This window comes from Microbacterium saperdae (assembly GCF_006716345.1).
Lineage (GTDB): Bacteria > Actinomycetota > Actinomycetes > Actinomycetales > Microbacteriaceae > Microbacterium > Microbacterium saperdae.
On sequence record NZ_VFOX01000001.1, the window covers coordinates 224,243 to 281,913 of the forward strand.

The 57,671-nt window shown below is 67.7% G+C and carries 42 protein-coding genes and 3 rRNA genes (1 of these 45 cut by a window edge); 28 read left to right on the forward strand and 17 right to left on the reverse strand.

Going from position 1 to position 57,671, the window contains the following annotated elements:
- Nucleotides 1–92 precede the first annotated feature (92 nt).
- The 3 genes from FB560_RS01040 to FB560_RS01050 all read left to right on the forward strand — a co-directional run bounded on the left by FB560_RS01040 (nt 93) and on the right by FB560_RS01050 (nt 8,175).
- Nucleotides 93–1,049 carry a LacI family DNA-binding transcriptional regulator gene (locus FB560_RS01040; protein ID WP_141873059.1) on the forward strand — a complete coding sequence of 319 codons (957 nt, stop codon included), beginning with the start codon at nt 93–95 and terminating at the stop codon, nt 1,047–1,049.
- A gap of 45 nt (nt 1,050–1,094) precedes the next feature.
- Entirely contained in the window at nt 1,095–2,201 is a 1,107-nt protein-coding gene (locus tag FB560_RS01045) for a glycerate kinase (protein WP_141870667.1), read from the forward strand.
- 274 nt (nt 2,202–2,475) lie between these two features.
- Complete coding sequence (locus tag FB560_RS01050; RefSeq protein ID WP_141870668.1) at nt 2,476–8,175, forward strand: fibronectin type III domain-containing protein; 5,700 nt, start codon at nt 2,476–2,478, stop codon at nt 8,173–8,175.
- Between the two features lie 70 nt (nt 8,176–8,245).
- Here FB560_RS01050 and FB560_RS01055 read toward each other — a convergent pair whose 3' ends face one another.
- Nucleotides 8,246–8,968 carry a helix-turn-helix transcriptional regulator gene (locus FB560_RS01055; protein ID WP_141870669.1) on the reverse strand — a complete coding sequence of 241 codons (723 nt, stop codon included), beginning with the start codon at nt 8,966–8,968 and terminating at the stop codon, nt 8,246–8,248.
- Nucleotides 8,969–9,026: 58 nt separating this feature from the next.
- Between FB560_RS01055 and FB560_RS01060 the strand changes: the two genes are divergently transcribed.
- From FB560_RS01060 to FB560_RS01080, 5 genes are read left to right on the forward strand one after another with little or no spacing between them, the layout of a single operon-like run.
- Nucleotides 9,027–10,103 (forward strand): FecCD family ABC transporter permease, encoded by a 1,077-nt coding sequence (locus tag FB560_RS01060; protein WP_211349930.1) that lies wholly within the window; start codon nt 9,027–9,029, stop codon nt 10,101–10,103.
- Nucleotides 10,100–11,122, forward strand: a complete 1,023-nt coding sequence (locus tag FB560_RS01065; RefSeq protein ID WP_170198000.1) for a FecCD family ABC transporter permease — start codon at nt 10,100–10,102, stop codon at nt 11,120–11,122. Before FB560_RS01060 ends, FB560_RS01065 begins: the two co-directional genes overlap by 4 nt.
- Nucleotides 11,119–11,979: an ABC transporter ATP-binding protein gene (locus FB560_RS01070; RefSeq protein ID WP_141870671.1), complete on the forward strand. Its 861-nt coding sequence runs from the start codon at nt 11,119–11,121 to the stop codon at nt 11,977–11,979. The genes FB560_RS01065 and FB560_RS01070 overlap by 4 nt, the downstream gene beginning before the upstream one ends.
- Nucleotides 11,976–12,956 carry an ABC transporter substrate-binding protein gene (locus FB560_RS01075; protein WP_141870672.1) on the forward strand — a complete coding sequence of 327 codons (981 nt, stop codon included), beginning with the start codon at nt 11,976–11,978 and terminating at the stop codon, nt 12,954–12,956. Before FB560_RS01070 ends, FB560_RS01075 begins: the two co-directional genes overlap by 4 nt.
- A 10-nt stretch (nt 12,957–12,966) precedes the next feature.
- Nucleotides 12,967–14,805 carry a siderophore-interacting protein gene (locus FB560_RS01080; RefSeq protein ID WP_170198001.1) on the forward strand — a complete coding sequence of 613 codons (1,839 nt, stop codon included), beginning with the start codon at nt 12,967–12,969 and terminating at the stop codon, nt 14,803–14,805.
- Between the two features lie 18 nt (nt 14,806–14,823).
- Here FB560_RS01080 and pgm read toward each other — a convergent pair whose 3' ends face one another.
- A complete protein-coding gene (gene pgm, locus FB560_RS01085; protein WP_141870674.1) occupies nt 14,824–16,467 on the reverse strand; it encodes a phosphoglucomutase (alpha-D-glucose-1,6-bisphosphate-dependent) in 1,644 nt (547 codons plus the stop codon).
- 68 nt (nt 16,468–16,535) lie between these two features.
- Here pgm and pheA point away from each other — a divergent pair, with 68 nt between their 5' ends.
- Entirely contained in the window at nt 16,536–17,486 is a 951-nt protein-coding gene (gene pheA, locus FB560_RS01090) for a prephenate dehydratase (RefSeq protein WP_141870675.1), read from the forward strand.
- A gap of 31 nt (nt 17,487–17,517) precedes the next feature.
- Here the strand turns inward: pheA and FB560_RS01095 are convergent, their stop codons facing one another.
- Together FB560_RS01095 and FB560_RS01100 are read right to left on the reverse strand one after the other, a co-directional pair.
- The gene (locus FB560_RS01095) at nt 17,518–17,727 is read right to left on the reverse strand and encodes a methyltransferase (RefSeq protein ID WP_141870676.1); all 210 of its coding nucleotides are present in this window, start codon (nt 17,725–17,727) and stop codon (nt 17,518–17,520) included.
- Nucleotides 17,728–17,807: 80 nt separating this feature from the next.
- Nucleotides 17,808–18,857, reverse strand: coding sequence for an LLM class flavin-dependent oxidoreductase (locus FB560_RS01100; RefSeq protein ID WP_141870677.1), 1,050 nt, complete (start codon nt 18,855–18,857; stop codon nt 17,808–17,810).
- Between the two features lie 52 nt (nt 18,858–18,909).
- Between FB560_RS01100 and FB560_RS01105 the strand changes: the two genes are divergently transcribed.
- Nucleotides 18,910–20,640, forward strand: coding sequence for a cation:proton antiporter (locus tag FB560_RS01105; RefSeq protein ID WP_141870678.1), 1,731 nt, complete (start codon nt 18,910–18,912; stop codon nt 20,638–20,640).
- Nucleotides 20,641–20,859: 219 nt separating this feature from the next.
- On the opposite strand, the gene FB560_RS01110 is transcribed toward FB560_RS01105, so the two are convergent.
- On the reverse strand, nt 20,860–22,281 hold the full coding sequence (locus FB560_RS01110; RefSeq protein WP_188895283.1) for a dicarboxylate/amino acid:cation symporter: 1,422 nt from the start codon (nt 22,279–22,281) through the stop codon (nt 20,860–20,862).
- Nucleotides 22,282–22,377: 96 nt separating this feature from the next.
- On the opposite strand from FB560_RS01110, the gene FB560_RS01115 reads away from it, so the two are divergent.
- A complete protein-coding gene (locus tag FB560_RS01115) occupies nt 22,378–22,770 on the forward strand; it encodes a YbjQ family protein (protein ID WP_229673377.1) in 393 nt (130 codons plus the stop codon).
- A gap of 5 nt (nt 22,771–22,775) precedes the next feature.
- Here FB560_RS01115 and FB560_RS01120 read toward each other — a convergent pair whose 3' ends face one another.
- The 4 genes from FB560_RS01120 to FB560_RS01140 are packed head-to-tail and all read right to left on the reverse strand — an operon-like array spanning nt 22,776 to nt 25,037.
- Nucleotides 22,776–23,012: a helix-turn-helix domain-containing protein gene (locus FB560_RS01120; protein ID WP_141870679.1), complete on the reverse strand. Its 237-nt coding sequence runs from the start codon at nt 23,010–23,012 to the stop codon at nt 22,776–22,778.
- Nucleotides 23,009–23,779 (reverse strand): hypothetical protein, encoded by a 771-nt coding sequence (locus FB560_RS01125; protein WP_141870680.1) that lies wholly within the window; start codon nt 23,777–23,779, stop codon nt 23,009–23,011. Before FB560_RS01125 ends, FB560_RS01120 begins: the two co-directional genes overlap by 4 nt.
- Nucleotides 23,779–24,420, reverse strand: coding sequence for a DUF2975 domain-containing protein (locus FB560_RS20605; RefSeq protein ID WP_170198002.1), 642 nt, complete (start codon nt 24,418–24,420; stop codon nt 23,779–23,781). Before FB560_RS20605 ends, FB560_RS01125 begins: the two co-directional genes overlap by 1 nt.
- Entirely contained in the window at nt 24,420–25,037 is a 618-nt protein-coding gene (locus FB560_RS01140; protein ID WP_141870683.1) for a DUF2975 domain-containing protein, read from the reverse strand. The genes FB560_RS20605 and FB560_RS01140 overlap by 1 nt, the downstream gene beginning before the upstream one ends.
- Nucleotides 25,038–25,269: 232 nt before the next feature.
- Between FB560_RS01140 and FB560_RS01145 the strand changes: the two genes are divergently transcribed.
- From FB560_RS01145 to FB560_RS01160, 4 genes are all read left to right on the forward strand, one after another.
- Nucleotides 25,270–27,798, forward strand: coding sequence for an ATP-dependent Clp protease ATP-binding subunit (locus FB560_RS01145; protein WP_141870684.1), 2,529 nt, complete (start codon nt 25,270–25,272; stop codon nt 27,796–27,798).
- A gap of 94 nt (nt 27,799–27,892) precedes the next feature.
- On the forward strand, nt 27,893–28,396 hold the full coding sequence (locus FB560_RS01150) for an amino-acid N-acetyltransferase (protein WP_141870685.1): 504 nt from the start codon (nt 27,893–27,895) through the stop codon (nt 28,394–28,396).
- 9 nt (nt 28,397–28,405) lie between these two features.
- Complete coding sequence (locus tag FB560_RS01155; protein WP_141870686.1) at nt 28,406–29,056, forward strand: hypothetical protein; 651 nt, start codon at nt 28,406–28,408, stop codon at nt 29,054–29,056.
- A 345-nt stretch (nt 29,057–29,401) separates the two neighbouring features.
- Entirely contained in the window at nt 29,402–29,812 is a 411-nt protein-coding gene (locus FB560_RS01160; protein WP_141870687.1) for a dehydrogenase, read from the forward strand.
- Between the two features lie 17 nt (nt 29,813–29,829).
- On the opposite strand, the gene radA is transcribed toward FB560_RS01160, so the two are convergent.
- Complete coding sequence (gene radA, locus FB560_RS01165; protein WP_141870688.1) at nt 29,830–31,197, reverse strand: DNA repair protein RadA; 1,368 nt, start codon at nt 31,195–31,197, stop codon at nt 29,830–29,832.
- Nucleotides 31,198–31,297: 100 nt separating this feature from the next.
- Between radA and FB560_RS01170 the strand changes: the two genes are divergently transcribed.
- The 5 genes from FB560_RS01170 to cydC all read left to right on the forward strand — a co-directional run bounded on the left by FB560_RS01170 (nt 31,298) and on the right by cydC (nt 37,819).
- On the forward strand, nt 31,298–31,942 hold the full coding sequence (locus FB560_RS01170; RefSeq protein ID WP_141870689.1) for a helix-turn-helix transcriptional regulator: 645 nt from the start codon (nt 31,298–31,300) through the stop codon (nt 31,940–31,942).
- 90 nt (nt 31,943–32,032) lie between these two features.
- Nucleotides 32,033–33,448 carry a cytochrome ubiquinol oxidase subunit I gene (locus FB560_RS01175; protein WP_141870690.1) on the forward strand — a complete coding sequence of 472 codons (1,416 nt, stop codon included), beginning with the start codon at nt 32,033–32,035 and terminating at the stop codon, nt 33,446–33,448.
- A 14-nt stretch (nt 33,449–33,462) separates the two neighbouring features.
- A complete protein-coding gene (cydB, locus tag FB560_RS01180; protein ID WP_141870691.1) occupies nt 33,463–34,491 on the forward strand; it encodes a cytochrome d ubiquinol oxidase subunit II in 1,029 nt (342 codons plus the stop codon).
- Nucleotides 34,488–36,152, forward strand: coding sequence for a thiol reductant ABC exporter subunit CydD (gene cydD / locus FB560_RS01185; protein ID WP_141870692.1), 1,665 nt, complete (start codon nt 34,488–34,490; stop codon nt 36,150–36,152). The genes cydB and cydD overlap by 4 nt, the downstream gene beginning before the upstream one ends.
- Nucleotides 36,149–37,819: a thiol reductant ABC exporter subunit CydC gene (gene cydC / locus FB560_RS01190; RefSeq protein WP_141870693.1), complete on the forward strand. Its 1,671-nt coding sequence runs from the start codon at nt 36,149–36,151 to the stop codon at nt 37,817–37,819. Before cydD ends, cydC begins: the two co-directional genes overlap by 4 nt.
- Before the next feature lie 48 nt (nt 37,820–37,867).
- Here the strand turns inward: cydC and FB560_RS01195 are convergent, their stop codons facing one another.
- Nucleotides 37,868–38,644, reverse strand: a complete 777-nt coding sequence (locus FB560_RS01195) for a hypothetical protein (RefSeq protein WP_141870694.1) — start codon at nt 38,642–38,644, stop codon at nt 37,868–37,870.
- A gap of 747 nt (nt 38,645–39,391) precedes the next feature.
- Here FB560_RS01195 and FB560_RS01200 point away from each other — a divergent pair.
- The 3 genes from FB560_RS01200 (at nt 39,392) to rrf (ending at nt 44,661) form a co-directional block, all read left to right on the forward strand.
- A 16S ribosomal RNA gene (locus FB560_RS01200) occupies nt 39,392–40,915 on the forward strand.
- A 416-nt stretch (nt 40,916–41,331) separates the two neighbouring features.
- Nucleotides 41,332–44,436: ribosomal RNA gene (locus FB560_RS01205) — 23S ribosomal RNA — on the forward strand.
- A 108-nt stretch (nt 44,437–44,544) separates the two neighbouring features.
- Nucleotides 44,545–44,661 (forward strand): 5S ribosomal RNA (gene rrf, locus FB560_RS01210).
- The 16S, 23S and 5S rRNA genes sit together here, the layout of an rRNA operon.
- Nucleotides 44,662–44,804: 143 nt before the next feature.
- On the opposite strand, the gene FB560_RS01215 is transcribed toward rrf, so the two are convergent.
- Nucleotides 44,805–45,593 (reverse strand): IclR family transcriptional regulator, encoded by a 789-nt coding sequence (locus FB560_RS01215; protein ID WP_407662540.1) that lies wholly within the window; start codon nt 45,591–45,593, stop codon nt 44,805–44,807.
- A gap of 52 nt (nt 45,594–45,645) precedes the next feature.
- Between FB560_RS01215 and hutH the strand changes: the two genes are divergently transcribed.
- The 3 genes from hutH (at nt 45,646) to hutI (ending at nt 50,098) form a co-directional block, all read left to right on the forward strand.
- On the forward strand, nt 45,646–47,187 hold the full coding sequence (gene hutH / locus FB560_RS01220) for a histidine ammonia-lyase (protein ID WP_141870695.1): 1,542 nt from the start codon (nt 45,646–45,648) through the stop codon (nt 47,185–47,187).
- On the forward strand, nt 47,180–48,844 hold the full coding sequence (gene hutU, locus FB560_RS01225; protein ID WP_141870696.1) for a urocanate hydratase: 1,665 nt from the start codon (nt 47,180–47,182) through the stop codon (nt 48,842–48,844). The genes hutH and hutU overlap by 8 nt, the downstream gene beginning before the upstream one ends.
- 90 nt (nt 48,845–48,934) lie before the next feature.
- Entirely contained in the window at nt 48,935–50,098 is a 1,164-nt protein-coding gene (hutI, locus tag FB560_RS01230; RefSeq protein WP_141870697.1) for an imidazolonepropionase, read from the forward strand.
- A gap of 7 nt (nt 50,099–50,105) precedes the next feature.
- Here hutI and FB560_RS01235 read toward each other — a convergent pair whose 3' ends face one another.
- The 4 genes from FB560_RS01235 to FB560_RS01250 form a co-directional block, all read right to left on the reverse strand.
- Complete coding sequence (locus tag FB560_RS01235) at nt 50,106–50,636, reverse strand: AAA family ATPase (RefSeq protein WP_141870698.1); 531 nt, start codon at nt 50,634–50,636, stop codon at nt 50,106–50,108.
- Nucleotides 50,633–51,550 (reverse strand): agmatinase family protein, encoded by a 918-nt coding sequence (locus tag FB560_RS01240; RefSeq protein WP_141870699.1) that lies wholly within the window; start codon nt 51,548–51,550, stop codon nt 50,633–50,635. The genes FB560_RS01235 and FB560_RS01240 overlap by 4 nt, the downstream gene beginning before the upstream one ends.
- Nucleotide 51,551: 1 nt before the next feature.
- Nucleotides 51,552–52,829, reverse strand: coding sequence for a DUF445 domain-containing protein (locus FB560_RS01245; RefSeq protein ID WP_141870700.1), 1,278 nt, complete (start codon nt 52,827–52,829; stop codon nt 51,552–51,554).
- 130 nt (nt 52,830–52,959) lie between these two features.
- Nucleotides 52,960–54,921 carry a hypothetical protein gene (locus FB560_RS01250; protein ID WP_141870701.1) on the reverse strand — a complete coding sequence of 654 codons (1,962 nt, stop codon included), beginning with the start codon at nt 54,919–54,921 and terminating at the stop codon, nt 52,960–52,962.
- A 176-nt stretch (nt 54,922–55,097) separates the two neighbouring features.
- Here FB560_RS01250 and FB560_RS01255 point away from each other — a divergent pair, with 176 nt between their 5' ends.
- On the forward strand, nt 55,098–55,370 hold the full coding sequence (locus FB560_RS01255) for a metal-sensitive transcriptional regulator (protein ID WP_045255889.1): 273 nt from the start codon (nt 55,098–55,100) through the stop codon (nt 55,368–55,370).
- A gap of 21 nt (nt 55,371–55,391) precedes the next feature.
- Here FB560_RS01255 and FB560_RS01260 read toward each other — a convergent pair whose 3' ends face one another.
- Nucleotides 55,392–56,939: an amino acid permease gene (locus tag FB560_RS01260; RefSeq protein ID WP_141870702.1), complete on the reverse strand. Its 1,548-nt coding sequence runs from the start codon at nt 56,937–56,939 to the stop codon at nt 55,392–55,394.
- A 105-nt stretch (nt 56,940–57,044) separates the two neighbouring features.
- On the opposite strand from FB560_RS01260, the gene FB560_RS01265 reads away from it, so the two are divergent.
- Nucleotides 57,045–57,671, forward strand: the beginning of a protein-coding gene (locus FB560_RS01265) for a glutamine synthetase family protein (RefSeq protein ID WP_141870703.1). The gene runs 780 nt beyond the window's last position; only the first 627 of its 1,407 coding nucleotides appear in the window; its start codon is at nt 57,045–57,047; the stop codon falls past the right edge of the window.

Sequence of the window (57,671 nt, forward strand, 5' to 3'; positions counted from 1 at the left end):
GTCATGGAGAGGGGACGGCAGTGACTGACGACGATCTCGGCCTCGCGCCCGGCCGAGCGCCGCGCCGCCGCCCCGCCACCGGCCGGGTGTCGATGGCCGCTGTGGCCGCACGCGCCGGGGTGTCGGGTCAGACGGTCTCCCGTGTGGTGAACGACAGCCCGCGGGTGGACCCCGCCACGCGTGCCCGGGTCGAGCAGGCGATGTCCGCACTCGGCTACCGTCCGCACCGCGCCGCCCGTGCGCTGCGCACCGGTCGCTCGCAGACCATCGGACTCGTCGTCACGACCCTGGCCACGGTCGGCAACTCCCGCATGCTGCAGGCCACGGCCGAGGCGGCCGCCGAACGCGGGTACGCCCTCACCCTCGTCACGGCGGGGTCGAGCGTGGCCGAGGCCTTCGAGCGGCTCGCCGAGCAGGAGGTCGACGGAGCGATCGTGCTGAACGAGGCATCCGCTCTGGTGCCGGCCGCCGACCGTCCGTCCGGACTCCGTCTGGTCGTGGTCGACGCTCTGGCCGATGCCGGGTTCCACGCCGTGCACAGCGACCACGCCGGGGGTGCCGCGGCCGCGACACGGCATCTGCTCGGTCTCGGGCATGAGGTCGTGCATCATCTCGCGGGCCCCGCCGATTCGTTCGCCGCGACGGAGCGCGAGCGGGGATGGCGTGAGACCCTCACCGCCGCCGGCATCCGCCCGCCCGCCGTGGTGCGGGGAGACTGGAGCGCTGACTCCGGATTCGCCGCGGGCGCGCAGCTCTCCGCCGCGTCTGCGGTCTTCTGCGCGAACGACCAGATGGCGCTCGGGCTGCTCCGCGCCATCGCCGACAGCGGACGGCGGGTTCCGGAGGAGGTCAGCGTCGTCGGCTTCGACGATGTGCCCGACGCGGCGAACTACCGCCCTCCGCTCACCACGATCCGGCAGGATTTCACCGCGCTCGCCCATCGTGCCGTCGCGGCGCTCGTCGCCGACATCGAGGGCGACAGCACCGGGTCGTCGGCGTCGGTCGTCCCCACCGTGCTTCTCGAGCGCGCCAGCACCGCCCGAGGCTGATCTGCCGCACGGCCGCTCCGTTAGGCTCTGGGCTGGGAGGACGCGATGACGCGAGTGGTGCTGGCTCCGGACAGCTTCAAGGGCACGATCACGGCAGCCGACGCGGCGATCGCGCTCGCCGCGGGGTGGGCGTCGGTCGATCAGGGCGCCGAGTTCGTGCACCGGCCGATGGCGGACGGCGGCGAAGGCACGGTCGCCGCGTTCGAGGCGGCGGTCTCGGGTTCCCGGCGCATGCCCGTGACGGTCGACGGCCCTGCGGGAGTCCCGGTCGACACCTTCTGGCTGCTGCTGCCCCCGACCGACGATGCGCCGAACGGGACGGCGGTGGTCGACCTCGGTTCCACCTCGGGCATCGAACTGCTCGACGAGTTGCGTCCCTGGGATGCCGACACCTCCGGCTTCGGGCAGGCCATCGTGGCGGCCCTCGACCACGGCGTCTCGCGGCTCGTGCTCGGCATCGGCTCGAGCGCGTCGACCGACGGCGGCACCGGGATGCTCGCCGCGCTCGGTGCGCGGTTCCTCGACGTGGAAGGTGTCCCGGTCGCGCGTGGTGCGCGGGGGCTCGCGCACATCGCGGCCGTCGACCTCGGTGCGCTGCGCCCTGCGCCCGAGGTGCGAGTGCTCACCGATGTCACGAACCCGTTGACGGGCCCGCGGGGCGCCGCCGCCGTGTTCGGCCCCCAGAAGGGGCTCGTGGACGAGGTCGACAGCGCGCGCGTCGACGACGATCTGGTCCGACTCGCGGCACTGCTCGAGCTCGACGCCGCGCTCCCCGGGGTCGGTGCTGCCGGCGGAACCGGCGGCGCGCTGGTGGTGTGGGGCGGTGTGCTCGCGCCCGGCGCAGCCGAGGTGGCGGAACTCATCGGGCTCGCCGCCGCCATCGCCGACGCGGACGTCGTCATCACGGGCGAAGGCTCCTACGACGGACAGTCCGGTGACGGCAAGGTGCCCTCGTTCCTGGCGTCCCTTGCGGTCGACGCAGGAGCGCGGGCGATGCTGGCCGCCGGTCGCATCACAGCGGATTCCGACACGTCATTGTTCGCGGCATCCGCATCGCTCACCGACCTCGCCGGCTCCTCCGCCGCGGCCCTCGCCGAGCCGGCGCAGTGGTTGCGCGCGGCCGGGGCCGCTCTCGCCCGATCCGCGCGCTGACCCGCCTCGGGCGCGCATCCGATCCGACACCCGGGAAAAGAACGCGCCGGTAGCGCACAGCCTGCGCAGGCCACCAGGGCCGCATTGCCGCCGTCGCCGCGGAGCGTGCCTGTGATCGCCCGTGATCCTGGGGATGCGCCCAGGATGCGGCGTTGCATGGACCGGAATCCGTCATCACGCGTATGGTTCGCTCTCTGCTACGCTCAGGCCAGAATACTGGTTCCTCCATCGAATGGAGTGGGCCGACTGTCGCTCGATCCTGGGGAGATTGTCCGTGAGCCGCGTCCACGCACTCCGTCCTGCCGCACTGCCCGATTCCGCCACGGGGCTCTGGTCCCGCGTGCTGCGCACCGGAACAGTTCTCGTTACCGCGCTCGCGCTCGTCGCCGGGTCTGCCGTGCCGGCGGCAGCGGCCGAGTCCGCCTCCGCCGCGCCCGTGGTCGCTGCCGCGGCTGCCCCCGACCTGGTCAGCGATGACCCCGCCGTCGTCTCACCCGCACACGGCGCGCAGGTGACCACGACCGTGGTCGACGGTCCTGTTGCCGAGACGCCGTCGGACGACGATGCCACCGCCGATGTCCCTGCAGTGCAGGCCCCCTCGACGCAGGCGCGTGCCGCCGCAGCCGCAGTGGGGGACATCCCCGAGGAGACCTACGGCGAGGTGGTGACGGTCACCGTCTCCGGGCGCTTCGTGACACCCGCCGGCGCGGCGGCCTCCGGGGTGACGCTCGTGGCCGAGCCGATGTACGGCGACGGGCCGGGGGCGATCGGACAGGTGACGACCGGCGCGAACGGCACGTTCACGCTCAACGCCAAGACAGCGCGTCCGTTCCGGCTCGTGGTGCGTCCGGGCGACGGATACGTGATGGGCTCGATCAGTCAGCAGGGGAAGATCCTGCCCGGCACCTGGGCGGAGGATGCATGGCTCCTCGAGCCCAAGGCTGCCGTCTCCACGCTCGGGGACATCGCCCTCATCGCGGGGCAGAAGGTCTCCGGCTCCGTCACGGTGACGGGACCTCTGTCGGCGTCGGAGGCTCAGCTGCGGTTGGACTCCGACACGGCATCGTTCGAGACGTCGCTGTCGGTCAAGACCGGCACGACTGCCTGGTCCCTGACCGTTCCGAAGGGGACGTACCGGGCCATCGTGGACATCTACTCCGCAGGCGTGACCGCCTATCACGGCGGCACGACCGCGGCCACGGCGAAGGCGATCGTCGTGAACGGCGCAGTGACCGGCATCGGCATCGGCATCACGATCTCTTCGCGCACTGTCTCCGGAACCCTCAAGGACGGAGCGGGAAAGCCCGTCGAGGGTGCCTACGTGTCGCTGTCTCCGCGCGAGTTCGTCGAGGGCAACACGTCTCGTTGGGCGACTTCGGGGGCGGATGGCAAGTACACGCTGATCAACGTCCTTCCTGGTGCCTACACCCTCAGCTTCCAGAGCGGCGGCCCGACCACGTACTGGCCAGGCGTCGACAACTGGTCGGCGGCCGAGACGATCACCGTGACCTCGGCCACCGGATCGCTCAGCGGCTACGACGGCATCCTCAAGGCAGGGGTGCGCATCTCCGGCACCTCGAAGAACCCCGACGGCACACCGCGTGAGGGAGACATGATCTTCTTCAGCAAAGACGGTGTGATGGTCACGTCCACGCAGACGGCAGCCGACGGCACTTACTCGTCCTGGGCCCTGCCGGCAGGCGAGTACACCGTGGGCCGGGGCGAGCCCGGGTTCATGTCCGAACCCGTCCAGTGGTACGACGGCAAGCGCTCCGCCGAGACGGCGGATCTCGTGCGGGCCACGACGGATGGAGCGACCTACAACGGCATCAACTTCGTTGCCGTCAAGGGCGGGACGATCAGCGGGACCGTGTCGTTCGCGAACAAGACGGCAGTGGAGGGCGCCACGGTGTCGGTCTTCCGTGCGCACCAGACGTCGAACCCGGTCGCCACGGCGACCACGGATGCGCAGGGCAAGTACACGATCGGCTCTCTCACGCGGGACAACTACGTGGTCAAGGTGACCTCGGGAACCAGCGGCGTCGTCGACGTCTGGTTCGGAGCGACGACGACCGATCCCGCGCCCGTCGTGATCGATCTCGGGATCGACGCCACCTTCACGGCCGACATCACGGCTGTCCTCGGCGGCACCATCCGCGGAACTCTGACGCCGATGGTGGGGGGAGACACGCATTGGGTCTCCCTGAGTCGGCCCGACGGTTCGGAGTATCGATCGATCGCGGTGCCGACGGTCGACGGATCCGCTGTGCCGTGGGAGGTCGCGGGTCTGACGCCCGGCACCTGGATCGCGTACACCGGTGACACGTACTGGGATGGCAAGACGCAGATGAGCGATGCCACACCGATCACCGTCGTTGCGAACAAGGTGTCCGCGGGCATCAACCTCGATCTCCGCAAGGACGTCGCCGTCAGCGGGACGGTCGCGGCGACCGACAGTTCGGTGATCAGCCGCGTCACGACCGTGTTGGAGCGTCAGTACGGTGACTGGTGGTCCCAGGTCGAGCAGCGGGAGTCCTCCAGTACGCAGTTCGCCTTCGCGGCCGCACCCGGCACCTATCGCGTGACCGTGATCCCGACGGACCCGGAGGGCAATGCACTCCGGCAGGCGGTCTCCGCGCCGTTCGTCGTCGTGGCCGGCAAGCCCACGGTCCTGGCTCTCTCGACGCAACGTGGATGGGTGCTCAGCGGTCGGGTCACGGATGCGGCGAGCGGGGCCCCGGTCGCCGGTGCGGCTGTGCAGGCGAACGCGCCTGACGCGTACCGATGGGGATTCACCCAGACGCAGACTGATGGCACGTTCCGGCTCGCGGTCGGCGTGCGCGGATCATGGGACATCACGGTGGCGAACACGTCCACGACCTTCGTCCCCTCGACGCGCCGGGTCACGGTCGCTGAGACCGACGTCTCGAACATCGCCTTCGCGCTGGCGAAGGGGCAGACCCTCAGCGGCCGCGTCTCGGCCGAGAACAACGGCAACTCGCTCGCGGGGATCTCGGTCGATGTGCGGGACGCGTCGGACCGCAGCGTCGCTTCGGCCAGCACAGCCGGGGACGGCACGTACACGACAACGGCCCTGCCGAACGGCACGTACACCGTGCGTTTCGCGAACTGGAGCGGGCTCTACATCGAGGAATGGTGGAAGGACGCCACGAGTCAGTCCTCCGCCACCACGGTGACCGTCGCAGGGAAGACGATCACCGGCGTCGATGCGTCGATGCGTCTCGGCGGTGTCGTCGTCGGTTCGGTGATGGGCACCGACGGCGAACCGCTCGTCGGTGCCACGGTCGGTCTGGCCACGCTGCCGGCCACCGGGATCAACGCCCTCTTCGCCCCGTTCGCCGAGGCGTTCGGCGCTCAGCCCGCCGGAACTCTTCTCGGGGTCGAGACGCTGACGGACGCCGGTGGCAACTACACGCTCCCGCCGGTCGAGGCAGGCACCTACGCGCTGTACGTATACTCGGCCGCGACCGGAACGACCTGGTACAACGGCAAGTCGACGCTGAGCGGCGCCGATCCCGTGCAGGTCTCGGCGGGTGGCACCGCATCGGTGTCCCTCTCGATGCGCCCCTTGGGCAACGGTGAGGATCCGCGCACGCCGGAGCAGTCGATCAGCGACGAGTTCCTCATCCAGCGGCACCCCGCGAACGAGTCGGTCACCGCGGGCGACCCCGCAGTCTTCCAGGCGTCGGCTTCGGGTCTTCCGGCACCGACCGTGCAGTGGGAACGCAGCAAGGCGGGCGGTGCCTGGACGGCGATCCCGGGTGCGACGAACCTGGCGGTGGTGCTGACCACCGTGATCGGCGACAACGGAACCAAGGTTCGCGCGGTCTTCACGTCGGCAGGCGTGAAGAAGACGACGAACGAGGCGACGCTCACGGTGACGGCGAAGCCCGTCTCGCCGTCGGCGCCCAAGGCGCCCGTGGCGTCGAAGGTGCAGGCGACGACCGCCCAGCTCGATTGGACGGCCCCGGCAACGGGCGGTTCGCCGATCACCGGCTACACGGTCAAGCTGTACACCGGCGCGCAGCTGGTGCGAGAGATCGCGGTCACCGGAGAGACGGTCTCGCTGAGCGACCTCGCCGGTGAGACGGCGTACACCGCATCTGTCACGGCGAAGAACGCCGTCGGCAGCAGCGCCGAGTCCGCGAAGGTGACGTTCACCACCACCAAGCCGGCCACGGCTCCGGGCGCCCCCACGGGTGTCACGGCAGTCGCGGGCAACGCGCAGGCGGCGGTGTCGTGGAAGGCTCCGGCGTCCAACGGCGGGTCGGCGATCACGGGCTACACCGTGACGGCGTCGCCGGGTGGCAAGACGGTCACGACCTCGGGTGCGACGACCGGGACGGTCACCGGGCTCACCAACGGCACGGCGTACACGTTCACGGTCACGGCGACGAATGCAGCGGGCACGTCTGCGGCATCGACGGCGTCGACCGCGGTGACTCCCGTCGCCCCGTCGACCGCTCCGGGCGCCCCCACGGGCGTCACGGCAGTCGCGGGCAACGCGCAGGCGGCGGTGTCGTGGAAGGCTCCGGCGTCCAACGGCGGGTCCGCGATCACGGGCTACACCGTGACGGCGTCGCCGGGCGGTAAGACGGCCACGACCACCGGTGCCCTCACCGCAACGGTTCCGGGGCTGACGAACGGCACGGCGTACACGTTCACGGTCAAGGCCACGAACGCGATCGGCTCGTCTGCGGCGTCTGCGGCCTCGGCGGCGGTCACTCCGACGACGGCACCCACTGCCCCCGCAGCTCCGACCGCGGTGACGGCGGTGGCGGGGAACGCGCAGGCGGTCGTGTCGTGGACGGCCCCGGCCTCGAACGGCGGGTCCGCGATCACGGGCTACACCGTGACGGCGTCTCCCGGCGGCAAGACCGCGACGACCACGGGTGCGACGACGGCGACGGTCACCGGCTTGACCAACGGCACGGCATATACGTTCACGGTCAAGGCCACGAACGCGATCGGCTCGTCTGCGGCGTCCGCGGCTTCGGCCGCGGTCACTCCGAAGGCGCCCGACACGTCGCCGGCGGTTTCGCGTCAGGCGGGTCAGTCGCGGTGGGATACGTCTGTGGCGGTGTCGAAGGCGTCGTTCCCGACGGCGGGTGTGCCGGTGGTGTACATCGCGAACGGGATGAACTTCCCTGACGCGTTGGCTGGTGCGGCTGCGGCGGGTCATCTGGGTGGTCCGGTGCTGTTGACGGAGTCGACGAAGTTGCCGGATGTGGTGGCGGCGGAGTTGGCGCGGTTGAAGCCTCAGCGCATCGTCGTCCTGGGTGGTTCGGGTGTCGTCTCCGATGCCGTGATGGCCAAGGCTGGGTCGTATGCGAAGGGCGCGGTTTCGCGTCAGGCGGGTCAGTCGCGGTGGGATACGTCTGTGGCGGTGTCGAAGGCGTCGTTCCCGACGGCGGGTGTGCCGGTGGTGTACATCGCGAACGGGATGAACTTCCCTGACGCGTTGGCTGGTGCGGCTGCGGCGGGTCATCTGGGTGGTCCGGTGCTGTTGACGGAGTCGACGAAGTTGCCGGATGTGGTGGCGGCGGAGCTGGCGCGGTTGAAGCCTCAGCGGATCGTCGTCCTGGGTGGTTCGGGTGTCGTCTCCGATGCCGTGATGACCAAGGCCGGGTCGTATGCGAAGGGCGCGGTTTCGCGTCAGGCGGGTCAGTCGCGGTGGGATACGTCTGTGGCGGTGTCGAAGGCGTCGTTCCCGACGGCGGGTGTGCCGGTGGTGTACATCGCGAACGGGATGAACTTCCCTGACGCGTTGGCTGGTGCGGCTGCGGCGGGTCATCTGGGTGGTCCGGTGCTGTTGACGGAGTCGACGAAGCTGCCGGATGTGGTGGCGGCGGAGTTGGCGCGGTTGAAGCCTCAGCGGATCGTGGTGCTGGGTGGTTCGGGCGTCGTCTCGGACGCCGTGATGGCCAAGGTCAACAGCTACGTCGTGAAGTGATTCAGCGGGTCGGGGCGGGAGCGGTGGAGATGATCCGCCGCTCCCGCCCCGACTGCTGAGCCCCGCCTGATCAGCGCATGAGGTTCGAGCGGTACTCGGACGGCGTCTGACCCGTCCACCGGCGGAAGGCCAGCGTGTAGCCGTTCGGGCTGAAGCCCATAGCGCGCGCCACCGTCGCCACCGGTTCTCCCGCACGCAGCGGGACGATCGACAGTTCCAGTCGGAACAGGGTGGTCCATTCCGAGTACGGTGAGCCGGTCTCCGCGAGGAACGCGCGGCGGATCGTGGCCACCGAGGCATGCAGTCGGTGCGACCATTCCGTGAGGGGAGGGACCGCCGCCGGGGCGAGCCGCAGATGCTCCATCACAGGTCGGGTCAACGGCCCGGTGGGCAATCGGAGCGGCCGGCGCAACGCCGGAGAGTTCCGTACCGCGACGGCGATGCGTGTCTCACGATCACGGTTGCGCGCGTGGTCGTTGTCGCGCGCCCAAGCCAGCAGCAGGGCTCTCAGCTCGGCGTCGATGGCCACCAGGCGCGTCTCCTGCGGCAGGGATGCCTCGTCGAGGTCGATCGCCAGCGGCAGCAGGTCGGCGGCGAACACCCCGGAGTGCAGGACGCGCGGTGGTACCCAGATCGCGGTCGCCGTGTCGAAGGCGCAGTCCTGCTCGTCGATGCGCAGCACGCCGGACCCCGTGATGGCCGTCACGAGCTGCCCGCTGGCGTGCAGATGCGGGGGATGCCCCCAGTGTTCGACCTCGTCCGCTTCGGTCTCGACGGCGGCTGAGCGCTCCATGGGGTTCCTCGATCGCTGAGTGGGAGGACGGGTACTTAGGTAAGCCTACGCTCAACACGTGCCCTCAGATCCTGCCCTCCTGCCGCGGGCCCCGCTGACGCTGGACGACCGGCTTCTCACGCAGGTCAGCACCCGCGGTCGACGACGGGTGCTCGGACTCCTCGGACTGCTCGCTCTCACCGCAATCGGTGTCGTGCTGAGCTTCGCTCTGGGCGCTCGTCACATCGCGCCGGGAGTGGTCGTGGAGACGCTTCTCGGCCTCCGGCCCGCCGATGACTACGAGACGCTCGTGATCGTCACCGAGCGGATGCCCCGCGCGCTTCTGGCACTGCTGGTGGGCGCGAGTCTGGGATGCTCGGGCGTCATCATGCAGGCGCTGACCCGGAATCCGCTCGCCGACCCGGGGGTGCTGGGCATCGAGCTCGGAGCGGCGTTCGCGGTGCTGCTCGGCATCCTGTTCTTCGGCGTGCGGGGGGCATCATCCTACTTCTGGTGGGCTCTCGCCGGATCTGCCGTCACCGCGTGCATCGTGCTCGCGATCGCGCGACTGGCTCGTCTCGCCGCGAGCGCGACGATCAGCCTGGTGATCGCGGGTGCGGCGCTGTCGGCGATCCTCGGTTCCCTGATCACGCTCCTGATCGTGCGTGACACGGCCGTGTACGCGCATTACAACTACTGGTCGGTCGGGCAGTTGAACGGTCGGGCCGGCGTGATCGACGAGATCTGGCCGTTCGCGCTGGCGGGGCTCCTGCTCGCCGTGCCGCTCGGCCGCCCCCTGAACGCCTTGGCCCTGGGCGACGAGGTCGCCGAGGGGCTCGGCCTGGCCGTGGGGCGGTGGCAGCTCTTCGGCGCCGTGACCGCCGTGGTGCTGTGCGCGGCCGCGACAGCTGCGGTCGGCCCCGTCGCGTTCGTCGGGCTGCTCGGTGCACACACGGCCCGCCTGCTTGTGGGCGGCGACCACCGCTGGCTGCTCCCCTACGGGGCGCTGTGCGGCGCGGTGCTCCTGCTGCTCGCCGACGTCGCCTGCCGGCTGATCCCGGGCAATGGGGAGCTGCAGGTCGCCATCGCCACGGCCGTGATCGGCGCTCCCGTGTTCGTGGCACTGGCCCGCGGTCGCAAGGTGGTGCCGGCGTGACGGATGCGCTGCTCCCCCTGCTGGTGCGCGAGCGCCGACGTGACCGCACGCGCTCCGCGCTCGTCTGCCTCGTGCTGAGTGTGGCGATCCTCGCCTTCGCCGCGGCCGAGATCCTCGCCGGCTCCGCCGACATCGCGCTGGACGACATGATCCCCGCGGCTTTCGGGCAGGGGGAGGGGCTGGCTGCGTACGTGGTCTTCGAGACCCGCGTTCCGCGCGCTCTCGTGGCCCTGCTGTCCGGCGCACTCTTCGGGCTCGCCGGGCATCTGTATCAGCGGCTGGTGGGCAACGTGCTGGCGACCCCCGACATCCTGGGCATCTCCGCTGGTGCGTCCGCCGCGGCCACCGCCGTCCTCACGCTCGGAGCGGTCGGGATCGGCGTGCAGGTGAGCGCGGTCGTCGGTGCGGTCGGCGTCGCCGCGCTGGTGTTCCTGCTCAGCTGGCACCGCGGGGTCAGCCCGTACCGACTCGTGCTGGTCGGCATCGGCATCGGCGCCTGCGCGAGCGCGGTCACGACCTATCTCGTCACCCGTGCGGACGAGATGAGTGTCGAGCGGGCGTTGCGGTGGATGATCGGCTCGCTCAGCGGTGCGGACTGGGCCGGGGTCTGGGTGCTTCTGCTCACGCTCGCGGTCGGCGCAGTACTGCTGCTGTTCGCCTCCCGCGGCCTGCGCACCTTCGCCCTCGGCGACGACCTCGCCGCCGCCCTCGGCACCCGCGTCTCGCGCCTGCGGTTCGGGTCGCTGCTGCTCGGGGCGGGACTCGCCGCCGTCGCGACCAGCATCACGGGACCGATCGGCTTCGTCGCCCTCGTCGCCGGCCCGCTCGCGGCGCGGCTGGTTCGCCGCACGGATGCCGCCGTCGCCGCGGCGCTGGTCGGTGCGGTGATCGTGGTCGCCGCCGACCTCATCGCTCAGACGGCCCCCTTCATCTCGCCGGTGCCCACCGGAAGCATCACCGCTGTGATCGGCGCTCCAGCGCTGATCTACCTGCTCGTCCACGGCCGGAGGAGATCATGACAGCCGTCCCACCCATCGCCGAGGACCGCTCTGACGGCCCGCATTCCGACATCCTCCGCGCCGAGGCGATCCGCGTCGGCTACGACACGCGCGTCGTGATCGACGGGTTGGACGTCGGCTTCCCTGTCGGCTCGATCACGGCGCTGGTCGGGCCGAACGCCAGCGGCAAGTCGACCCTCCTCAAGGCCCTCGCGCGACTGCTCCCGCTCCAGGCCGGCCAGGTGCTGCTGGACGGTGCCGCGCTGCAGACGATGTCGAGTCGCGTCATCGCACAGAGGCTGGGCGTGCTGCCGCAGAGCCCCCTTGCGCCCGAGGGGATCACGGTCGCCGACCTCGTGTCCCGCGGACGTCACCCGCACGGTCGTCTCCTGCGCCGTTCGGGGGTGGACGACCTGCGGGTCGTGGCGGATGCCCTGGTCGTCACCGGCACGGCGGAACTCGCGGATCGCCCCGTCGAGTCGCTCTCCGGCGGGCAGCGTCAGCGCGTCTGGATCGCGATGGCGCTCGCGCAGCAGACGTCCCTGCTGCTGCTGGACGAGCCGACGACGTACCTCGACATCGCGCATCAGATCGAGGTGCTCGATCTGCTCGCCGATCTGCGCGCCGCAGCGTCCAAGACCATCGTCATGGTGCTCCACGACCTCGAACAGGCCGCTGCATACGCCGATCGCCTTCTCGTGCTGAGCGAGGGGCGGCTGGTCGCCGAAGGACCACCGCGCGAGGTGCTCACCGAGCAGCTCGTGCAGGACGTGTTCGGCCTGCGCTCCCGCATCATCCCCGACCCGGACACCGGAACCCCGTTGATCCTTCCCCGAGGGCGACACTCGTCCTCGCCGACACCCCAGGAGATCCCATGAGAACCCTCATCCGCACGACCGCCGCCGTGGCCGCGGTGCTCGTCTCGGCTGCCGCCCTCGCGAGCTGCTCGACCTCGGCGGAGACGGAGGCCTCCGGCGAGTGCGGCGTGTTCCCGTACACGCTGGCGCATGCGTTCGGCAGCAGTGCCTTCGAGGAGTCGCCTGAGCGGATCGCGGTGGTCACCGACGTCGACCTCGACATCGCGATCGCGCTGGGCGTCGAGCCGGTCATCTACCCCGGCTACGAACTGGGTGCCTGGCAGCAGGAGGCCTTCGACGAACGCGGCCTGCAGCTCGACAGCTACGACCCCGCCGACGGCATCGACTTCGAGGCCATCGCCGCGTCGAAGCCCGATGCGATCCTCGCGACGAGCGGATGGAGCCTCGACGAGGACTACGAGAAGCTCTCGGCCATCGCTCCGGTCATCGCGTACACGACCGAGGACGGCCTCGACGCGATGACCTGGGCCGACCGCACCGAACTCGCCGGCTGCGCGCTCGGGATCCCCGAGAAGGCGGATGCCGCGATCGAGGGGGTCGGAGACGCGTTCGCCGCCGCGGCCGCTGCGCATCCGGAGTTCGCGGGCAAGACCATCACGTACGCCGTGATCCACCCCGACCAGATCACGTACTCGTCGTATCAGGGGAGCGACGTCAGCTTCTTCACCGACCTCGGCTTCACGCTGCCCGAGATCGCCGCGGAGTTCACGGGCGACAACGCCGGCCTCAGCAAGGAGAACATCGACAAGCTCGAAGCCGACGTGCTCGTGATCGGCTACCCGTTCGGTGACGAAGGGCTGCTCACTCGCAGCGAACTCGAGTCCGATCCCCTGTTCCAGAGTCTCGACGTCGTGAAGCGCGGTGCGTACGGCGTCATCGGTGACGACGTCGCGTCGCCGATCGCGTATCCGTCGCCGCTGGGTCTGCCGTGGGCGTTGGATGCCGTCGCGCCGGTGCTCGCCACCGCGGCGAAGTAGGAGGGACGACGTGGCGCGCAGCATCCGTCCTTCGTTGATCGAGCCGATCACCCTGCGGGAACTCTCGGTCATCGATGCCTTCGACATCTCGGCGAGCATGCGTCGGATCGTGCTGGGCGGCCCCCAGCTGGCCGGCTTCCGCACGGCAGAGCACGACCTCCCCGCGCTGGTGACGAGCGGCTTCGACGACGAGATCAAGGTGTTCTTCGCGGATCCGGTGACGGGTGAGCTGCACCTGCCGATCCAGCGCGACCGGGTGATCGAGTGGCCGCGGGATCCGCGTCCCGTCGCCCGCACCTACACGGTGCGTTCCTTCGATGCCGAGAGCGGGCGGCTCGAGCTCGATTTCGTGCTGCACGGCACCGGCGTCGCCTCCACCTGGGCACGCTCATGCGACGTGGGCGACCGCATCCACATCGCGGGGCCGAAGATGTCGCTGCTGCATCCGCAGGGCGCCGACTGGTTGCTGATCGCGGGCGACGACACCGCGATCCCGGCCATCGCGCGCTGGGTGGAGGAGCTGCCGGCGGGTACGCCGGCAGAGGTGTTCATCGAGGTGGGCGGGCCCGGCGACGAGCAGGAGATCGAGGCGCGCGAAGGAGTGACCATCACGTGGGTGCACCGCGGGCCGGTACCGGCCGGCACCACCACGCACCTGGCGGATGCCGTGCGGGCGATGCCCTGGCGCGACGGTGCTCCGTTCGCCTGGGTCGCCGGTGAGACGCTGTCGATCAAGCCGATCCGGCGATGGCTGCGCGAGGACCGCGGGCTCTCGCCCGATCGGGTCGAGGTGACCGGATACTGGCGTCGCACGGAGGTCGACGAACTGGAAGGCACCGGGGGACTCCCCGATCCCGACAGCGAGGTCGATCTGATCGACCGCATGCACGAGCTCGTCGACCCGCTCCCTTCGCGGGCGATCCGGGTGGCCGTCACGCTCGGGCTGATCCCGCTGATCCGTCAGGGGCGGACGACCGCCGCGGAGCTCGCGTCCGCCGTCGGTGTGGATGCCGTGGCGCTGCACAAGCTGCTGCGCTACCTCGCGACCATCGAGGTGCTCGAGGAACGGGAGGGCGGCGGACTCGCGGTCACCGCTTTCGGAGCCGTGCTCGATGACGACGAGGTGAGCGAGGAACTCGACCTGCGTCATCCGGTCGGCGGTCTGGTGCGGGTGTTCGACGGGCTGCTGGCAGCGATCGAGACGGGAGCCCCGGTCGCCGCGGCGACGCTCGGGGGGAACCTCGACGATCTCGCGGAGGGGTCCGCGACGGTGGCGGCCGGGATCGAGGAGGCGGCGTCCGCAGAGCTGGAGTGGTTGCGGCCGGCGTTCGCCCGGGAGTACACCTTCGCCGCGGGGGAACAGGTCACGGCCGGCGGTGCCGGAGCAGCCACGCTCCTGGCCGACGCCCTGTCATCGGATCAGGCCCCTGCGCTCACGCTGATGGTGCGGGCGGCGCGGGCGACCGCCGCGGTGGACGCCCTGCCCGAGGCCGCGCGGGCGCGCGTGCAGGTGCATGCGGGTGATGCCACCGGCACCTGGCCCGAGGCGCGCGCGGTCGTGCTCGGCGGGGCGCTCAGCACGCTGCCGGATCAGGATGCCGTACGCGCACTGCAACGGGCGCGGGCCGCGGTGCTGCCGGGCGGCCGGATGCTGGTGGTCGAGCACCTGCTGGTCCCGGAGGAGATCGACGATCACGATGCCGCGGAGGACCTGCAGCTGTTCTGCCTGCACGGCTCCGGGTTCCGCACGCGCGACGAGGTGCTCGCGCTGATCGCCGCCGCGGGCATCGAGGTCGCCAGGGAGCGGACGATCGGCTGGGGCGAGCCGGTGTTCGAGATCGACGGCTAGGCGTCGCCTGCCGTGGTGTCAGCCGCCGAGCGCGGCTGACACCACAGCACGCGCCTCGGCCTGCACCTCGGCGAGGTGCTCCGGGCCGCGCAGGCTCTCGGCGTAGAGCTTGTACACGTCTTCGGTGCCGGAGGGGCGCGCGGCGAACCACGCGTGCTCGGTCTGCACCTTCAGGCCGCCGATCGCCGCACCGTTGCCCGGCGCGTGCGAGAGCTTCGCGGTGATCTCCTCGCCGGCCAGCGTCGTCGCCGACACCGACTCGGGGGCGAGCTTGCCGAGGGTCGCCTTCTGCTCGGGTGTCGCCGGAGCATCCACGCGCTGATACGCGGAGGAGCCGAAGGCGGCCTCGAGCTCGGCGTACCGCTCCGAGGGGGTTTTGCCGGTCACGGCGATGATCTCGGCGGCGAGCAGGCAGAGCAGGATGCCGTCCTTGTCGGTCGACCAGACCGATCCGTCCTTGCGCAGGAACGAGGCGCCGGCGGACTCCTCGCCGCCGAACGCGACCGAGCCGTCGAGCAACCCGGGGACGAACCACTTGAACCCGACGGGCACTTCGAGCAGACGTCGACCGAGCGACTCCGCGACGCGGTCGATGATCATCGACGACACCAGCGTCTTGCCGATCGCGGCGTCGCGCGGCCACTCGGCGCGGTGCGAGAACAGGTAGTCGATCGCGACGGCCAGGTAGTGGTTCGGGTTCATGAGTCCGGCATCCGGGGTGACGATGCCGTGCCGGTCGGCGTCGGCGTCGTTGCCCGTGAGCACGTCGAAGTCGCCCTTCTTCGCGACCAGCGAGGCCATCGCCGACGGCGAGGACGGATCCATGCGGATCTTCTCGTCCCAGTCGAGCGTCATGAAGCGCCAGGTCGGGTCGACCTCGGGGTTCACGACTGTCAGGTCGAGGTCGTAGACCTCCTTGATGAGCGACCAGTACTCGACGGATGCTCCGCCCAGCGGGTCGGCGCCGATGCGCACACCGGCGCGACGGATCGCGTCGACGTCGATGATGGTGCCCAGATCGCGCACGTAGGAGTCGCGGAAGTCGTAGCCCGTGATCGCGTCCCAGTCGACGTCGCCGAAGCGCTCGCGCTTGACGCCTTCGAGACCGTTCGCGATGAGCTCGTTCGCGCGGTCGGCGATCCAGCCCGTGGCATCCGTGTCGGCCGGTCCACCGTGCGGGGGGTTGTACTTGAAGCCGCCGTCGCGCGGCGGGTTGTGGGAGGGCGTCACCACGATGCCGTCGGCGCGGCCGGGCGCGTCAGCGGCGAGGGCGCGGTTGTGGGTGAGGATCGCGTGGCTGAGCGCCGGGGTCGGCACCCAGGAATCGCGGGAGTCGACGCGCACGTCCACGCCGTTCGCGAGCAGCACCTCGATCGCCGTGCGCTCCGCGGGCAGCGAGAGCGCGTGCGTGTCCCTGCCGAGGAAGAGCGGACCGGTGATGCCCTGCCCCGCCCGGTAGTCCACGATCGCCTGCGTCGTGGCGAGGATGTGGTTCTCGTTGAAGCTGCCCGACAGCGATGACCCGCGGTGGCCGCTGGTGCCGAAGGCCACGCGCTCGGAGGCGACATCGGGCTTCGGGATGCGGTCGTAGTAGGCGGCGATCAGCTCGTCGACATCGATGAGGTCAGTGTCCTCCGCGGGGAGGCCGGCACGGCTCGTCATGCACACAGTCTGCCCCCGATCCCGCTGCAGGCGAAACTTCGGTTTCCCTGCTCGCGGGGAGGGCTAAGGTGAAACGCGTGACTGAACGCCGTACCTACAGCTATCTCGGCCCCGCCGGAACCTTCACGGAAGCGGCACTCGATCAGGTCGCAGAGGCTCGCGGTCAGCAGTGGCGTCCCGTGCACAACGTCGGCGAAGCGCTGGCCGACGTACTCGAGGGGCGCAGCTTCGCGGCCATGATCGCGATCGAGAACTCCATCGAGGGTGGTGTCTCCACCACGCAGGATGCTCTCGCGACGCTGCCCGGTCTTCGCATCATCGGCGAGTACCTGGTGCCGGTGAACTTCGTACTGGTCGCCCCGCGCGGCACCACGCTCGACCAGGTGCAGGTCATCGCCGCCCACCCGGTCGCCTACGCCCAGTGCCACGGGTGGCTCGGCGCGCACGTGCCCTCGCACTCGCACGTGCCCGCGGCGAGCAATGTGGCCTCCGCCATCGGCGTGCTCGACGGCACGCTCCCGGCGCAGGCGGCGATCGCCGCCCCCGGCATCGTGAACCACTACGACGTCGACGTGCTGGCCACCGACATCGGCGACAACGCGCAGGCCGTCACGCGGTTCGTCCTCGTGACCCGCACGACCACTCCGCCCGCACCGACCGGAGCCGACAAGACCTCGCTGATCGTGGAGTTGCCGCACGACCACCCCGGATCGCTCCTCGAGATGCTCGAGCAGTTCTCGACCCGCGGCATCAACCTCTCGCTCATCGAGTCGCGACCGATCGGCGACGAGCTCGGTCGATACCGCTTCGTGATCGACGCCGACGGACACATCGAGCACGAGCGGATGGCGGATGCGATGCTCGGCATCCGCCGCTTCAGCCCGCGCGTGGTGTTCCTCGGCTCATACCCGCGCGCCGATCGCCAGATCGTGCACTACCCGGAGCGCTACGCCGACGACGTGTTCGTCGAGGCGCGCGACTGGCTGCGCGGCATCCTCAGCGGCGAACCCGCAGAGTGACCGCTCGCCGGTAGCGGCGCTGTCTCCGGAGTCAGTGCTCCTGGAACAGCGGCCAGGCGCTGCCCGGGATCATCCGGGCGTGCAGCGCCCCCTTCGCGGAAGCGAGACTCGGATACGTGCCCGCAGGCCCGTCCGCTCCCGCCATCGTGACCTGATAGCCCTCGTCGTCGTGGCGGATGCTGCCGACCACACCGTTCGTGCCGTAGGCGACCCAGAGTGCGAGTGTCTTGGTGGTGCTCATCGTCGAACCCCTCTCTGAGCCCGAGGCTACGCCCGTCGCCCGCGGATGACCAGGCCCCTTGACAGTGGCCCGAATCCGGGTCAGAGAGCGGCGGCGACGAGTTCCAGCGTCTGGGCGCGGCCGGCGGCGGATGACTTCGGCTCGGCCTCGTACGCACCGGCGACGGGGGAGAGCATGACCTCGTCGACGCCGTAGCGTGTGGCGAAGTCGCGCACCTCGGCGGCGACCGACTCTCCGGTGCCGACGAACCAGCGCGATCGCGCGCCCTGCACGACCTGATCGGTGGCGGCATCCGCGTCGGCGATGCCCGCGGCGATCGCCTCCTCCACGGTCTCGAGTGCGGTGAGCGGCTTGTTCAGACGCAGCCGCGCCATCATCCGCAGCTGGGGGAGTGCGCGGGCCTCCGCCTCCTCCACGGTCGGCGACGCCACCGCGTTGACGGTGAGGAAGGTGCGCGGCTCCGGGTGCTCCTCGCTCGGCTGGTAGCCGGTGCGGTACAGGTCGAGCGCGCGCTCCAGACCCTGGCCGGAGAAGTGATTCGCGAACACATACGGCAGGCCCTGCGATGCCGCGAGCTGTGCGGAGTAGTCGCTCGATCCGAGCAGCCACACCTCCGGCACCCCGGTCGCGGCCGGGGTCGCGCGCACGGTGTACTCGCCACCCGAGGTGAAACGCACGGTCGCACCGTCGCCCGAGAGCAGCGCCGCGATGTCCTGCACGTGGCGGGGGAACTGTTCGACGTCGCTCGTCGTCCCCGAACCGCGCAGCAGCTGCGTGATCACGGGGTCGCTGCCGGGCGCCCGCCCGAGACCGATGTCGATGCGTCCCGGCGCGATGGCCTCGAGGGCGGCGAACTGCTCTGCCACGATCAGCGGCGAGTGGTTGGGCAGCATGACGCCACCCGAGCCCAGTCGGATCCGGTTCGTGCGGGTCGCTGCGGCGGCGATCAACAGCGGAGGAGTCGTGGATGCCACGGCGGGCATGTTGTGGTGCTCGGCGAACCAGTAGCGGCGATAGCCGAGCCGGTCGGCCGCCTCCGCGAGGGAGAGGGAGGCGGCGATGGCCTCGGTGCTGGTCTGACCGGTGCGCACCGGCACGAGGTCGAGGACGGAGAGAGCTGTATCGGACATCCCCTTCTGCAACGCGCGTTCCCGGCGCCGCATTCCCCACTACCGTGGAGGCATGGAAGCCGGGATCTTCTACGTCCTCGTCGGAGCAGTAGCCGTCGCCGCATTCGCGCGATGGCGAGGATGGCCGGCACCCCTGCTGGTGACGGTCGTCGCGCTCGCGTCATCGTTCCTGTGGTTCGTGCCCGATCTCGACATCGACGGCCACGTGCTCCTCAGCCTCGTGCTCCCGCCGCTGCTGTACTCGGCTGCGCTCGACGTCTCCTTCGTCGGCTTCAAGCGCAGCCTGCCGCAGATCCGTCGCCTGGGCATCTGGCTCGTGCTGATCACGGCGCTCGCGGTGGGCTTCGTCGCCTGGTGGATCATGCCGTCGTTGACTCTGCCGGGCGCACTGCTCCTCGGCGCGATCGTCGCCCCGCCGGATGCGGTCTCGGCCGCGGCGATCGGACGCAAGCTCGGACTGCCGCGCCGCATCATGACCGTGCTCTCGGGCGAGAGCCTGATCAACGACGCGACATCGCTCACGCTCTACCGGGTGTTCGCGGCGATCCTCGCCGGTCAGACGATCTCGGTCTGGGGCGGCGTCGGACAGTTCCTGATGGCCGTCGTCATCGGCGTCGTGATCGGCCTGGTCTTCGGCATCGTGCTGCACCAGCTGCGCATGCGCATCAGCGACCCGGTCGTGATCGGCACGTTCGGACTGCTCGCCCCGTTCGGTGCGTACGCGATCGCCGAGCATCTGCTCGGCTCGGGTGTGCTCGCCGTCGTCGCGATGGGGCTCTACGTCGGCTTCAACTCTCCGCGCACGGACTACACGACCCGTCAGCAGGAGAAGCCGCTGTGGCTCTCGGCCGACCTCCTGCTGGAGAGCTTCGTGTTCGCGTACATCGGCCTGCAGTTCCCGCGCGTCCTGCGCGACCTGGGCAGCGAGTCGGTCGAGCAGATCCTGATGCTGTCCGGAGCCGTGCTGCTGGTCGTGCTCGTCGTGCGGCCCCTGTACATCTATCCCACGAGTGCCTGGGCGAACTTCCAGGACCGCAAGCGGCTCGAACGCTGGGACCGCGGCGTCGAGTCGGGGGAGTTCGAGAAACGGCATCGCAAGAGTCGTCGCTGGGACAAATACACGGCGGACGAGCTGCGCACCCATATCGTGCGCGAGCAGATGGCGGGTCTCCAGCTCACCGGGAAGGACAGCGCGGTCATCTCCTGGGCCGGCATGCGAGGGGTGGTCACCCTGGCGATCGCACTCGCCGCAGCCGACCTCGCGACCCTCGACGCCGAGGCCTCGCACGCGATCGTGGTGGTCGCCTTCATCGTGACGGTCGGCACGCTCCTGCTGCAGGGACTCACGCTGCCGCTCCTCATCCGTCGCCTGGGCATCGAGGGCGACGTCGACCACGAGGACGACGAGCGTGCCCTGGCCGCCGTCAGGGAGAAGAGCCGCGAGGCCGGAAAGGCGTATCTCGCCGAGAAGCGCGTGGAATGGGAAGAGAAGTACGGGGCGGTCGACCTGAGCGTGTTCGACGCGTTCACGAAGCGCATGAGTCGGGTGGAGAAGGACACGGATGCCGCGCAGGAGGTCGAGGACACCGTGCCCCGGCCGTCGTACGAGGACCTCGTCGCCCTGTCGCGGGGGTGGCTGCAGGTGCGGCGCGAGATCCTGCTGCAGGAGCGCGACGCCGGTGAGCTCGACGAGGAGCTGATGCGCGAGCTGATCGCCGCGATGGATGCCGAGGAGCTCGCGCTCGACACCCGCGGCGCGACCCGCCAGCCGGGCCGCGCCTAGTACCGGCGCCGAGACCCACCGCCCTCCGGGCCGCGCCCGCCGCAGCATCCGCCGCCGAGACCCACCGCCGCCGCCCAGACCCACCGCCCCGGACGCACGCGACGGTGGGCCTCGGCGGCGGCGGTGGGTCTCGGCGAAAGCGGCTGTCGCGGGGTACGCGAGAGCGCCCCGCCCCGGAAGGGGACGAGGCGCTCTCGACGAGGTGGAGCAGGTGCGGAGTCAGCGCGCGGTGGCGGGCTCCGGCGTCGCAGCCGTGGCGTCGTCATCCGACTCGTCGTCGGCGTCATCCGCGAACGGCAGGCCCTCGCGGGGAGCGTTGTACAGCTCCTCGTTCAGGATGCCTTCGCGCTTGGCGACGATGGTCGGCACGAGCGCCTGACCCGCGACGTTGACCGCGGTGCGGCCCATGTCGAGGATCGGGTCGATCGCGAGCAGCAGGCCGACGCCCTCGAGTGGCAGACCCAGCGTCGACAGCGTGAGCGTGAGCATCACGATCGCACCGGTGGTGCCGGCGGTGGCGGCGGATCCGACGACCGAGACGAGCACGATCAGCAGGTACTGCACGAAGTTGAGTTCGATGCCGAAGAACTGCGCGACGAAGATCGCGGCGATGGCCGGGTAGATCGCGGCGCATCCGTCCATCTTCGTGGTCGCGCCGAACGGCACGGCGAACGAGGCGTAGGAGCGGGGCACGCCCAGGTTGCGCTCGGTCACGCGCTCCGTGAGCGGCAGAGTGCCGATCGACGAGCGGCTCACGAAGGCGAGCTGCACGGCCGGCCACACGCCGGAGAAGTACTGCTTGATCGACAGGCCGTGCGTCTTCACCAGGATCGGGTAGACGACGAAAAGCACGAGCGCGAGACCGATGTAGATCGCGATCGCGAACCAGCCGAGCGCCGCGAGCTTCTCCCAGCCGTACTTGATGACCGCGGCACCGATCAGACCGAAGGTGCCGAGCGGGGCGATGCGGATGATCCACCACAGCACGCGCTGGATGACCTTGAGCAGCGACTCCGTGAAGGCCAGGAACGGCTCGGCCTTCTTGCCGGCCTTGAGGGCGGCGATGCCCACGGCGGCCGCGACGACGATGACCTGCAGGATGTTGAAGCTGACGCTCGAGGCGGCGGTGCCGGCGTCGACGTCGACCTGCGTGCCGACGCTGAGGCCGAGGAAGTTCTGCGGGATGAGCCCGAGCAGGAAGTTCCACCACGTGCCGACCGTGTACGGGTCGCCTGTCTGCAGACCTTCGCCCGCGCGGGAGCCGGGCTGGATGACGAGGCCGAGCGTGATGCCGATGATCACGGCGATGAACGCGGTGATCGCGAACCACAGCAGCGTCTGACCGGCCAGGCGCGCGGCGTTCTGCACGCGACGGAGGTTCGAGATGCTCGCCACGATGGCCGTGAAGATCAGCGGGACGACGGCGGCGCGCAGCAGTGTGACGTACGAGCTGCCGATCGTGTCGAGGGTGGCGGACAGTCCGTTCGGGTTCTCGGCGGTGGCGCCCAGCTGACGGCCGATGAGACCGGCGGCGACGCCGAGGACGAGGGCTGCGAGGATCTGGAAGCCGAACGACGTCAGCAGCTTCCGGATCGGTCCGCGGGTGTCTGGCGCCTTCTGGGCGCGGACGGTAGTGCTCATGGTGGGGGGAACTCCAGAATCGCGACGTGCCGAGTGCACGCCATAACGCTCAACGCTATGAGGGCGTTTTCATTCCGGCGACCGAGATGACGAACCATGACGGCTCTCTGGCACGATGGCCTCATGTTCATGGTGACGACGAACGACATCCCCGGTTACCGCATCACTCAGGTGCTCGGAGAGGTGATGGGTCTCACGGTCCGCTCGACCGACTTCGGGCAGGGCTTCGCCGCGGGCTTCCGCTCGCTGGGCGGCGGGGAGATCCCCGAATACACGCAGGTGATGTACGAGGCGCGGCAGGTCGTGATGGCGCGGATGTGGGATCAGGCGCAGCAGCGCGGTGGCAACGCGATCGTCGCGATGCGGTTCGACGCCGGCTCCATCCAGAACTTCACGGAGATCTGCGCCTACGGCACTGCGGTGGTCGTGGAGCCGCTCGCGCCGGCACCCGCTGCGCCGGCACCGACACCGCCGCCTCCCACCGCCTGACGGATTCAGCGGTCGGAGAGCACCAGAAGCTCCCCGACCTCGCAGTCGAGCGCGTCGCAGATCGCCCGCAGCGTGGAGTAGCGGATGGCGCGCGCGCGGTCGTTCTTGAGCACCGACAGGTTCACGATGCTGACGCCGACGCGGGCGCTCAGCTCGGTCAGCGTCATGCCGCGCTCGGCGAGCAGCTCGTCGAGGCGGCAGTGGATGCCGGTGAGCTCGTCGTCGTTCTCGGCCGGGCTCACACCAGGCCCTCCGTGTCTTTGAGCAGTGCGTCCTTCTCCTGCTGCAGCCGGAGCTTCTCCTGCTCGAGGCGGAGGCCCTGCCGGAACACCGCGGCCAGCGCGATGAGGCCCAGTGCGCAGGCGAACGGCAACGGCGTGACGGTCAACTGGAACGTCATCGGATACCACTCGCTGTCGGGCGGGAACACCTCGCGGAGTCCTGCCGTCGCAGCGATGCCGCCGAAGATGTCGGAGGCGAGCCCGAACACGAGGACCCCGATCGCGCCGATCGTGAGGGCACGTGACACGGTCTGCGAGAAGGCGCGCCCTCGGAGCGTCTGGAAGCAGATGACCATGATCATCGCTGCCGGCATCGTGGTGAAAGCGAGGTTCGAGAGCTGAGCGGCACCGGCCAGCGCCCGCAATCCGAGCGAGGCGCCGCCCACGGTGATGTTCTCGATCGTGCTGCCACCGCATCGGAGCACCGCCCCGGTGATCTCGTAATCGTCGGAGCAGGTGAGATCGCTCGGCCACGAGATCCAGAGCGAGGTCGAGGCGATCTCAGCCCAGTCGGTCGCGAAGATCTTGATCACGAACACGATCGCGCTCAGCGCCGACAGCGTGACCCACCATCCGGAGACGGTCAGCGCGGCGTCGATCGCCAGCGTGCGACTTCCTCTGCGCGAGCCGCGCCAGACCACGATCGCGACGATGACCGCGATGACCGCGAGTCCGGCCGCGATGAAGAGCAGAGAGGGGCCGAGCTCTCTCGACGAGTAGGCGAACATCAGACGAGTCCTTCCGTTTCCTTCTCGAGCACGTGCTTCTCCTGTTGCAGACGGATGCCCTGGCGGAACGCGGCCGCGATCAGGCCGACGGCGACGCCGGTCGCGAAGAGGGGCACGATCGACCAGAACTCGACCGGGTGGACGGGCTCTCCTGGACCGAGTCCGATCGCTCCGAGCACACCGTTCAGTCCTCTGTTCTCGAGCATCACGATCAGCATCGGTGCGAGGACGAGCGTCCAGCCGATCGCGTCGAATGCCCGTGCGTTGCCCCGCACGAAGAAGCGGCCGCGGAGGAAGTTCCACGCCACGAGCATGACGCCGATGATCACGATGAGCGGGGCGAGCGTCCACAGCACCAGCGAACCGATGATCGCGGCGGTCGAGAGCGGATCCACGTCGGTCGCGAACACCATCACCTGCTGCGCGATGCCGTCGACCGAGACGGCTCCGGAGTCCGCTGTCGCGCTGAGGGGCTGCTCGTCGATCGGCACGGACCACGCGATGCCCTGATCGCGGAAGGTGCCGAGGGTGCGCAGGATGGTGCTGATCGAGACGACGACCAGCGCGGCAGCGCCGAAGAGCAGTACGGTGACCGCATCCGCGGTCTGGGAACGAGCGGTCCGGGAGGGGGAGGAGGACATCAGACCAGTCCTTCCGTCTCGCGCTGCAGCCGGTCGCCGATCACGAACGCGGTGCCGATGACCGAGATGATGAACGCGGCCAGGACGAAGGTGAACGGCTCGATGCTGATCACGGCGTTGTCGACCGCGTTGTCGGTGACCTCCGCGACGGCGGCGTTGGAGAGCATGTTCTCGAAGAACTGCACGGCCGCGAAGCCGACCAGGCCGACGATGCCCGCCGCCATGACGAGCCGCGTGTTGCGCCGACTGAAGACCGCGCCGGTCAGGATGCTGCGCGCCAGAAGCATCAGGCATCCGATCACCACCACGATCGTGACGATCTGAGCGATCTGTCCGAGGATGCCCGCTCCGATCGCGACCGGGGGCAGCGAGGGGACCGTGATGCTCGCCCGGTCGAGTTCGAGGGTGATGTTCTCCCCGTTCGCGCCGAGAGGGGCCTCGATCGGCTGGTCCACGAACTCGACCAGGACCGGGACCATCGTGCCGCTGAGGAGGGCGATGATGCGACTGATCGAGAAGACCGTGATGTAGGCGGCGATCGCGACGCCGGCGATGCAGAAGCCGATGAGCGCGCCGGCGTCGCCGCGGGACAGCGTGCCCTGTTTCGTCGAGGTCATGATCGCTCCTTATCGATGATCGTTATTAGCGATAAACGATAAGGTAACGACAATCGATAACCTCGTCAACCCCCGTCGCTGTGAGCGCCTCGTCATCCCGCCCGCTGCGACCCCACTCCGCCGACGGCGAACACGGGCATACCTGCCCTGCGCGGTGGTTACTCTCGATGTACAGGCGCAGAGAACGTCATCGGCGTCAGCGCTTCGCCCCGTGCGAATAAGGAGTCACAGCATGTTCGAGAGATTCACGGACCGAGCCCGTCGTGTGGTCGTCCTCGCCCAAGAAGAGGCGAAGATGCTCAACCACAACTACATCGGTACCGAGCACATCCTGCTCGGCCTCATCCACGAGGGCGAGGGTGTCGCAGCCAAGGCGCTCGAGTCCCTCGGCATCTCGCTCGACGCCGTGCGCGAGCAGGTGCAGGACATCATCGGCCAGGGTCAGCAGCAGCCGACCGGCCACATCCCCTTCACCCCCCGCGCCAAGAAGGTGCTCGAGCTCAGCCTCCGCGAGGCGCTGCAGCTCGGCCACAACTACATCGGCACCGAGCACATCCTGCTCGGCCTCATCCGCGAGGGTGAGGGTGTCGCCGCGCAGGTCCTGGTCAAGCTCGGCGCCGACCTGAACAAGGTCCGCCAGCAGGTCATCCAGCTGCTCTCCGGTGCTCCGGGTCGCGAGCCTGCCGCCGTCGGCGCGCAGAGCAACGACTCGCCCGCCGGAACCCAGGGCGGCTCGGCCGTGCTCGACCAGTTCGGTCGCAACCTGACCCAGGCCGCGCGCGACAACAAGCTCGACCCGGTCATCGGCCGCGAGAAGGAGATCGAGCGGGTCATGCAGATCCTGTCTCGTCGCTCCAAGAACAACCCGGTCCTGATCGGCGAGCCCGGCGTCGGCAAGACCGCCGTCGTCGAGGGTCTCGCGCAGGCCATCGTCAAGGGCGATGTGCCCGAGACGCTGAAGGACAAGCAGCTCTACTCGCTCGACCTCGGCTCGCTCATCGCCGGTTCCCGCTACCGCGGTGACTTCGAGGAGCGCCTGAAGAAGGTCACCAAGGAGATCCGCACGCGCGGCGACATCATCGTCTTCATCGACGAGATCCACACCCTCGTGGGTGCGGGTGCCGCCGAGGGCGCGATCGACGCCGCCAGCATCCTGAAGCCGCTCCTCGCACGAGGCGAGCTCCAGACGATCGGTGCGACGACACTCGACGAGTACCGCAAGCACTTCGAGAAGGATGCCGCTCTCGAGCGCCGCTTCCAGCCGATCCAGGTCGCCGAGCCGAGCCTGCCCCACGCGATCAACATCCTCAAGGGGCTGCGCGACCGCTACGAGGCTCACCACAAGGTGCAGATCACGGACGGCGCGATCGTCGCGGCGGCGAACCTCGCCGACCGCTACGTCTCCGACCGCTTCCTGCCCGACAAGGCCATCGACCTGATCGACGAGGCCGGCGCCCGCCTGCGTCTGTCGATCCTGTCGAGCCCGCCCGAGCTGCGCGAGTTCGACGAGAAGATCGCCAAGGTCCGCGAGCAGAAGGAGATCGCCTCCGAGGAGCAGGACTTCGAGAAGGCCGCATCGCTGCGCGACGAGGAGAAGAACCTCCTGGCCGAGCGCCTGCGCCTCGAGAAGCAGTGGCGCTCGGGTGACGTCGCGACCGCAGCGGTCGTCGACGAGGGTCTGATCGCCGAGGTGCTCGCACAGGCCACCGGCATCCCGGTCTTCAAGCTCACGGAAGAGGAGTCCAGCCGACTCGTCTTCATGGAGAAGGCCCTGCACCAGCGCGTCATCGGTCAGGAGGAGGCGATCGCCGCCCTCTCCAAGACGATCCGTCGCCAGCGTGCCGGTCTCAAGGACCCGAAGCGTCCTTCGGGCTCGTTCATCTTCGCCGGCCCCACGGGTGTCGGAAAGACCGAGCTCGCCAAGGCGCTCGCCGAGTTCCTGTTCGACGATGAAGCGGCGCTGATCTCGCTCGACATGAGCGAGTTCGGCGAGAAGCACACCGTCTCGCGTCTGTTCGGCGCCCCTCCCGGATTCGTCGGATTCGAAGAGGGCGGCCAGCTCACCGAGAAGGTGCGCCGCAAGCCGTTCAGCGTCGTGCTCTTCGATGAGATCGAGAAGGCGCACCCGGACATCTTCAACTCGCTCCTGCAGATCCTGGAAGAGGGTCGTCTGACCGACGGCCAGGGTCGCGTGATCGACTTCAAGAACACCGTGATCATCATGACCACCAACCTCGGTGCGCGTGACATCGCCGGTGGTCCGGTCGGCTTCCAGGTCGAGGGCAGCAACTCCACGACCTACGAGCGGATGAAGGGCAAGGTCAACGAGGAGCTCAAGCGCAACTTCAAGCCGGAGTTCCTGAACCGTGTCGACGACATCATCGTGTTCCCGCAGCTGTCGAAGGACGAGCTGGTGCAGATCGTGGACCTGTTCACGAAGCGCCTGAGCGAGCGTCTGCTCGACCGCGACATGACGATCGAGCTGTCGCAGGCCGCCAAGGAGCGTCTGATCGAGATCGGCTTCGACCCGGCACTCGGTGCCCGACCGCTGCGTCGCGCGATGCAGCACGAGGTCGAGGACCGTCTGTCCGAGAAGATCCTGCACGGCGAGCTCAACGCCGGAGACCACGTCAAGGTGGACCTCCAGGACGGCGAGTTCCAGTTCGAGCACGGTCCGCGTGGCGAGAAGATCTCCGTCGGCGTCAACACCGGTGGCGAGATCACGGCGACTCCCGACCTGGCGGTCGCCAGCGGGGAGTGACCTGAGCCGGTCGAAAGACCAGGATCGACGAAGGGCGGATGCTGCGGCATCCGCCCTTCGTCGATCTACCAGCTGCGGGTTCTAGGCTGGAGGGGTGAGCGAGTACATCGTCCGACCGGCGCGCAGCGCCGACATCATCGGTATCCGGAACCTTCTGCAGCCGATGGTCGAGCAGCGCATCCTGCTCGGCAAGGACCTGGCCGTGCTCTACGGCTCTGTGCAGGAGTTCGTGGTGGCCGAGGCCGACGGCGAGCTGATCGGCTGCGGTGCCCTGCACGTGATCTGGGAAGACCTCGGCGAGGTGCGCACGCTCCTGGTGCGCGACGACTGGCTGCATCATGGCGTCGGCCGGGCGATCGTGGACCGGCTCGAGAGCAACGCCGCCACGCTCGGCCTGTCGCGGTTGTTCTGCCTGACCTTCGAGGTCGACTTCTTCGGACGCCGCGGATACACGCCGATCGGGGAGCAGGTCGTCGACCCTGACGTGTACTCGCAGCTGCTGCGCAGCGGCGACGCAGGTGTCGAGGAGTTCCTCGACCTCGCCCATGTGAAGCCGAACACGCTCGGCAACACCAGGATGATCCGGCAGCTCAACTAATCTGGAGGGATGGTCCGCCCCTCTGCAGCTGTCTACCGCCGGCGTCGGGTGGTCCTGCTCGGCGGATTGATCCTGCTCCTCGCCGCGATCGGCGTCGGGGTATGGCTCGTGATCGCCCAGCCGTGGGCGCAGGGGGCCGATCAGCCCACATCGAGCCCGACCACCTCCGCGAGCGGGACACCGTCGTCGACGCCCTCGTCCGATGCCGAGTCGCCCTCGCCGGACCCCACGGCCCCCGCGACTCCCACCATCGTGGCCTGCACCGCGAAGGACGTCGAGGTCGCCGCGGTCACCGATGCCGAGACCTACGCGGCGGGCGTGCTGCCCAAACTGTCGATCTCGCTGACGAACAAGAGCGCGACCGACTGCACGATGGATGTCGGGTCGACCACGCAGACGTTCACCGTGATGAGCGGGTCCGACGTCTGGTGGCGGTCGACGGACTGCCAGGAGAACCCGAGCAGCATGATCGTGACGCTCAAAGCCGGCGCGACGGTCACGAGCAAGGATCCGGTGACGTGGGACCGCACGCGATCGAGCGTCGAGACCTGCGCGCAGGAGAACCGTCAGCGCGCCCCCGGTGGCGGAGCCTCGTACCACGTGGAGGTCGCGATCGGCGGCTTCACGGGTCTCACCACGAAGCAGATCCTGCTGTACTGACCCGGAGATCCTGCGTCAGTTCGAAGCGAATCTTCGGTCGCGCCTTCGAATATCGATGCGTACGCCGATTTTCTGTTCGGAAGGGTCTGATTTTACTGCTATTGGGCAGAGGGGGGCTGACAGTTCCCATTCTTTGGGATACCATTGACTTGGCTCTCGGGATCATGCGGCACATGCCATCCCCAGTGGCGTCGAACTACAGCGTCCCCAGCGCTTCGACATCGCCGCTCGAGAGTCCGAGGGCCCTCTCGAGTACCCCAGTCCCCAATGTGGGACTCGAGAGGGCCCCAATCGTCTCCGCTCCCTTTCGGCGTGCGCCACGCTCAGCGTGCCTAAGCTGGAGGCATGGCAGCGAAGAAGGCGAAGTCCGCGAAGAAGAAGCCCGCACCCGAGGAGTTCCGCTCCGAGGCGCTCGCGCTGGCGCTCGAGAAGCAGGACATCGCCGCGGTCGCGTTGGCGCTCCGCAACGGCACCACCGTGGTCCCGCTCATCGCGCCCGGTGCCCGCGACAATCCTCTCGACAGTGGCGAGGTGTGGACGTATCGCGATCGGGAGACCGGCGACCTCGCGCTCCTGCTGTTCAGCGACGCCGTGAACAAGCCGGCCAACCTGCCTCCGGGCGTGGGGATCTACGACGCCGTCTGGTTGCGCAAGTTCCTCGCGGCGCATCCGATCACCACGGTGTTCCTGGACATCGCCGGTCCGCATCCGATGCAGGCCGCGCCTGCCGACCTGCTGCAGGCGCTCGACGCCTGACTCTCAGCCTCCGCGGCTCAGAACGGGGGCAGATCCGGAACGGCCCGCAGCCCCGGCTTATGCGCGCGCACGTCGTCGAGTGCGGCGCGCAAGGACTTCGAGCGATCGTCGACCACGCGCTCGTAGCCGAGGCGTGCGGCCTCCGATCGTCGCTGCGCTGCCTGGGTGACGGGCCGGATCTCTCCGGCGAGGCTCAGTTCGCCCACGGCGGCGACCGAACGCGGCACCGAGAACTGCTGAATCGACCCCGCGACCGCGACCGCGATGGCGAGGTCGGCCGCGGGCTCGGTGAAGCGCACGCCCCCGACTGTGGAGACGTAGACGTCGAGTTGCCCGGTGGGGATGCGCGCCCGCTTCTCGAGGATCGCGAGCACCATCGCCACGCGAGAGGAGTCGACCCCGTGCACGATGCGGCGCGGGTTCGGCGAGGTGCTCGGCACCGTGAGCGCCTGCACCTCGACGGGGAGCGCACGCCGGCCTTCGAGCGAGATGGCCACGCACGTGCCCGGCTCCGTCGCTCCCTGCGAGAGGAAGAGGCCGGAGGGATCGGGCACCTCGGAGATGCCGTCGCCGGCCATCTCGAAGCAGCCGACCTCGTCGGTCGGCCCATAGCGGTTCTTGAGCGCGCGGATGAACCGCAGCGATGTCTGCCGGTCGCCCTCGAAGTGGCACACGACGTCGACCAGGTGCTCCAGCACGCGGGGGCCGGCGACCTGCCCGTCCTTCGTGACGTGTCCGACGAGGATGACGGGAAGACCGCGCTCCTTCGCGACGCGGATCAGCGCCGAGGCGACTTCGCGCACCTGACTCGGCTGCCCGGCGGCGCCGTCGATCAGGGAGGAGGAGACGGTCTGCACGGAATCGACGATCACGAGTTGCGGCTGCACCTCGTCGATGTGCCCGAGGATCGTGCCGAGGTCGGTCTCGCTGGCCAGGTACAGCTCGTCGTGCAGCGCGCCCGTGCGCTCTCCACGCAGTCGTACCTGCGCCTGGGACTCCTCGGCGCTCGCGTAGAGCACCCGCCGCCCCGCGCGCGCCGCTTGAGCCGCGACCTCGAGCAGCAGCGTCGACTTGCCCACGCCGGGCTCGCCGCTGAGCAGGATCGCCGCACCCGGCACGATGCCACCGCCCAGTACGCGGTCGAACTCCCCGACGCCGCTCGTGCGTCGAGGGGCGTCGAGCGTGGTGATCTGCGTGATGGGTCGGGCCGCGCGATCGGCGGTCGGCGCCTGCGCGGTCACCCGCTGCAGGATCCCGGTCTTGGCGGCCTGCTCCTGCACGGTTCCCCACTGCTGGCACTCGCCGCACCGGCCGACCCACTTGGCGGTCGTCCACCCGCATTCGGTGCAGACGTACGCCGGGGGAGCGGGTTTTCGGGTGGCCATGCTTCCAGGCTATCGGCGGCATCTGACATCCCTATCGGCCCCGGCATTATTCACGGCCGAATGGCTCTGCGCGCGACGGCGCCCTGGCCATAATGGAGTCATGGCCAATGCCGGGCCCATCTGCGGGCCGATCTCGACCTTCTCGCGCGTGCAGCTCCTGCACCTGCTCTTCGAAGCGAGCGCAGCGCAGACGCGCCCCGAGCGCACGATCGGCGAGCTGTGCGAGGCCACGGGCCTGCACCCCAACACGATCCGCGAGCACCTGCAGCGTCTGATCGAGGGCGGCTACGTCATCCAGTCCACGGAGCACCGCACCACACGCGGTCGCCCGCGCACGCTGTACAGTGCGGCGACCGGTGCCGCGGATGCCTCCAGTCCCATCGCCCGCGACAAGGTCACGGCGGCCGCGCGTCGCGGTGACCTGCTGCGTCGGGTGCTTCCCGCGTCGGCATCCGCTCTGGGTCGCGATGCGACCTATCAGCTGGACGCCCTGATCGAACACTTGGAGGAGAGCGGCTTCGAGCCCGTCGTCGATGACGAGCAGCTCACAGTCGACCTCAGCCCCTGCCCGCACGCCGCGGGCCGCGCCGAAGACCGTCCGATGCTGTGCACCGTGCACCTCGGCCTCATGCAGGGGGTGCTCACCGAAGCCGGTGGGCCGCTCGCTGCCGAGGCCGTACGCACCTCCGCCCTCCCGGCGGATTGCACCGTGCAGCTGCGACTGACGGAGATGACCGCCGCCTAGGCGCCATCTGTCTTATTCACGGCCTGCAGCCCCACCGGGGCGGCGGGCTCGCCGTTAGCGTGGCTGCAGGCTGAGAAAGAGGAGTGGCCCATGGAATGGCTCGACCCCCTGGTCCTGTCCCGATGGCAATTCGGGTTGACGACCGTGTACCACTACCTGTTCGTGCCGCTGACGATCGGGATGGCGCTGGTCGCGGCGATCTTCCAGACCGCGTGGGTGCGCACCGGCAAGGTCCAGTACCTGCACCTGACCCGCTTCTTCGGCAAGATCTTCCTGATCAACTTCGCGATGGGTGTCGTCACCGGCATCGTGCAGGAGTTCCAGTTCGGCATGAACTGGTCGGACTACTCCCGCTTCGTCGGCGACGTGTTCGGCGCTCCGCTCGCGTTCGAGGGACTGCTGGCGTTCTTCTTCGAGGCGACCTTCATCGGGCTGTGGATCTTCGGCTGGGACAAGCTCCCGCAGAAGCTGCACCTCGCCACGATCTGGTGCGTCTCGATCGGCAGCATCCTGTCGGCGTACTTCATCATCGCCGCCAACGCCTTCATGCAGAACCCGGTCGGCTACACGTACAACCCCGTGACGAACCGCGCCGAGCTCACCGATTTCTGGGCGCTGCTGACGAACCCGGTCGCCCTCGCCGCCTTCCCGCACACGATCTTCGGCGCGCTCATGTTCGCGGCCGGCGTCGTGATCTCGGTCTCGGCCTGGCACCTCTCGCGCGGTCAGCACTTCGACACCATGCGCATCTCGCTCAAGTTCGGCCTGTGGGCGATGATCGTCTCGACCGCCGGCGTCGTGCTCACGGGCGACCAGTTGGGCCTCGCGATGTACGCCGCGCAGCCCATGAAGATGGCGGCGGCCGAGGCCACCTTCAACACGGTGTGCGGACCCGACGCTTCCTTCAGCCTCTTCACGCTCGGCACGCCGGACGGCAGCTCTGAACTCTTCTCGATCCGCGTGCCCTATCTGCTGTCGCTGCTGTCCACGCACACGCTCGACGCGTGCGTGCACGGTATCAACGACCTGAACGCGGAGTACAGCCAGACCTACGCCGCCACCGGGCTCACCGACTTCGCGCCGGTGCTGTGGATCACCTACTGGGCATTCCGCTGGATGATCGGCCTGGGCATGGCCGCTGCCCTCGTCGCCGTCGTCGGTCTGTGGCTGACCCGCAAGGGCGCCAAGAAGCCCCCGGCGCAGTGGATGTGGAAGCTCGCGATCTGGTCGTTCCCGCTCGCACTCGTCGCCAACATCATGGGCTGGGTCTTCACCGAGATGGGCAGGCAGCCCTGGATCGTGTTCGGACTCATGACCACGCAGGACGGCGTCTCGCCCGGGGTCTCCGGTCTCGAAGTGCTGATCTCGCTGATCGCGTTCACCGCGATCTACGCCGCGCTGGCCGTGGTCGAGATCCGCCTCATCATCCGGGCCGCGCAGAAGGGCCCAGACACCACCGAGCAACCCCACGACGAGACGGCCCAGCTGCCGTCGGTCGTGTACTGAGAGGAAGGGACATCATGGATCTCGCAACACTCTGGTTCTGGGTCGTCGCCTTCCTCTTCGTGGGGTACTTCGTGCTCGACGGGTTCGACTTCGGCGTCGGGATGTCGCTGCCGTTCCTCGGCAAGAACGACGTGTCGCGCCGCCAGGTCATCAACACGATCGGCCCGGTCTGGGACCTCAACGAGACCTGGGTCATCGTGGCGGGTGCGTGCCTGTTCGCGTCGTTCCCCGAGTGGTACGCCACCCTGTTCAGCGGCTTCTACCTGCCGCTGCTGCTCATCCTGCTCGCACTGATCCTGCGCGGCGTCTCGTTCGAGTACCGCCACCAGCGCGAGAGCGCGAAGTGGAAGGCGGGCTTCGACCGGATGATCGTGATCGGCTCGGCCGTACCCGCCCTGCTGTGGGGCGTCGCCTTCGGCAACATCGTGCAGGGCGTCGCGCTGGACGAGAACCACATCTACGTCGGCGGATTCTTCGCCCTGCTCAACCCGTACGCGCTGCTGGTCGGCGTCACCACGCTGCTGCTGTTCTTCCTGCACGGGGTGCTGTTCGTCGCGCTCAAGACCGATGGGCAGGTGCACCAGGATGCGCAGCGGCTCGCCCTGCGCGCCGCGGTTCCGACCGTGCTCGCCGCCGCCGCGACCGTGGTGTGGACCGTCGTGATCGCCGCGGGGCGCGAGGCGCCGCTGCTCTGGCTCGTGATCGGCACGGGAGCGGTCGCCGCCGTCGCGCTGCTGAGCGCGGTCGTGCTCTCGGTGCGCAAGCTCGACGGCTGGGCGTTCTTCGCCGGCATCCTGACGGTGCTGTTCGCCGTGGTCATGCTGTTCTCCGCGCTGTTCCCGTTCGTGATGCCGTCGACCATCGACCCGGCGTACAGCCTCACGATCGCCAATGCGTCGAGCACGCCGTACACGCTGCAGATCATGAGCTGGACCGCGCTGATCGCCCTGCCCCTCGTGATCGCGTACCAGACCTGGACGTACTGGGTCTTCCGCAAGCGCGTCACCCGCAGCTCCATCGAGGGGGCTCCGGCGCACGCGTGAAACCCGTCGATCCGAGACTGCTGCGCTACGCGGGTGCCGCGAGGGGGTTCCTCGCGGCATCCGCGCTGATCGGCGTGGTCCAGACCGCGGTCGTGATCGTGTTCGCGTGGCTGCTGACGGATGCCGTCACCGGCGCGCTCGCGGGGCGCGACGTCACGGCGTCCCTGCTGTGGCTGCTCGCGGTGGCGCTGCTGCGCGGACTGCTGATCGCGGCATCGGATGCGGCCGGCACCCGCGCCGCCGCGAAGACCGGGATGCAGTTGCGCGCCGCGCTGATCCGCGCGGTCGGACGCCTCGGACCCGGATGGCTCGCGCAGCGCAACCGCACGGCGCTCGCCGTCACCGCGGGGCACGGGCTGGAGGCGCTCGACTCCTACTTCGCGCGGTACATCCCTCAGCTGGTGCTGACCGTGATCGCGACGCCCGTGGTGCTCGCGGTCATGTGGTGGCAGGACTGGCCGAGTGGACTGACCGCGGCGGTCACGCTCCCGTTGATCCCGCTGTTCCTGATCCTGATCGGCATCGCGACCCGCACCGTGCAGCAGAAGCAGTGGCACACGCTGCAGCGGCTCGCCGTCCGTTTCGCGGACACGGTGCAGGGGCTCGCGACGCTGCGACTGTTCGGACGCGAGCAGCGCGCCGCCGACCGGATCGAGTCGACGGCCGACGAGTACCGCCGCGAGACCATGAAGGTACTGCGGTTCTCGTTCCTCTCCGGCTTCGCGATGGAGCTGCTCGCCTCGCTCGCGGTCGCGCTGATCGCGGTGTCGGTGGGGTTCCGGCTGCTGTCCGGCGATCTGTCGCTCGAGGTGGGATTGTTCGTGCTGCTGCTCGCCCCCGAGGCGTTCCTGCCGATCCGGCAGGTCGGCGTGCAGTTCCACGCCGCGGCCGAGGGCGTCGCCGCGACCGAGGACATCTTCGCCGTGCTGGATGAGGCCGGGGCTCAGCCGGATGGTGTCCACAACTCCTCCAGAACCGTCGCAGCCGCGGCGGGAACCACGGCGGCGGGCGCCCATCCGGAGATTCTGGAGGAGTTGCGAACCGCGAACGCGGGGCTCGTCATCGACGGACTGCGCGTCCGTGACCTTCCACCCGTCTCCTTCGCCGCCGACTCCGGCAGGATCACGCTGATCGAGGGACCGAGCGGGGTGGGGAAGTCGAGCCTGTTCGCGGCGCTGCGCGGGGCGGCGGAGTACTCGGGATCCGCATCGTTCCGGGGCAGCGAGGTGCGGCAGCTCGATCCGGCCGACTGGCTCGCCTGGGGCGGGCAGACCCCTGGCCTGTTGCGGGGAACGGTCGGAGACAACGTCGCGCTGGGTGATCCGGCACCGGATGCCGACGGCATCCGCCGCGCGCTCGATGCCGCGTGCGCAGAGACCATCGATCCGGCGCTCGAGCTCGGCGTGCAGGGAGCAGGACTCTCCGGCGGACAGGCGCAGCGGGTCGCCGTGGCCAGGGCGCTGTACCGGCATGCGCAGGATCCGCGACGCGTGCTCGCGCTCGACGAACCGTCCAGCGCCCTCGATGTCGAGACCGAGGCGCGGCTCTGGGCGGCGCTGCGCGAGCGGGCGGATGCCGGCGCCACGATCCTGCTCGTCTCGCACCGCCGCTCCGCGCGGGAGATCGCCGATCAGGTCATCGCACTGGGGGTGAGCGTATGAGCGTCGCCGAGTCCCGCCGTGCGCGGGTGCGCTCCGTGCTCCAGCTCGCCCAGCCACCGCTGCGCCGCTTCCTCCCCGGGTTGCTGTGGGGCGCGCTGTCGGCCGGGGCCGCAGTCAGCCTGCTCGCGGTGAGCGGGTGGCTGATCGTGAGCGCCTCGATCGTCGACTCGCTCGTGCCACTGTCGATCGCGGTCGTGGGCGTGCGCTTCTTCGCGGTCTCGCGTGCCGTGCTGCGCTACCTCGAGCGGCTGAGCGGACACGACGCCGCACTCCGCCAGCTGGCCACGACCCGTGCCGACATGGTGCGTCGACTCATCCCGCTCTCGCCGGCGGGGCTGGGCTCCACCGACCGCGGCCACGTGCTGTCGGCTCTGGTCGACGACGTCGACAATCTGCAGAACCTCCCCTTGCGCGTGGTGCAGCCGCTCGCGGTGTCGGGCCTCGTCGCGATCGGCGCGGTCGGGTTCATCGCGTTCGTGTCGCCGCCCGCCGCGCTGACGCTCGCCGCGTGCCTGCTGGTCGCGGCTGCGGCGGCCGTCGGGATGGGCTGGCTGTTCGGCTCCCGGGCGGAAGCGCTCGTCTCCGCACGCCGCGCCGCACTGTCGGCCGCGCTCGTCGACTACCTCGGGAGCCTCGACGTGCTCCTCGCCTACGGTGCCGAAGAGCAGGCCCGTGCCCGGATCGCCGCGGAGGATGCCGCCCTGCGCCGGGTCGTGGGCAGAGCATCGCTCGCGCAGGCGGTGGCCGCGGGCGTGGTCTCGGCCGTCTCGGGCGCGGCGTCGGTGTGGGCGCTCGCCGCGGCAGCCCCCGGACTCGTGACCGGTGCGATCGACGGCCCGTGGCTGGCGGTGGCCGTGCTCGTGCCCATGGTCGTGTTCGAGGTGTTCGGCGCGGTGCCGATCGCGGCGGCATCGTGGCGCAGCGTGCGCGCGAGCGCCGAACGCATCGTCGATGTGCTGCCCGAGCGGATGCCGGAACAGCTCCGCGGTGACGAGGGCGCGGAGTCGCAGATCGAAGGGACGCCGACGCTGCGGTTGCGCGATGTGCGGGTCACCTGGCCGGGCGGCACCGCGGGGCTGCGGGGCGTCGATCTCGACCTGGCTCCGGGGGAACGGGTTCTCGTCGCCGGCCCGAGCGGGGCAGGCAAGAGCTCACTCGCGGCCGCGCTCGTCGGCTTCCTGCGCGCGGAGGGCGAGTACACGATCGACGGCGTGAGCGCGGCCGAGCTGTCCGGGCCGGCGCTGCGGCGCACGATCGGGCTGTGCGAGCAGAGTCCTCAGCTGTTCGATGAGGACATCCGCCAGAACCTGCTCTTCGCGCGTGACTCCGCGAGCGACGCCGAGCTGGAGGACGTGCTCGACCGCGTCGGTCTCGGCGACTGGGTGCGCGAGCGCGGCGGACTGGATGCGCGCGTCGGCGACCGGGGAGCGCTGGTGTCGGGCGGGCAGGCGCAGCGCATCGCCTTGGCGAGGGCGTTGCTGCGCGGATTCCCGGTGCTGGTGCTCGATGAGCCGACCGCGGGAGTCGACCCCGCGGCATCCGATGCGCTGCTGCGCGACCTGCTCGATGCGGCGGGTGGGCAGTCGGTGCTGCTGATCTCGCACGTCGCCCCTCCGGCCGGAATCGTCGACCGTGTCGTGCGCATCGAGGCCGGTCGCACGGTCTGACCCGCTCCCGCGCTGCGCATCCGCCATCCGTGAGGAACGCCTGCGGGGTCAGCCGTAGAGAGGAGTGGGAGGTTCCATCACGATGCCCTGCGCCTCGAATGCGCGGCGGCGCTCCTCGATGCGGCGGTGCAGTTCGACCTGGGCGTCGTCGACGAACTGCGCATCGAGGTCGACGGTCGGCGGATGCGGGTCTCCGTGGTTCGCGGCGATGTACGCATCGAGCTCGGGTCCCGAGGTCCACGACGTGATGAGCGCATAGCGCGGGGCGACGCCCCGGTGCCAGACCGCGTGCCAGAAGCGCTGCGTGTCGACGATGATGCGTGTGCCCTCTCGCAGCGGCAGTCGGATCTCGGTCGCGGGATCGAAGCGGTCGGAACGGAGGATGAGCATCGAGTCGGGGTCGTCTGTCAGGTTGTAGTACCCGCGCACCACCCAGCCGGTGCCTTCTTCGTTGAGACGGTTGTTGTCGTCCTGGTGGAGGTTGTAGATCGCGTCGGCGTAGTGGTTCGGCTGCAGCTCGATCACCCGGCAGCGGCCGACCGCGGCACCGGGCTCCAGCGCCCGCGCCTGGAGGACGGGAGCGATCGCGACCTGAGAGGGAACCCAGACGCCATCCTTGTCTGTACGTGGAGGGGTGTGGTTCCAGAACCCGTTGCACTCGACGGCGCCCGCGTAGCTGGCAAGCGGCGCGAAACGCGTGATGCCGGAAGAGCGCCAACCGACGTACTCCAGATCGAGCCATTCGGCGGGGTCTGCCGCCTGGTCGTGGTCGTCCAGGACGACGTAGCCGGTCTCGGCCAGCGCTGCGGAGGTGATGAAGCCCATGATGCGCATCCTTCCTTCGGGTGCTTAGGACATCCTAACCGCGAGCAGTGCCCTCGCCCAGGGAGGAGGGGCCGTGGATAACACTCGTGCGCCGGCGCGTGCGTTCCTCTCGCGGGCGGGGGCACGCGGGCGTGCACACGTGCGGTGAGAGTGTGGAAATCCGGGCGACACGCCCGGCGGGGGAGCCGGATTTGCCCGATCCCCGGGATCCGCGTAACTTATTACTTGTTCGCCCCACAGGGAAGCGGAGAGGCCGAGAGCCTCACCCCCCTCAAGCGGAGAACCACCCCCACTCGATCAGCTCCTCGGAGAAGATCGCAGACACACTTCTGTCTGACGTGGGGCATCCACACCGGAACAGCAGTCAGTTTGACAGCGACGCCGGAACGGATAAGCTAGTGAAGTTGCCTCGGAGGCCTTGAGTCCCGAGCTGCAGATCTGGTTCTGAGCCTTCCGGCGTGTCGATTTGACAGCCCGAAAGACACAGATAAGATAGAGAAGTTGCCCTTCGGGCCTGGTTGTGATGACTGGGTCGTGGGAGCATCCGATCCTTGAGAACTCAACAGCGTGCACTTGTCAAATGCCAAATTATCCTCGTCTAGCTTCGGCTAGTTGAGAATTCCTTTGGATCAAAGACCAATCCCTTCCGGGGGGTTGGCAATGGATGAAGTCAGCAATGAATTTGTCTCTTTGGTCAGCATCAAACTCGCTGCGTCACCGTTTTCCCGGTGGGGTATGCATTTCTTTTTTACGGAGAGTTTGATCCTGGCTCAGGATGAACGCTGGCGGCGTGCTTAACACATGCAAGTCGAACGGTGAACACGGAGCTTGCTCTGTGGGATCAGTGGCGAACGGGTGAGTAACACGTGAGCAACCTACCCCTGACTCTGGGATAAGCGCTGGAAACGGCGTCTAATACTGGATATGTGGCGTGACCGCATGGTCTGCGTCTGGAAAGAATTTCGGTTGGGGATGGGCTCGCGGCCTATCAGCTTGTTGGTGAGGTAATGGCTCACCAAGGCGTCGACGGGTAGCCGGCCTGAGAGGGTGACCGGCCACACTGGGACTGAGACACGGCCCAGACTCCTACGGGAGGCAGCAGTGGGGAATATTGCACAATGGGCGCAAGCCTGATGCAGCAACGCCGCGTGAGGGATGACGGCCTTCGGGTTGTAAACCTCTTTTAGCAGGGAAGAAGCGAAAGTGACGGTACCTGCAGAAAAAGCGCCGGCTAACTACGTGCCAGCAGCCGCGGTAATACGTAGGGCGCAAGCGTTATCCGGAATTATTGGGCGTAAAGAGCTCGTAGGCGGTTTGTCGCGTCTGCTGTGAAATCCGGAGGCTCAACCTCCGGCCTGCAGTGGGTACGGGCAGACTAGAGTGCGGTAGGGGAGATTGGAATTCCTGGTGTAGCGGTGGAATGCGCAGATATCAGGAGGAACACCGATGGCGAAGGCAGATCTCTGGGCCGTAACTGACGCTGAGGAGCGAAAGGGTGGGGAGCAAACAGGCTTAGATACCCTGGTAGTCCACCCCGTAAACGTTGGGAACTAGTTGTGGGGTCCATTCCACGGATTCCGTGACGCAGCTAACGCATTAAGTTCCCCGCCTGGGGAGTACGGCCGCAAGGCTAAAACTCAAAGGAATTGACGGGGACCCGCACAAGCGGCGGAGCATGCGGATTAATTCGATGCAACGCGAAGAACCTTACCAAGGCTTGACATATACGAGAACGGGCCAGAAATGGTCAACTCTTTGGACACTCGTAAACAGGTGGTGCATGGTTGTCGTCAGCTCGTGTCGTGAGATGTTGGGTTAAGTCCCGCAACGAGCGCAACCCTCGTTCTATGTTGCCAGCACGTAATGGTGGGAACTCATGGGATACTGCCGGGGTCAACTCGGAGGAAGGTGGGGATGACGTCAAATCATCATGCCCCTTATGTCTTGGGCTTCACGCATGCTACAATGGCCGGTACAAAGGGCTGCAATACCGCGAGGTGGAGCGAATCCCAAAAAGCCGGTCCCAGTTCGGATTGAGGTCTGCAACTCGACCTCATGAAGTCGGAGTCGCTAGTAATCGCAGATCAGCAACGCTGCGGTGAATACGTTCCCGGGTCTTGTACACACCGCCCGTCAAGTCATGAAAGTCGGTAACACCTGAAGCCGGTGGCCTAACCCTTGTGGAGGGAGCCGTCGAAGGTGGGATCGGTAATTAGGACTAAGTCGTAACAAGGTAGCCGTACCGGAAGGTGCGGCTGGATCACCTCCTTTCTAAGGAGCATCTGACTCTTCGGAGTCCAGAACCCAGATCGAAGGCATACGTTCTTCGCTGGGAGCTCATGGGTGGAACATTTGACATGGCATCGAGATCTGATCTCGGAACTAGTACGCTGCTTCGGCGGTTGGAAGGTTCTGGGTGAGGGGACCGGTGTCTGCACGCTGTTGGGTCCTGAGGGACCGGATGCGGATCCTTTGGGATTCGAGTCTGTACCTCTGGACCTCTTTCTGTTTCCTCTTTTGGGGGGTTGTGGATGGGGGTACCGCCCGTACTTTGAGAACTACACAGTGGACGCGAGCATCTTGCAACTGCCTTCGGGTTGTTGCACAAGATGATCTTAAAGATCATTAGTCAATTTCATGCCGGACCTTTCGGGGTCTGGTGTCGATTCTGATTCAAACTCATGTGATTTCAAGTCTTTAAGAGCAAACGGTGGATGCCTTGGCATCTGGAGCCGAAGAAGGACGTAGCAATCTGCGATAAGCCTCGGGGAACTGATAAGCAAGTTTTGATCCGAGGGTGTCCGAATGGGGAAACCCCGCTGGGCGGCGTGCCGACCTAGTGACTCCCGCCTGAATATATAGGGCGGGTAGAGGGAACGTGGGGAAGTGAAACATCTCAGTACCCACAGGAAGAGAAAGCAACCGCGATTCCGTTAGTAGTGGCGAGCGAAACCGGAACAGGCTAAACCTAGCGTGTGTGATAGCCGGCAGGCGTTGCACGTTGGGGGTTGTGGGACTTTTCAGTCATCTCTGCCGAGATGGCGGCGTTACAAGAAGGTATAGACGAACGGTCTTGAAAGGCCGGTCATAGAGGGTGCCAACCCCGTAGTCGAAATGCCTCTCTTGGCGCGAAGAGTATCCCAAGTAGCACGGGGCCCGTGAAATCCCGTGTGAATCTGTCAGGACCACCTGATAAGCCTAAATACTCCCAGATGACCGATAGCGGACAAGTACCGTGAGGGAAAGGTGAAAAGTACCCCGGGAGGGGAGTGAAATAGTACCTGAAACCGTTTGCTTACAAACCGTTGGAGCCTCCTTAGTAGGGGTGACAGCGTGCCTTTTGAAGAATGAGCCTGCGAGTTAGCGATATGTGGCGAGGTTAACCCGTGTGGGGTAGCCGTAGCGAAAGCGAGTCTGAATAGGGCGATTCAGTCGCATGTCCTAGACCCGAAGCGAAGTGATCTATCCATGGCCAGGTTGAAGCGACGGTAAGACGTCGTGGAGGACCGAACCCACTTAGGTTGAAAACTGAGGGGATGAGCTGTGGATAGGGGTGAAAGGCCAATCAAACTTCGTGATAGCTGGTTCTCTCCGAAATGCATTTAGGTGCAGCGTTGCGTGTTTCTTGCCGGAGGTAGAGCTACTGGATGGCCGATGGGCCCTACAAGGTTACTGACGTCAGCCAAACTCCGAATGCCGGTAAGTGAGAGGGCAGCAGTGAGACTGTGGGGGATAAGCTTCATAGTCGAGAGGGAAACAACCCAGACCACCAACTAAGGTCCCAAAGCGCGTGCTAAGTGGGAAAGGATGTGGAGTTGCTTTGACAACCAGGAGGTTGGCTTAGAAGCAGCCACCCTTGAAAGAGTGCGTAATAGCTCACTGGTCAAGTGATTCCGCGCCGACAATGTAACGGGGCTCAAGCACGCCACCGAAGTTGTGGCATTGATATTTTTGGTAGGCCTTCGTGGTCCAGCCGTATTGATGGGTAGGAGAGCGTCGTGTGGCCAGCGAAGCGGCGGTGTAAACCAGCCGTGGAGGCCACACGAGTGAGAATGCAGGCATGAGTAGCGAATGACGTGTGAGAAACACGTCCTCCGAAAGACCAAGGGTTCCAGGGTCAAGCTAATCTTCCCTGGGTAAGTCGGGACCTAAGGCGAGGCCGACAGGCGTAGTCGATGGACAACGGGTTGATATTCCCGTACCGGCGAAGAACCGCCCAAGCTAATCCAGTAGTGCTAAGTGTCTGAATCCCAGTGACTGATCCCTTCGGGGTGACGCTCTGGGCCTAGCGCACGACCCCATTCTGGTGCGGTTAGCGTATTAACAGGTGTGACGCAGGAAGGTAGCCCAAGCCAGGCGATGGTTGTCCTGGTGCAAGTGCGTAGGCCGAGAGATAGGCAAATCCGTCTCTCACATAGGCTGAGACACGATGCGGATAAAAAGTGGGTGATCCTATGCTGCCAAGAAAAGCATCGACGCGAGGTTCTAGCCGCCCGTACCCCAAACCGACTCAGGTGGTCAGGTAGAGAATACCAAGGAGATCGAGAGAATCGTGGTTAAGGAACTCGGCAAAATGCCCCCGTAACTTCGGGAGAAGGGGGGCCTTCGGCGTATAGGGATTTACTCCCGAAAGCGTTTGGAGGCCGCAGAGACTAGTGGGTAGCGACTGTTTACTAAAAACACAGGTCCGTGCCAAGTCGCAAGACGATGTATACGGACTGACGCCTGCCCGGTGCTGGAAGGTTAAGAGGACCGGTTAGCCGCAAGGCGAAGCTGAGAATTTAAGCCCCAGTAAACGGCGGTGGTAACTATAACCATCCTAAGGTAGCGAAATTCCTTGTCGGGTAAGTTCCGACCTGCACGAATGGCGTAACGACTTCCCAACTGTCTCAACCGCGAACTCGGCGAAATTGCATTACGAGTAAAGATGCTCGTTACGCGCAGCAGGACGGAAAGACCCCGTGACCTTTACTACAGCTTGGTATTGGTGTTCGGTGTGGCTTGTGTAGGATAGGTGGGAGACTTTGAAGCATGGACGCCAGTTCATGTGGAGTCATTGTTGAAATACCACTCTGGTCACTCTGGATATCTAACTTCGAACCGTAATCCGGTTCAGGGACAGTGCCTGGTGGGTAGTTTAACTGGGGCGGTTGCCTCCCAAAAAGTAACGGAGGCGCCCAAAGGTTCCCTCAACCTGGTTGGCAATCAGGTGTCGAGTGTAAGTGCACAAGGGAGCTTGACTGTGAGACTGACAGGTCGAGCAGGGACGAAAGTCGGGACTAGTGATCCGGCAGTGGCTTGTGGAAGCGCTGTCGCTCAACGGATAAAAGGTACCTCGGGGATAACAGGCTGATCTTGCCCAAGAGTCCATATCGACGGCATGGTTTGGCACCTCGATGTCGGCTCGTCGCATCCTGGGGCTGGAGTAGGTCCCAAGGGTTGGGCTGTTCGCCCATTAAAGCGGTACGCGAGCTGGGTTTAGAACGTCGTGAGACAGTTCGGTCCCTATCCGCTGCGCGCGTAGGAAATTTGAGAGGATCTGACCCTAGTACGAGAGGACCGGGTTGGACGAACCTCTGGTGTGTCAGTTGTTCCGCCAGGAGCACCGCTGATTAGCTACGTTCGGGATGGATAACCGCTGAAAGCATCTAAGCGGGAAGCCGGCCTCAAGATGAGATTTCCATACCTTCGGGTGAGAGGCTCCCAGCCAGACTACTGGGTTGATAGGCCAGATGTGGAAGTGCAGTAATGCATGCAGCTGACTGGTACTAATAAGCCGATGACTTGATAACACACCGTTTGTTGGTGCTACGCGTCCACTGAGTGGTTCTCGATGTACGGTCGAGAACCGCATAACAACAATGACTTTGTTATGTGTTTGATTGAAACATCAATAGTGTTTCGGCGGCCATAGCGTGAGGGAAACGCCCGGTTACATTCCGAACCCGGAAGCTAAGCCTCACAGCGCCGATGGTACTGCAGGGGGGACCCTGTGGGAGAGTAGGACACCGCCGGACTTCTTTTAAGCAAATGGCCACCCATCGATGGGTGGCCATTTTGCGTTTACGCAGAAGTGTGCACGAAACATGAAGAAGAGCCATCCCTCGCGGGGTGGCTCTTCTGCGTTAAGGCAGTAGCGCTGGGCGGCCGATGACGCCGCTCACCTCTTGACGCGTGACTCGAGGATCCCTGCTGTCTCGATCACGGCATCCGCGAGCAGGCGCTCCTCCAGGCCCTCTCCGCCCCACGTGACCGCAACAGCGGCGACCGGCCAGCCGGCGTGGTCGCGCACGACAGCTCCGACCGATCGCAAGCCGTCCGCCACCTCGCTGTCTTCGACCGCATAGCCACGCGCCCTCACTTCCCGCAGGAGTTCCCGCAGCTCGGCGGGACGCCGCGGCCCCAATCCGGTGCGATCAGGGAAAGCAGAGGCACTCGGGTACAGCGCGCGCACCTGCTCACGGGGGAGCGCCGCCAGCATCGCCCGACCGCTGGCGGTGAGGTGCGCGGGCAGCCGCACTCCGACATCCGTCACCAGGGCGGGGCGCCGGGGGGCGCGCTCCTCGACGATGTAGAGCACGTCGCCGCCGCTCATCACGGCGAGATGGGCGCTCTCGCCCAGCCGGTCGGACAGAGCGGCGATCAACGGCCGCCCCAACCGAGCGAGTGGCTGCTGGCGCGTGTAGCCGCCGGCCAGTTCGAAGGCCGAAGTGCCCAGGCCCCAGCGCTGCTCCTCGCGGAAGTGCAGCACGAAGCCGTGAGCCGACAGCGTCGTCAGCAGGTGATAGACCGTGGAGCGCGGCAGGTCGAGCTCGCGCGCGATCGCGGATGCTGCCACCGGGGCCGGCCGCCCGGCCAGGTAGCTGAGGATGCGCAGCGTGTTCTCAGCCGCCGGCACCTGCGGTTCGCCCGCACGAGGCTGGGGGGTGCTGTCTGGGATCACAGACACAGGATCTCACGATCCGCTGTCGCCGTCGACACGGCGGGTGTGGAATCAGAACATGACTGATCTTGCCCCTGTTCTCGTCGGCGCGGCGCCCCTCGCTCCCGCAGATGTCGTCGCCGTCGCACGGCTGGGCGCGCCCGTGGTCATCGACCCCGCCGCTCTCGCCCGTGTCGCCGAGACCCGCAGTGTGATCGACGGCCTGGCTGCGGACCCGCATCCGCACTACGGGGTCTCCACCGGCTTCGGTGCGCTCGCGACCACCTTCATCGCACCGGACCGTCGTCTGCAGCTGCAGGCCAGCCTGATCCGTTCGCACGCGGCCGGCACGGGGCCGGAGATCGAGCGCGAGGTCACGCGCGGTCTGCAGCTGCTCCGTCTGCAGACCCTCACCTCCGGTCGCACCGGAGTACGCCCTGTCGTCGTCGAGACCTATGCCGCGATGCTCAACGCCGGCATCACCCCCATCGTGCGCGAGTACGGGTCGCTCGGGTGCTCCGGTGACCTCGCGCCTCTCGCCCACATCGCGCTCGCGGCGATGGGCGAGAGCGATGTCCGCAACGCCGAGGGTGATCTCCAGAGTGCTGCGGAGGCGCTGGCCGCCGCCGGCATCGAGCCGCTCACCCTCGTCGAGAAGGAGGGCCTCGCGCTGATCAACGGCACCGACGGAATGCTCGGCACGCTGGTGCTCGCGCTGCACGACCTGCAGGAGCTGCTTCTCACCGCCGACATCGCGGCGGCCATGTCGATCGAGTCGCAGCTCGGAACGGATGCCGTGTTCGCGGCCGACCTGATGGCGCTGCGTCCGCAGACCGGACAGGCCGAGTCCGCGGCGAACCTCCGTGCCTTCCTCGGCGACTCCCCGATGGTCGCCAGCCACAAGGGCCCGGACGACGGACGCGTGCAGGATGCGTACTCGTTGCGCTGCTCGCCCCAGGTGCACGGTGCCGCGCGTGACACCATGGCCCACGCCGCCATGATCGCCGGACGTGAGCTCGCCAGTGTGATCGACAACCCGGTCATCACGCTCGACGGCCGCATCGAATCCAACGGCAACTTCCACGGTGCTCCCGTCGCCGCGGTGCTCGACTTCCTCGCGATCTCGGTCGCCGATGTCGCCTCGGTCTCGGAACGTCGCACGGACCGTGCCCTCGACCCCGCGCGCAACCACGGGCTCCCGCCGTTCCTCGCTGATGAGGTGGGCGTCGATTCCGGGCTCATGATCGCGCAGTACGCCTCCGCCGGAATCGTCTCGGAGCTCAAGCGCCTCGCCGTGCCGGCATCCGTCGACTCGATCCCATCTTCGGCGATGCAGGAGGACCACGTCTCGATGGGGTGGGCGGCTGCCCGCAAGCTCCGCCGCGCGATCGACGGGCTCGGCCGCGTGCTCGCGATCGAGATCCTCACGGGTGCGCGTGCCCTCGATCTGCGGGCACCGCTCCAGGCCGGCCCTGCCACCGGCGCCGTGCGCGACCTCATCCGTACCGTGGCCGCCGGCCCCGGTCCCGACCGCTTCCTCTCGCCCGAGATGGAAGCCGTCGCAGAACTCGTCCAGTCGGGCGCCGTCGCCCGCATCGCAAAGGAGCACACCCATGGCTGAGTCCACCGCATCCGGCCCTCGTGTCGTCCGCGCCGCGCGCGGCAACCAGCGCACCGCCAAGAGCTGGGGCGCCGAGGCCGCCAAGCGCATGCTCATGAACAACCTCGACCCTGAGGTCGCCGAACACCCCGAAGACCTGGTCGTCTACGGGGGCACCGGCAAGGCCGCGCGCAGCTGGGAGGCGTACGACGCGATCGTGCGTACGCTCGACGAGCTCGAGCCGGACGAGACCCTGCTGGTGCAGTCCGGCAAGCCGGTCGGAGTGTTCCGCACCCACGAGTGGGCGCCGCGCGTGCTGATCGCCAACTCCAACCTGGTCGGCGACTGGGCGACATGGCCCGAGTTCCGCAAGCTCGAAGAGCTCGGACTCATCATGTACGGCCAGATGACGGCCGGCTCCTGGATCTACATCGGCACCCAGGGCATCCTCCAGGGCACGTACGAGACCTTCGCCGCCGTCGCGCGCTCGCTCGGCCGCGATTCGCTGCGCGGCACGCTCACCCTCACCGGTGGGGCGGGCGGAATGGGGGGCGCGCAGCCGCTCGCGGTGACCCTCAACGACGGCGCGGTCCTGATCGTCGACGTCGACGAGTCGCGCCTGGCTCGTCGCGTGGAGCACGGCTACCTCGACGAGTACACGACGGATCTCGACGCCGCCGTCGCTCGAGTGGTCGCGGCCAAGGAGGCCGGCGAGGCGCTCTCCGTCGGCGTGGTCGGCAATGCGGCCGAGGTCTTCCCCGAGCTGCGCCGCCGCGGCGTGCCGATCGATGTCGTGACCGACCAGACCAGCGCGCACGACCCGCTGGCGTATCTCCCGGTCGGCATCAGCGTCGCGGACTGGAAGGTCGAGGCGGAGCGTGATCCGGAGGAGTTCACACGGCGCGCGCGCGAGTCGATGGCCGCGCACGTCGCCGCGATGGTCGCGTTCCAGGATGCCGGCGCCGCGGTGTTCGACTACGGCAACTCGATCCGTCGCGAGGCGGAGCTGGGTGGCTTCGAGCGGGCGTTCGAGTTTCCCGGCTTCGTGCCGGCGTACATCCGTCCGCAGTTCGAGGAGGGACGAGGGCCGTTCCGCTGGGCCGCGTTGTCGGGCGACCCCGAGGACATCTACAAGACGGACCGCGCGATCGCGGAGCTCTTCCCCGAGGATGCGGCGCTGCACCGCTGGCTGGAGAAGGCCGGCGAGAAGGTGCACTTCGAAGGACTGCCTGCCCGCATCTGCTGGCTGGGCTACAAGGAGCGCCACCTCGCGGGGCTCAAGTTCAACGAGATGGTGGCATCGGGCGAGCTGGCGGCGCCGATCGTGATCGGCCGGGACCACCTGGACTCCGGTTCCGTCGCCTCGCCATACCGTGAGACCGAGGCCATGAAGGACGGCTCCGACGCGATCGCCGACTGGCCGCTGCTGAACGCGCTGCTGAACACGTCATCCGGCGCGTCGTGGGTCTCGCTGCACCACGGCGGCGGCGTCGGGATCGGCCGCTCGATCCACGCGGGTCAGGTCACCGTCGCCGACGGCACTGCTCTCGCGGCGGAGAAGCTCGAGCGTGTGCTCACGAACGATCCGGGCACCGGCGTCATGCGTCACGTCGACGCCGGGTACGAGCACGCCCGTGAGGTCGCGCGTGACCGCGGCCTCAAGATCCCGATGCTCTGACACACTCGACACAGCGGCGAGGGGTCAGAACACGCCGCAGCATCCGCTCCGGAAGGGGCGTGTTCTGACCCGTCACCAGGAGGAAGCGCCATGACCACGCTCATCACGAACATCGGCGAGCTGACGACCAACGTCGGCAGCGACGGCGATCTGTGCGGGACCGTGAAGGATGCGGCGGTGCTGATCGAGGACGGCCGCATCGCCTGGGTCGGTGCGGCGGCGGATGCTCCCTCCGCTGATGACGTTGTGGATGCCGGGGGCGGGGCCATGATCCCCGGATTCGTCGACAGCCACAGCCACCTCGTTTTCGGCGGGGACCGTGCCGCGGAGTTCGAGGCGCGCATGGCGGGGCAGAAGTATGCCGCCGGCGGCATCCGTTCCACCGTGGCTGCGACACGCGCCGCGAGCGACGACGAACTGCGTGCGCGACTGCGTGGGTTCCTCGACGAGATGCTCGCGCAGGGGACCACGACCGTCGAGATCAAGAGCGGCTACGGCCTCAGCGTCGTCGACGAGGAACGGCTCGTGCGTCTGGCCGCCGAGGTGACACCCGAGGTCACCTTCCTCGGCGCGCATGTGGTGCCCGCGGAGTACGCCGACCGGCCGGACGAGTATATCGACCTGGTGACGGGACCGATGCTCGACGCGTGCGCGCCGCACTCGCGGTGGATCGACGTGTTCTGCGAGACCGGCGCCTTCACGGTGCCGCAGTCCCGACGGGTGCTGGAGGCAGGGATCGCGCGCGGTCTCGCCCCCCGCGTGCACGCCAGTCAGCTCGGCCCCGGTGAGGGCGTGCAGCTTGCCGTCGAGCTCGGTGCGGCCTCGATCGATCACGGCACCTACCTGACCGATGACGACATCGCGGCGCTCGCGGCGTCGGACACTGTGCTCACCCTGCTGCCCGGGGTCGAGTTCTCGACGCGCCAGCCTTATCCGGACGCGCGCCGGCTGATCGATGCCGGCGTCACGGTCGCACTGGCGTGCGACACCAACCCGGGGTCGAGCTTCACGTCATCCATGCCGTTCTGCATCGCGATCGCGGTGCGCGACATGGGGATGACGCCCGCCGAGGCCGTGTGGGCGGCGACCGCGGGCGGTGCCAGAGCGCTGCGCCGCGACGATGTGGGCGTGATCGCACCCGGGGCCCGTGCCGACCTGGCGCTGCTCGACGCGCCCACGCGCATCCACCTCGCCTACCGGCCGGGGGTTCCGCTCGTGCGCGCGGTCTGGAAGGACGGCGTCGCCGTCGTCTGACTGCGGCTCAGGCGTCCGTGGCGGTGAGCAGGTCGCGCAGTCGCGACGCCGAGTCCCCGCCCAGCGTGAGGAAGCGGGTGCCCCCTGCGCCCTCGCGCTCGTCCGCGAGGTCGAGCAGTGCCGCATCCATGGCGTCACGCAACGCGGGGTCCTCATCGAGGGGGACTCGGATGGGATGCCGGTCGTCCAACGGCAGGAGCACCACCAGGTCGACGTCGGCCAACGAGGCATCGGCGATGGCCGTCGCGCGGGAGAGGAGCTCGCCGTCGCTGCGCCCCAACTGCTCCAGCGCCGTCAGATAGGCGACGAAGTCGAGGGGTCCGCGCTCGGAGATCACGGCGGGTTCCCCCGCCGTCTCGCGCACACGTGCCGCCGTCAGACGCAGTTGTGCGGCGAAGCTCGCGGCACTCGCCGGGTCATCGAGGTCGAGCTCCTCGAAAGGGTCGCCGAGGGCGAGATACTCCGGACGCCGCGCGACGAAGTCCGCGATGAGGGTGCTCTTGCCGCTGCCGTGCGTGCCCGAGACGACGATCCTCATGGCCGTGCGGCGAGCCCGGCCAGCAGGTCCAGCACGCAGAGTGCCGCCAGGCGGATGGTGCGGGCATCGTCGGTGTCGGCGGTCGCGTCGACCTCGGCCAGGTCGGCGCTGACGACGCGCGGATCGGAGGCCACGGCGCGGGTGAGCGCGCGCAGCTCCCACGCCTGCAGGCCGCCGGGCACGCTCGCCGGGCAGCCGGGGGCGACCGAGCGGTCGCACACGTCGACGTCGATGTCGAGATGCACGCGCGGGTCGGACCCGGCGCCGGCGATCTCGACGGCCTCGGCCACCACGTCGTCGATGCCGCGGCGACGCAGCTCGTCGAGCGTGATCACGCGGATGCCCCAGTCCGCTGCGCGCTGGGCGTAGGCAGCGGAGTTGGCGAAGTCCGCGATACCGATCTGCACGATGCGGCTGGGGTCGATGCGCGCCGTGTCGAGGGTCGAGGACACCGGCACATCTTCGACCAGGCGTCGCACGGGCGTGCCGTTGGAGACGCCGTCGCGCAGATCGAAGTGCGCGTCGAACGTGATGAGCCCGGTCGCCTGCGCGCCCAGCGCGACGGGGTAGGTGAGCGAGTTGTCGCCGCCGAGCGCGATCACGAGCTCGGTGGCCGCCGAGAGCTCGCGTACGCGCGCGATGACCTCGGCCTCGCCCGCGTCGCCGTCCGGTTCGGCGATGTCGCCGACATCCGCGATGCGCAGCCGCTCGTTCAGGTCGACGATCGGCGGGCCCATCAGGGTGGTGCCGTAGCGGGGGAGCGCATCGCGGATCGCCGCGGGCGTCGCGTGCGCACCGGTGGGCGAGAGCGAGGTGCGCCAGGTCGGCACGCCGAGCAGCACGGCATCGGCCGCCCCGTCGAAGGCCGGCCAGGAGCCGGCGCGCGGCCAGAGAGCGTCGTGCGAGAGGGCCATGTCAGACTCCGGGGATCAGGGCGTGGGCGATGGTGAAGATCGCCAGGCCGGCGAGGGCACCGACGAACGTGCCGTTCAGGCGGATGTACTGCAGGTCGCGGCCGACCATGAGCTCGATCTTCTCGGTCGTCTCGGCGGGATCCCAGCGCTCGACGGTGTCGGTGATGATCGAAGCGATGTCGTGGCGGTAGCGGTCGACCAGGAAGACCGCGGCATCGGACACCCAGGTGTCGACGCGGGTCTGCAGTGCGGCATCCGTCGTCAGACGCTCGCCCACCTCCTGCAACGCCTGCACGGCCCGGCGGCGCAGGCCGCTCTCGGGGTCGGCGAGGGCGGTGAGCAGGCCGTTCTTCGCGGTGTTCCAGGCTTCAGCCGCCAGCGCGCCGACGCGGGGGCTGTCGAACAGCGATGCCTTCGCGTTCTCGAGCTTGGCGCGGGTGGCCGGGTCGTTCTGCAGGCTGTCGGCCAGACGTGCGAGGTAGCCGTCGACCGCGAGCCGGGCGGGGTGATGCGGGTCGGCCTGCACCGCGTGCACGAACTTCACGGCCTCGTTGTAGACCGTGTCATCGACGAAGCGGTGCGCGAGACGCGGTACCCACGAGGGGAGGCGGCGTGAGACGAGACCGCTGAACGACTCGGCGTTGACCTCCAACCACCGGGCGATGCTGTCGGCGGCGAGATCGACGGCGCCGTGGTGGGCATCCGCCTCCACGATCTTCTCCAGCCACGCACCGGCGGGCGGGCCCCACTCCGGGGTGACGAGGTGCTCGCGGGCGAGATCCGAGATGAGGTCGCGCACATCATCGTCGCTCAGGGCGTTCAGCACCGCTGTCGCGATGGTCGCCCCCTCGGCGCCCACGCGTTCGGCATGCGGGGCCTCGCGCAGCCACTCGCCGGCGCGCTGGGCGATCGCCGTGCTCGACAGCTTGGTGCGCACCACGTCGGCTGCCAGGAAGTTCGTCTCGACGAACTCCCCGAGCGTGCGGCCGATCTCGTCCTTGCGGTTCGGGATGATCGCGGTGTGCGGGATCGGGAGTCCGAGCGGACGGCGGAACAGCGCGGTGACCGCGAACCAGTCGGCCAGTGCACCGACCATGCCGCCCTCGGCCGCGGCGCGCACGTACGCCAGCCACGGCTGTCGCTCCTGGAACATGAACGCGATCACGAACGCGATCGCCATGAAGATCAGGGCACCGAGCGCCACCGCCTTCATGCGCCGCAGTGCGCGCAGTCGGACCTGGTCGGCGGGAGACAGCATCGCCATCGGTGTTCGCGGCATGTCGCCATCCTCGCACGCGGGTGCGACGGCCCGGCCGACATCCGCCGCCTCCCCGTCTCGCGGGCCAGACAGCGGGATCCGTGCGGTGAGCAGCTCTGTCGCGCTCGCGGACAACACGGCACCCGAGAAGCTAGGAGCTCTTTGTCTTTGTGTTATCCAAGTGGCGCCCGATGTATCCGATGTAGATCTTGCCTCCCTCCCCAGGCCGAATGTCGTCCCAGTAGTGGAGGCGAGGGGCCACGGTGTCTGCGTGAGTCGCTTTGAAATGCGCCGACATCAGCACGCGCCCATCCGGGTGCGCGGTCGTGGGAACCGGCAACACACGTTGGGTACGCCACGTTGCATTGGTAAGCACGCTTTCGCTCTCGGTACCGGCATGCCGTTGCGGCGAGCACTTATAGCCAGCAACGTCGCTGGCGAGATACTGATGCACGCTTCCAGCGAAGTCGCCTGCCACCTTTAGCCGCGCGTAGTCGTGCAGAGTGCGGATGAACTCCCAGAACGCTCCTGCGTATCGTCCGACGGGGTCTCGTTTCTGTACGTCTTCCACGAGACGGATATCACCGCAGAACTCAACAACTTCGAACGCAGGATGTCGCTGTTCGGAGTCGCGGCGTAGGACGGTAGCGAGCTCGACCAGGCTTTGAGGCACGTCCCATTCGGGTTCAGCCGACGGCGCGCCATAGGCTTCGTCATAGAGTTGAGCGTCGACCAACTTCGTCCGAAGGTGAGCGATTTGCCGACGTAGTCTGGCAGATTCTTCCTCGACGACTGATAGTTCGAGGTCAAGGTCGTCGCGTTCTGCACGGAGCGTCTCCGTATCGACGGTCGAGGTGCTGAGTTCCACTTCCAACGCCGAAGCCGTTTCAAACCACTCTTCGGCGGTCGCAGTCTTAACCGCGAGGTACTCCTCAAGGTCGTCGACCGCCGACGGAGTTATGGGCGCGGTCTTGTCTCGTTTTAGCCACCGGCTCGACAAGGTCGCCAACTTGTCGAGAATCTCCCTGAGTCCGCGAGGCAGAGCGGAGGCGACTACTGGGGCGCTGAGCGTCTCGTCTACGGTTGCCTCGTCTGCTTCGAGATGTGGCGGTGTGTGCGACTCGACGGATGCTTGCTCTCCCTGGAGGGGAGACGACGACAGGCGGACTCGAACGCGTTCACCGATCCGGCTTTCGTGGCTGATCCGGTTCGACTCCGCGTCGAGAGCTTCAATACCTCGTCGGATGTCGCTTGGGAGCGGGCGCGCTAGCAGCGCGGTGCGTGTCTCAAGTGCGAACGCAGACTGGAGGTAGCTCGCCACACCATTGCCTCGGATAGCGTTCGCAAATGTGGCCGGCCCGAGCACCCGATGGCGACGAGCATCGGCCTGGTCGTGTAAGTCCACGAGTGGAAGGAACGTTCGGATTCGGCCGGGTTCAATCGAATGCGACTTGCCGAGGTGTTCGTTTAGCGACGAAACGGCGTCAGACGTGATGAAGTAGACAGCGGCTACGCCAACCACCTTGGCGGTCAATCGCGACAATCGCCCTCGAAACTCACTGTCGTACTCGGATCCGAGCGAAGCCGCCACGATGACCGATACTGACCGAGCTCGGTCGGTGATCGCCGCCAGCACTCCTTGAATCTCTTCAACGCCGGAGATTTGCGGCTCAGCGGTGACCCGAGCCTCGCCATCGTAAACGTTCTCCCGCGCCAGGAAATCCTTGACCAGACGCGGGGGGTCGGCTTCCCAATCGCCATGCGCATCGCCGAGTTTGGCAGCACCAATAATTAGGGCGTCGCGTCGGCGGTTTCCAACGGGGTAGTCCACCGCTGTGATTGACGCTTCCCATTCGCCGTGAGGGTTCTTTTCAACGAGCCGCATGCGCACTCGCCGGCTGCCGTCTTCGTCCCGATCTGCTCGCACGACGGTGAGAGTCTTGTCTTTGCCGATGGCATGAACGCCCGCTTTGAAAACTTCACCTGATCGGACAAGTTCTCGGTACTCCGGAGACGCTTTGGAGAGCAGCCAGCGTTCAGCTTCTTGCTCTGCTATCGCGACTGCGTTCGCATTCGCTGGAAGGCGTAAGACTGTTTGATATGGCAGCGGCATGTGCGGAGTTCCTCCTTTGGAACCTGCTAGAGGCCGACAGTATCACTGGGCCACGACAGGCGTCTCGGCATCCGGAACTGGTCCAGCGGTGCTGCAGGATTCTTTGATGCATACAACTGCTCGTGTCTGCACCTTCAGCGGGACCCGGCGTGCGCGGCGCGGAGTACCCTCGGAGGGTGATCGAAGACATCAAGAAGCGCGCGCTGCACCGCACCAGCATCCTCGAGGGTCAGATGCGCGGCGTCGCGCGGATGATCGAGAACGAGGAGTACTGCATGGACATCATCACGCAGTCGCGTGCCATCCAGCGCTCCCTGGAATCGCTCAACCGCCTGCTGCTCGAGAACCATCTGCGCACGCACGTCACGCACATGTTCGAGGAGGGCGGCGAGGAGCGGGACAAGGCGGTCCTCGAATTGCTCAAAGCCTTCGACTTCGATTCGAAGTAGCGCCTCGCCCCGCTCCGAGCGTCACTTGCCCTTGCCGAACACCTCGCCCTCCATGGCGTCGTAGCCCTCGGCCTGCGGGTCTCCGTGCGAGCCGCCCGAGAGTGCATACTCCTCCTCGGGCGAGAGCACGAGGCGGTGGCGGAAGAACAGCGCGAAGCCGAGCAGGATGACGACGTAGACGATCGCGATCGCGATGATCGCCGGTCCGAACGTCGGGTTGAGCAGGAAGCCCACGAAGATCAGCGCGGCGATCACCAGCGCGAGGGCCGCACCGGGGATGCCCCAGGGGCTGCGGTACGGACGGTCGACGTTCGGGTACTTCTTGCGCAGGATCATGAACGAGATGAGCTGGAGGCCATAGGCGAGCACGGCTCCCCAGACGGCGATGTTCAGCACGATCGCACCCGCGACGGTACCCGCGCCCTTCGCGTCGACGGCCGCGAGGACGTCGAGCACGATGAGAGCGACGAAGCCGATCGCGGCGCCCACGACGAGAGCGACCCACGGGGTCTGACGCTTGCCCGTCAGCGACAGGAAGCGCGGGTAGTAGCCGGCGCGGGACAGCGAGTACATGTTGCGTCCGTAGGCGAACATGATCCCCTGCAGCGAGGCGAGCAGTCCGATCAGGGCGAACAGGGCGAGCACGGCGGCGAACTGGTCGCCGACGATCGCACGGAAGCCGTCGAGCAGAGGCTCTCCGGCCTTGCCCGTCGCCTCGGCGCCGATGACGCCGGTGTTGAGGAAGAGCACGAGGAGTCCGGTGACGATCAGCGTGCCGCGGGCCCAGAATCCGGCCTTCGGGATGTCGCGCGTCGGGTTGTGCGACTCCTCGGCCGCGAGCGGAAGCTCCTCGATGCCGAGGAAGAACCACATGGCGAAGGGCAGAGCGAACAGGATCGGCAGCACGCCGTGCGGCAGGAACTCGGTCTGACCCTCATCCGGGGCGATGTTCCACAGCGCGTCCCAGCTGAACGCGCCGGAGAAGATCGCCATCAGCGAGAACACCACGATGATGCCGATCGAGATGATCGAGACCACGATCGCGAAGCGGAAGGAGATCGCCGCTCCGGCGGAGTTCAGTGCGATGAACACGATGTACAGGATCAGGTACCAGACCCAGCCCGGCAGTTGGAGTCCGAGCAGTTCACTGGTGATGCCGTTCGCATACGACGCCGAGAAGTAGACGATCACCGCCGTGGTCGCGACGTACTCGATGGTCTCGGCTGCGCCCGTGACGAGTCCGCCCCACGGGCCCATCGCGGATCGCGCGAAGGAGTACGCCCCGCCGGTGTGCGGCATCATGGCGGCCATCTCGCCGATCGCGAAGATCATCCCGTAGTACATGAGCACGAGGATCACGAAAGCGATCAGCATGCCGCCGAAGCCGGCGAAGTCGATGCCGAAGTTCCAGCCGGAGAAGTCGCCGGAGATCACGGCGGCGACGGCGAGGCCCCACAGACCCCACACTCCGGCCGATCGCTTGAGCGTCCGTTTTTCGAAGTACTCGCTGCCGGCGCGTGTATAGGTCGCTCCGGAGACCTTGCGGGCACCGCTGTTCTGTCCAGACATCCGTTCTCCGCTCGCTGAAGTACAGGCGCCGGGTGCACCTTGGGCATGATTGTGACAGTCAATGGTGGTTTCGTCTACCTTTAAACGCGACAGTGATCTACTCTGATGGCGAAGCCGGTCGGTCGATCGCTTCACCACGACGACGGGAGCGAGAAGATGTCGGGAAACCTCAGCATCGAGCAGCTGGATGCCGGCATCGCCGCCGGCGAGATCGACACGGTGATCGTGGCCTTCGCCGATGCGCAGGGACGGCTGGTGGGAAAGCGGGTCTCCGCTCGCCTGTTCCAGGAGGACATCCTGCACCACGGCGCCGAGGCCTGCGACTACCTGCTCTCCGTCGATGTCGACATGAACACGGTCGACGGCTACGCGATGTCGGGATGGAACCGCGGGTACGGAGACATGGTGCTGCGCCCCGATGTCGCGACACTGCGGCGGATGCCGTGGCTCGAGGGCAGCGTGCTGATCATGGCCGACCTGGTCTGGCAGAACGGCGAGCCCGTCGGGCCCTCGCCGCGCGCGATCCTCGACCGCCAACGCGACCGGCTCGCCGAGCGCGGATGGACGGCCTTCTCCGGGACGGAGCTCGAGTTCATCGTGTTCGAGAACACCTACCGCGACGCCTGGGCGCGCAAGTACGAGGGGCTGACGCCTGCTACCGACTACAACGTCGACTACAACCTGCAGGCATCCACGCGCATGGAGCCGCTGTTGCGCGACATCCGCCTCGGG

What these genes read in the sequence shown, in the direction of transcription:
- FB560_RS01040 (WP_141873059.1), top strand. Translation starts at nt 93, where the DNA reads ATGGCCGCTGTGGCCGCACGCGCCGGGGTGTCGGGTCAGACGGTCTCC.
- FB560_RS01045 (WP_141870667.1), top strand. Translation starts at nt 1,095, where the DNA reads ATGACGCGAGTGGTGCTGGCTCCGGACAGCTTCAAGGGCACGATCACG.
- FB560_RS01055 (WP_141870669.1), bottom strand. Translation starts at nt 8,968, where the DNA reads ATGGAGCGCTCAGCCGCCGTCGAGACCGAAGCGGACGAGGTCGAACAC.
- FB560_RS01070 (WP_141870671.1), top strand. Translation starts at nt 11,119, where the DNA reads ATGACAGCCGTCCCACCCATCGCCGAGGACCGCTCTGACGGCCCGCAT.
- FB560_RS01075 (WP_141870672.1), top strand. Translation starts at nt 11,976, where the DNA reads ATGAGAACCCTCATCCGCACGACCGCCGCCGTGGCCGCGGTGCTCGTC.
- pgm (WP_141870674.1), bottom strand. Translation starts at nt 16,467, where the DNA reads ATGACGAGCCGTGCCGGCCTCCCCGCGGAGGACACTGACCTCATCGAT.
- FB560_RS01095 (WP_141870676.1), bottom strand. Translation starts at nt 17,727, where the DNA reads ATGAGCACCACCAAGACACTCGCACTCTGGGTCGCCTACGGCACGAAC.
- FB560_RS01100 (WP_141870677.1), bottom strand. Translation starts at nt 18,857, where the DNA reads ATGTCCGATACAGCTCTCTCCGTCCTCGACCTCGTGCCGGTGCGCACC.
- FB560_RS01105 (WP_141870678.1), top strand. Translation starts at nt 18,910, where the DNA reads ATGGAAGCCGGGATCTTCTACGTCCTCGTCGGAGCAGTAGCCGTCGCC.
- FB560_RS01110 (WP_188895283.1), bottom strand. Translation starts at nt 22,281, where the DNA reads ATGAGCACTACCGTCCGCGCCCAGAAGGCGCCAGACACCCGCGGACCG.
- FB560_RS01115 (WP_229673377.1), top strand. Translation starts at nt 22,378, where the DNA reads ATGACGGCTCTCTGGCACGATGGCCTCATGTTCATGGTGACGACGAAC.
- FB560_RS01125 (WP_141870680.1), bottom strand. Translation starts at nt 23,779, where the DNA reads ATGTTCGCCTACTCGTCGAGAGAGCTCGGCCCCTCTCTGCTCTTCATC.
- FB560_RS20605 (WP_170198002.1), bottom strand. Translation starts at nt 24,420, where the DNA reads ATGTCCTCCTCCCCCTCCCGGACCGCTCGTTCCCAGACCGCGGATGCG.
- FB560_RS01140 (WP_141870683.1), bottom strand. Translation starts at nt 25,037, where the DNA reads ATGACCTCGACGAAACAGGGCACGCTGTCCCGCGGCGACGCCGGCGCG.
- FB560_RS01145 (WP_141870684.1), top strand. Translation starts at nt 25,270, where the DNA reads ATGTTCGAGAGATTCACGGACCGAGCCCGTCGTGTGGTCGTCCTCGCC.
- FB560_RS01155 (WP_141870686.1), top strand. Translation starts at nt 28,406, where the DNA reads ATGGTCCGCCCCTCTGCAGCTGTCTACCGCCGGCGTCGGGTGGTCCTG.
- FB560_RS01160 (WP_141870687.1), top strand. Translation starts at nt 29,402, where the DNA reads ATGGCAGCGAAGAAGGCGAAGTCCGCGAAGAAGAAGCCCGCACCCGAG.
- radA (WP_141870688.1), bottom strand. Translation starts at nt 31,197, where the DNA reads ATGGCCACCCGAAAACCCGCTCCCCCGGCGTACGTCTGCACCGAATGC.
- FB560_RS01170 (WP_141870689.1), top strand. Translation starts at nt 31,298, where the DNA reads ATGGCCAATGCCGGGCCCATCTGCGGGCCGATCTCGACCTTCTCGCGC.
- FB560_RS01175 (WP_141870690.1), top strand. Translation starts at nt 32,033, where the DNA reads ATGGAATGGCTCGACCCCCTGGTCCTGTCCCGATGGCAATTCGGGTTG.
- cydB (WP_141870691.1), top strand. Translation starts at nt 33,463, where the DNA reads ATGGATCTCGCAACACTCTGGTTCTGGGTCGTCGCCTTCCTCTTCGTG.
- cydC (WP_141870693.1), top strand. Translation starts at nt 36,149, where the DNA reads ATGAGCGTCGCCGAGTCCCGCCGTGCGCGGGTGCGCTCCGTGCTCCAG.
- FB560_RS01195 (WP_141870694.1), bottom strand. Translation starts at nt 38,644, where the DNA reads ATGGGCTTCATCACCTCCGCAGCGCTGGCCGAGACCGGCTACGTCGTC.
- hutH (WP_141870695.1), top strand. Translation starts at nt 45,646, where the DNA reads ATGACTGATCTTGCCCCTGTTCTCGTCGGCGCGGCGCCCCTCGCTCCC.
- hutU (WP_141870696.1), top strand. Translation starts at nt 47,180, where the DNA reads ATGGCTGAGTCCACCGCATCCGGCCCTCGTGTCGTCCGCGCCGCGCGC.
- hutI (WP_141870697.1), top strand. Translation starts at nt 48,935, where the DNA reads ATGACCACGCTCATCACGAACATCGGCGAGCTGACGACCAACGTCGGC.
- FB560_RS01235 (WP_141870698.1), bottom strand. Translation starts at nt 50,636, where the DNA reads ATGAGGATCGTCGTCTCGGGCACGCACGGCAGCGGCAAGAGCACCCTC.
- FB560_RS01240 (WP_141870699.1), bottom strand. Translation starts at nt 51,550, where the DNA reads ATGGCCCTCTCGCACGACGCTCTCTGGCCGCGCGCCGGCTCCTGGCCG.
- FB560_RS01245 (WP_141870700.1), bottom strand. Translation starts at nt 52,829, where the DNA reads ATGCCGCGAACACCGATGGCGATGCTGTCTCCCGCCGACCAGGTCCGA.
- FB560_RS01250 (WP_141870701.1), bottom strand. Translation starts at nt 54,921, where the DNA reads ATGCCGCTGCCATATCAAACAGTCTTACGCCTTCCAGCGAATGCGAAC.
- FB560_RS01260 (WP_141870702.1), bottom strand. Translation starts at nt 56,939, where the DNA reads ATGTCTGGACAGAACAGCGGTGCCCGCAAGGTCTCCGGAGCGACCTAT.